At 61.1% G+C, this 57,020-nt stretch carries 55 protein-coding genes and 1 pseudogene; 40 read left to right on the plus strand and 16 right to left on the minus strand.

Annotated features, from left to right (window positions below; all coding sequences use genetic code 11):
• Positions 1 to 165 (minus strand): transposase (locus IVB50_RS41215; RefSeq protein ID WP_247296928.1); only part of this gene is annotated, 165 nt, incomplete at its 3' end.
• A 48-nt stretch (positions 166 to 213) separates the two neighbouring features.
• On the minus strand, positions 214 to 912 hold the full coding sequence (locus IVB50_RS41220) for a LuxR family transcriptional regulator (RefSeq protein ID WP_247300343.1): 699 nt from the start codon (positions 910 to 912) through the stop codon (positions 214 to 216).
• A 424-nt stretch (positions 913 to 1,336) separates the two neighbouring features.
• Between IVB50_RS41220 and IVB50_RS41225 the strand changes: the two genes are divergently transcribed.
• The 22 genes from IVB50_RS41225 (at position 1,337) to IVB50_RS41330 (ending at position 21,842) form a co-directional block, all read left to right on the plus strand.
• Complete coding sequence (locus IVB50_RS41225; RefSeq protein ID WP_247300345.1) at positions 1,337 to 1,972, plus strand: acyl-homoserine-lactone synthase; 636 nt, start codon at positions 1,337 to 1,339, stop codon at positions 1,970 to 1,972.
• A 40-nt stretch (positions 1,973 to 2,012) separates the two neighbouring features.
• Positions 2,013 to 2,579, plus strand: coding sequence for a type IV secretion protein (locus IVB50_RS41230; protein ID WP_247300348.1), 567 nt, complete (start codon positions 2,013 to 2,015; stop codon positions 2,577 to 2,579).
• Positions 2,580 to 2,653: 74 nt separating this feature from the next.
• A complete protein-coding gene (locus IVB50_RS41235; protein WP_148777327.1) occupies positions 2,654 to 2,950 on the plus strand; it encodes a TrbC/VirB2 family protein in 297 nt (98 codons plus the stop codon).
• Positions 2,950 to 3,288: a type IV secretion system protein VirB3 gene (locus tag IVB50_RS41240; RefSeq protein ID WP_247300350.1), complete on the plus strand. Its 339-nt coding sequence runs from the start codon at positions 2,950 to 2,952 to the stop codon at positions 3,286 to 3,288. The genes IVB50_RS41235 and IVB50_RS41240 overlap by 1 nt, the downstream gene beginning before the upstream one ends.
• The gene (locus tag IVB50_RS41245) at positions 3,281 to 5,647 is read left to right on the plus strand and encodes a VirB4 family type IV secretion/conjugal transfer ATPase (protein ID WP_247300352.1); all 2,367 of its coding nucleotides are present in this window, start codon (positions 3,281 to 3,283) and stop codon (positions 5,645 to 5,647) included. The genes IVB50_RS41240 and IVB50_RS41245 overlap by 8 nt, the downstream gene beginning before the upstream one ends.
• A gap of 80 nt (positions 5,648 to 5,727) precedes the next feature.
• Positions 5,728 to 6,366 (plus strand): type IV secretion system protein, encoded by a 639-nt coding sequence (locus IVB50_RS41250; protein ID WP_247300354.1) that lies wholly within the window; start codon positions 5,728 to 5,730, stop codon positions 6,364 to 6,366.
• Entirely contained in the window at positions 6,363 to 6,608 is a 246-nt protein-coding gene (locus tag IVB50_RS41255) for an EexN family lipoprotein (RefSeq protein ID WP_247300356.1), read from the plus strand. Before IVB50_RS41250 ends, IVB50_RS41255 begins: the two co-directional genes overlap by 4 nt.
• A gap of 11 nt (positions 6,609 to 6,619) precedes the next feature.
• On the plus strand, positions 6,620 to 7,606 hold the full coding sequence (locus IVB50_RS41260) for a type IV secretion system protein (RefSeq protein WP_247300358.1): 987 nt from the start codon (positions 6,620 to 6,622) through the stop codon (positions 7,604 to 7,606).
• A gap of 350 nt (positions 7,607 to 7,956) precedes the next feature.
• A complete protein-coding gene (locus tag IVB50_RS41265; RefSeq protein WP_247300360.1) occupies positions 7,957 to 8,628 on the plus strand; it encodes a virB8 family protein in 672 nt (223 codons plus the stop codon).
• Positions 8,625 to 9,476, plus strand: coding sequence for a P-type conjugative transfer protein VirB9 (gene virB9, locus IVB50_RS41270; protein ID WP_247300362.1), 852 nt, complete (start codon positions 8,625 to 8,627; stop codon positions 9,474 to 9,476). Before IVB50_RS41265 ends, virB9 begins: the two co-directional genes overlap by 4 nt.
• Positions 9,477 to 9,487: 11 nt before the next feature.
• Positions 9,488 to 10,630: a type IV secretion system protein VirB10 gene (gene virB10 / locus IVB50_RS41275; RefSeq protein WP_247300363.1), complete on the plus strand. Its 1,143-nt coding sequence runs from the start codon at positions 9,488 to 9,490 to the stop codon at positions 10,628 to 10,630.
• Complete coding sequence (gene virB11, locus IVB50_RS41280; protein WP_247300366.1) at positions 10,627 to 11,658, plus strand: P-type DNA transfer ATPase VirB11; 1,032 nt, start codon at positions 10,627 to 10,629, stop codon at positions 11,656 to 11,658. Before virB10 ends, virB11 begins: the two co-directional genes overlap by 4 nt.
• Entirely contained in the window at positions 11,624 to 13,570 is a 1,947-nt protein-coding gene (locus IVB50_RS41285) for a type IV secretory system conjugative DNA transfer family protein (RefSeq protein ID WP_247300367.1), read from the plus strand. Before virB11 ends, IVB50_RS41285 begins: the two co-directional genes overlap by 35 nt.
• Entirely contained in the window at positions 13,554 to 14,732 is a 1,179-nt protein-coding gene (locus IVB50_RS41290; protein ID WP_247300370.1) for an LPD7 domain-containing protein, read from the plus strand. Before IVB50_RS41285 ends, IVB50_RS41290 begins: the two co-directional genes overlap by 17 nt.
• A gap of 194 nt (positions 14,733 to 14,926) precedes the next feature.
• Positions 14,927 to 15,442, plus strand: coding sequence for a hypothetical protein (locus IVB50_RS41295; RefSeq protein ID WP_247300372.1), 516 nt, complete (start codon positions 14,927 to 14,929; stop codon positions 15,440 to 15,442).
• A gap of 1,209 nt (positions 15,443 to 16,651) precedes the next feature.
• Positions 16,652 to 16,828 carry a hypothetical protein gene (locus IVB50_RS41300; RefSeq protein ID WP_247300374.1) on the plus strand — a complete coding sequence of 59 codons (177 nt, stop codon included), beginning with the start codon at positions 16,652 to 16,654 and terminating at the stop codon, positions 16,826 to 16,828.
• Positions 16,829 to 17,288: 460 nt separating this feature from the next.
• Positions 17,289 to 17,474, plus strand: a complete 186-nt coding sequence (locus IVB50_RS41305; protein WP_247300376.1) for a hypothetical protein — start codon at positions 17,289 to 17,291, stop codon at positions 17,472 to 17,474.
• 911 nt (positions 17,475 to 18,385) lie between these two features.
• The gene (locus IVB50_RS41310; protein ID WP_247300377.1) at positions 18,386 to 18,607 is read left to right on the plus strand and encodes a hypothetical protein; all 222 of its coding nucleotides are present in this window, start codon (positions 18,386 to 18,388) and stop codon (positions 18,605 to 18,607) included.
• Positions 18,608 to 18,618: 11 nt separating this feature from the next.
• Positions 18,619 to 19,041, plus strand: coding sequence for a hypothetical protein (locus tag IVB50_RS41315; protein WP_247300378.1), 423 nt, complete (start codon positions 18,619 to 18,621; stop codon positions 19,039 to 19,041).
• Between the two features lie 402 nt (positions 19,042 to 19,443).
• Positions 19,444 to 19,755, plus strand: a complete 312-nt coding sequence (locus IVB50_RS41320) for a hypothetical protein (protein WP_247300604.1) — start codon at positions 19,444 to 19,446, stop codon at positions 19,753 to 19,755.
• Between the two features lie 85 nt (positions 19,756 to 19,840).
• Positions 19,841 to 20,065 (plus strand): hypothetical protein, encoded by a 225-nt coding sequence (locus tag IVB50_RS41325; RefSeq protein ID WP_247300381.1) that lies wholly within the window; start codon positions 19,841 to 19,843, stop codon positions 20,063 to 20,065.
• A 1,354-nt stretch (positions 20,066 to 21,419) separates the two neighbouring features.
• Positions 21,420 to 21,842, plus strand: coding sequence for a hypothetical protein (locus IVB50_RS41330; protein ID WP_247300383.1), 423 nt, complete (start codon positions 21,420 to 21,422; stop codon positions 21,840 to 21,842).
• Positions 21,843 to 22,808: 966 nt separating this feature from the next.
• Here IVB50_RS41330 and IVB50_RS41335 read toward each other — a convergent pair.
• The 5 genes from IVB50_RS41335 to dctP form a co-directional block, all read right to left on the minus strand.
• A complete protein-coding gene (locus tag IVB50_RS41335) occupies positions 22,809 to 23,717 on the minus strand; it encodes a tripartite tricarboxylate transporter substrate binding protein (protein ID WP_247300385.1) in 909 nt (302 codons plus the stop codon).
• A gap of 132 nt (positions 23,718 to 23,849) precedes the next feature.
• Entirely contained in the window at positions 23,850 to 24,767 is a 918-nt protein-coding gene (locus IVB50_RS41340) for an SMP-30/gluconolactonase/LRE family protein (protein WP_247300386.1), read from the minus strand.
• Between the two features lie 13 nt (positions 24,768 to 24,780).
• Complete coding sequence (locus IVB50_RS41345) at positions 24,781 to 26,193, minus strand: TRAP transporter large permease (protein ID WP_247300389.1); 1,413 nt, start codon at positions 26,191 to 26,193, stop codon at positions 24,781 to 24,783.
• Positions 26,085 to 26,639: a TRAP transporter small permease gene (locus tag IVB50_RS41350; RefSeq protein ID WP_247300391.1), complete on the minus strand. Its 555-nt coding sequence runs from the start codon at positions 26,637 to 26,639 to the stop codon at positions 26,085 to 26,087. Before IVB50_RS41350 ends, IVB50_RS41345 begins: the two co-directional genes overlap by 109 nt.
• Positions 26,640 to 26,645: 6 nt before the next feature.
• Positions 26,646 to 27,644 (minus strand): TRAP transporter substrate-binding protein DctP, encoded by a 999-nt coding sequence (gene dctP / locus IVB50_RS41355; RefSeq protein ID WP_247300392.1) that lies wholly within the window; start codon positions 27,642 to 27,644, stop codon positions 26,646 to 26,648.
• Between the two features lie 210 nt (positions 27,645 to 27,854).
• On the opposite strand from dctP, the gene IVB50_RS41360 reads away from it, so the two are divergent.
• The 3 genes from IVB50_RS41360 to IVB50_RS41370 are packed head-to-tail and all read left to right on the plus strand — an operon-like array spanning position 27,855 to position 31,361.
• Entirely contained in the window at positions 27,855 to 29,051 is a 1,197-nt protein-coding gene (locus tag IVB50_RS41360; RefSeq protein ID WP_247300395.1) for a CoA transferase, read from the plus strand.
• A gap of 57 nt (positions 29,052 to 29,108) precedes the next feature.
• Positions 29,109 to 30,257, plus strand: a complete 1,149-nt coding sequence (locus tag IVB50_RS41365) for an acyl-CoA dehydrogenase family protein (protein WP_247300396.1) — start codon at positions 29,109 to 29,111, stop codon at positions 30,255 to 30,257.
• Between the two features lie 12 nt (positions 30,258 to 30,269).
• On the plus strand, positions 30,270 to 31,361 hold the full coding sequence (locus IVB50_RS41370) for an acyl-CoA dehydrogenase family protein (RefSeq protein ID WP_247300397.1): 1,092 nt from the start codon (positions 30,270 to 30,272) through the stop codon (positions 31,359 to 31,361).
• Here the strand turns inward: IVB50_RS41370 and IVB50_RS41375 are convergent.
• A complete protein-coding gene (locus IVB50_RS41375) occupies positions 31,358 to 32,188 on the minus strand; it encodes a helix-turn-helix domain-containing protein (RefSeq protein WP_247300398.1) in 831 nt (276 codons plus the stop codon). The genes IVB50_RS41370 and IVB50_RS41375 overlap by 4 nt on opposite strands.
• A gap of 217 nt (positions 32,189 to 32,405) precedes the next feature.
• Here IVB50_RS41375 and IVB50_RS41380 point away from each other — a divergent pair, with 217 nt between their 5' ends.
• Positions 32,406 to 32,783 (plus strand): hypothetical protein, encoded by a 378-nt coding sequence (locus IVB50_RS41380; RefSeq protein ID WP_247300399.1) that lies wholly within the window; start codon positions 32,406 to 32,408, stop codon positions 32,781 to 32,783.
• Here IVB50_RS41380 and IVB50_RS41385 read toward each other — a convergent pair.
• On the minus strand, positions 32,770 to 33,573 hold the full coding sequence (locus IVB50_RS41385) for an enoyl-CoA hydratase-related protein (RefSeq protein ID WP_247300400.1): 804 nt from the start codon (positions 33,571 to 33,573) through the stop codon (positions 32,770 to 32,772). The two genes, IVB50_RS41380 and IVB50_RS41385, sit on opposite strands and share 14 nt — an antisense overlap.
• Positions 33,574 to 33,678: 105 nt before the next feature.
• On the opposite strand from IVB50_RS41385, the gene IVB50_RS41390 reads away from it, so the two are divergent.
• The 12 genes from IVB50_RS41390 (at position 33,679) to IVB50_RS41445 (ending at position 45,189) form a co-directional block, all read left to right on the plus strand.
• Entirely contained in the window at positions 33,679 to 34,458 is a 780-nt protein-coding gene (locus tag IVB50_RS41390; protein WP_247300401.1) for an IclR family transcriptional regulator C-terminal domain-containing protein, read from the plus strand.
• A 138-nt stretch (positions 34,459 to 34,596) separates the two neighbouring features.
• Positions 34,597 to 35,343 (plus strand): dienelactone hydrolase family protein, encoded by a 747-nt coding sequence (locus IVB50_RS41395; protein ID WP_247300402.1) that lies wholly within the window; start codon positions 34,597 to 34,599, stop codon positions 35,341 to 35,343.
• 109 nt (positions 35,344 to 35,452) lie between these two features.
• Positions 35,453 to 36,586 carry an ABC transporter substrate-binding protein gene (locus tag IVB50_RS41400; RefSeq protein WP_247300404.1) on the plus strand — a complete coding sequence of 378 codons (1,134 nt, stop codon included), beginning with the start codon at positions 35,453 to 35,455 and terminating at the stop codon, positions 36,584 to 36,586.
• 70 nt (positions 36,587 to 36,656) lie between these two features.
• A complete protein-coding gene (locus IVB50_RS41405) occupies positions 36,657 to 37,499 on the plus strand; it encodes a branched-chain amino acid ABC transporter permease (protein ID WP_249808541.1) in 843 nt (280 codons plus the stop codon).
• 22 nt (positions 37,500 to 37,521) lie between these two features.
• Positions 37,522 to 38,535, plus strand: a complete 1,014-nt coding sequence (locus IVB50_RS41410; protein WP_247300406.1) for a branched-chain amino acid ABC transporter permease — start codon at positions 37,522 to 37,524, stop codon at positions 38,533 to 38,535.
• Positions 38,516 to 39,301 (plus strand): ABC transporter ATP-binding protein, encoded by a 786-nt coding sequence (locus tag IVB50_RS41415; RefSeq protein ID WP_247300408.1) that lies wholly within the window; start codon positions 38,516 to 38,518, stop codon positions 39,299 to 39,301. The genes IVB50_RS41410 and IVB50_RS41415 overlap by 20 nt, the downstream gene beginning before the upstream one ends.
• Complete coding sequence (locus IVB50_RS41420) at positions 39,291 to 40,004, plus strand: ABC transporter ATP-binding protein (protein WP_247300410.1); 714 nt, start codon at positions 39,291 to 39,293, stop codon at positions 40,002 to 40,004. The genes IVB50_RS41415 and IVB50_RS41420 overlap by 11 nt, the downstream gene beginning before the upstream one ends.
• Positions 40,005 to 40,041: 37 nt before the next feature.
• Positions 40,042 to 41,265, plus strand: coding sequence for a CoA transferase (locus IVB50_RS41425; protein ID WP_247300412.1), 1,224 nt, complete (start codon positions 40,042 to 40,044; stop codon positions 41,263 to 41,265).
• 13 nt (positions 41,266 to 41,278) lie between these two features.
• Complete coding sequence (locus IVB50_RS41430; RefSeq protein WP_247300414.1) at positions 41,279 to 42,349, plus strand: acyl-CoA dehydrogenase family protein; 1,071 nt, start codon at positions 41,279 to 41,281, stop codon at positions 42,347 to 42,349.
• Positions 42,350 to 42,360: 11 nt separating this feature from the next.
• Complete coding sequence (locus tag IVB50_RS41435) at positions 42,361 to 43,518, plus strand: acyl-CoA dehydrogenase family protein (RefSeq protein ID WP_247300416.1); 1,158 nt, start codon at positions 42,361 to 42,363, stop codon at positions 43,516 to 43,518.
• A 26-nt stretch (positions 43,519 to 43,544) separates the two neighbouring features.
• Positions 43,545 to 44,321, plus strand: a complete 777-nt coding sequence (locus tag IVB50_RS41440) for an enoyl-CoA hydratase/isomerase family protein (protein WP_247300419.1) — start codon at positions 43,545 to 43,547, stop codon at positions 44,319 to 44,321.
• A 7-nt stretch (positions 44,322 to 44,328) separates the two neighbouring features.
• Positions 44,329 to 45,189, plus strand: coding sequence for an amidohydrolase family protein (locus IVB50_RS41445; RefSeq protein ID WP_247300421.1), 861 nt, complete (start codon positions 44,329 to 44,331; stop codon positions 45,187 to 45,189).
• Between the two features lie 21 nt (positions 45,190 to 45,210).
• Here IVB50_RS41445 and IVB50_RS41450 read toward each other — a convergent pair whose 3' ends face one another.
• The 7 genes from IVB50_RS41450 to IVB50_RS41480 form a co-directional block, all read right to left on the minus strand.
• Positions 45,211 to 45,666: a PaaI family thioesterase gene (locus IVB50_RS41450; RefSeq protein ID WP_247300423.1), complete on the minus strand. Its 456-nt coding sequence runs from the start codon at positions 45,664 to 45,666 to the stop codon at positions 45,211 to 45,213.
• Positions 45,667 to 45,772: 106 nt separating this feature from the next.
• Complete coding sequence (locus IVB50_RS41455; RefSeq protein WP_247300425.1) at positions 45,773 to 46,942, minus strand: NADH:flavin oxidoreductase/NADH oxidase; 1,170 nt, start codon at positions 46,940 to 46,942, stop codon at positions 45,773 to 45,775.
• A 150-nt stretch (positions 46,943 to 47,092) separates the two neighbouring features.
• The gene (locus IVB50_RS41460; protein WP_247300428.1) at positions 47,093 to 47,416 is read right to left on the minus strand and encodes a hypothetical protein; all 324 of its coding nucleotides are present in this window, start codon (positions 47,414 to 47,416) and stop codon (positions 47,093 to 47,095) included.
• 180 nt (positions 47,417 to 47,596) lie between these two features.
• On the minus strand, positions 47,597 to 48,808 hold the full coding sequence (locus IVB50_RS41465; RefSeq protein WP_247300430.1) for an ABC transporter substrate-binding protein: 1,212 nt from the start codon (positions 48,806 to 48,808) through the stop codon (positions 47,597 to 47,599).
• Positions 48,809 to 48,884: 76 nt separating this feature from the next.
• Positions 48,885 to 50,057, minus strand: a complete 1,173-nt coding sequence (locus IVB50_RS41470) for an NADH:flavin oxidoreductase/NADH oxidase (RefSeq protein ID WP_247300432.1) — start codon at positions 50,055 to 50,057, stop codon at positions 48,885 to 48,887.
• Between the two features lie 51 nt (positions 50,058 to 50,108).
• A complete protein-coding gene (locus IVB50_RS41475) occupies positions 50,109 to 51,320 on the minus strand; it encodes a CoA transferase (protein WP_247300434.1) in 1,212 nt (403 codons plus the stop codon).
• A 16-nt stretch (positions 51,321 to 51,336) separates the two neighbouring features.
• Positions 51,337 to 52,182: an amidohydrolase family protein gene (locus IVB50_RS41480; protein WP_247300437.1), complete on the minus strand. Its 846-nt coding sequence runs from the start codon at positions 52,180 to 52,182 to the stop codon at positions 51,337 to 51,339.
• A 460-nt stretch (positions 52,183 to 52,642) separates the two neighbouring features.
• Here IVB50_RS41480 and IVB50_RS41485 point away from each other — a divergent pair, with 460 nt between their 5' ends.
• Both IVB50_RS41485 and wrbA read left to right on the plus strand, forming a co-directional pair.
• Positions 52,643 to 53,383, plus strand: a complete 741-nt coding sequence (locus IVB50_RS41485; protein WP_247300438.1) for a helix-turn-helix domain-containing protein — start codon at positions 52,643 to 52,645, stop codon at positions 53,381 to 53,383.
• Between the two features lie 2,219 nt (positions 53,384 to 55,602).
• Positions 55,603 to 56,202: pseudogene (gene wrbA / locus IVB50_RS41490) on the plus strand (NAD(P)H:quinone oxidoreductase).
• The last annotated feature ends 818 nt before the right edge of the window (positions 56,203 to 57,020 follow it).

The raw sequence follows: 57,020 nt of genomic DNA on the forward strand, positions 1-57,020 counted from the left end.
GTCGGACGGGCAATCGCGCCAGCGTGCGCCGCACTGGAGCATGTGAATGATACCGCTGATAATGCGTCGATCGTCTTCGCGCGCCGGGCCGGTCTGGTTCGTTGGCAGATGCGGCTCTATCTGAGCCCACTGCTTGTCGTTGAGCCAGAACAGTCCTTTGCGCATCGAAGTCCCCCGTGCCGAATCAACTTGGCACGAGGGAATCAGAACTCGCTAATTAGGTACAGACCCTAATGCAGCAAGATTCCGCCGGGCATTATCCAAATGAAATTTTACACCGCTCGAGCTAACACCGAGGAGCTGAGCAATATCCTGCATCGTCTTGCCCTCGGAGATCCAACCCAAACATTGCCTTTCGCGCTGGGTCAAGGTGCAGACCTGCTGGGCGTACCGAGGCGTCCGTCCAATTCCGGCAGCGCTCACATGGGCATGGTAGGTGAGCCCCACCGCTTGCAACATATCTTGCGAGCTCTCGACGAAGCGATCGAGTCCAAGGCTGCGCTCATCCACCGCCAGCGTGAACGCCGCAAACCGGTTTTGGCTTGAGGGAATGCGAATGGTCAGGCCGGTCCTGATCTTGAAGCTGAGCGCATCATCGAACAGGCGGCGCTCTTTCGCCGACTTTGCGCTTCGCGCCTCACGTCCATCCCACAGGAACACACGGCTCGTGTTTCGCGGCTCCTGAAGAACGGGATCGATGTTGTGATAGCCTTCGCGAAAATAGTGGCTGGTCCAACTCTTCGGATAGGATGAAATCAAAATGGGGCCATTGGCGCGCTGACCAAAATAGGCAAACCACCGAAATCCCAGGGCATGCGCAGCTCGTTCCGCAACACGCCGAAAATCATCTTCCGTATGGGCAGCGTGCAGACAATCGACGAATTCATCGCATGCTCTTTTGACATCTTTCATTGCGCCACTTCAGTCTTTTCTTGTTCCCACAACGCGAATATTCTGATGATTCGCGCTCTAGGTGCAGGCATTTATTGCAACGTTGCGGCAGCTTTGCGGCACGAACAATTCGATATTGCCCTGTCAAACCTACCAGCAGCAACGCGGAGATACGACGGAGGAGAACAACCTCTGACTGCAGCCACTCAAAACAAAATATTTTCTCCACTTCGTGGAGGCTAAGGAATTTCCTTCTCTGCGCTATTAGATCCGCGCATCACGGAACTTATACAGTTTCCAAAGTGCGTGCGCGGATAGCCGTGCCTGCGAACACGGTTCGTGACCCAGCAGATCCATAGCGCCCTGTCAGAACTGACAGCGCAACGCCGTGGCCGTGGCTGCTTTCCTGATCTCGAAGCTGTGATTCGTAAGGTTGAGGTTAAGAATGAAGGTCATTGTGCGTAGCCGTGCGGCACTCCTGCGCGACTCCGAACTAACGCTAGGAATGCACCGCCTGCGAGGGCGTGTGTTCAAGGAACGGCTCGACTGGGACGTCTCTGTCTGCAACGGATTGGAGATCGATCAGTACGACACCTTTAAGCCAACTTATCTCCTGGTGCTCGAGCAGAACGACGTTGTTGGTTGTGTTCGGCTGCTGCCCACCACCGGGCGCAACATGCTCGCCGATACGTTCCCGATGTTGCTAGATGGCAACCCGGCGCCGGTGGCGACCACGATCTGGGAGAGCTCGCGCTTCTGCGTTGACACCAAAAGTGCGGCGGCAACAGCAGAGAATGGTCTGCGCAAAGCGACGTTCCTGCTGTTTGCAGCCATGATCGAATGGGGACAGCAGCACAATCTTCATGCCATCGCAACCGTCACTGACCTGCGCATGGAACGCATCCTGCGCCGGGCCGGATGGCATCTCGAGCGCCTCGGGACGCCTCGTCAAATCGGGGCGACCAAAGCCGTCGCTGGATTGTTGCCGATCACCGAGGAGGCTCTCGGCGCGATCCGCGCGACCGGGCAGATTTCAAGGGGTGCGATTGACGCGCCATCAAGCCTGGCGATCGCTGCCTAGCATCCAACGTCTTTAGCTCCTGACAAGAAGGCTCTCAACCATGGATCCGGCTGCATTCGCGGCCCTGGTCGAACGATGCGCCCCCACGGCAATGGTCCGGCCGTTGACGGCAATCGTGCGGCAGGCGAGCTCGTTCGAGCCGCTGCTCATCACGATTCAGGAGCGCAAACCAATTCCGATTCAGGCCACTGATCGGGACGAAGCCATCCAGCTCGCAACTGAGGCCATCGCGACCGGCCAGCAGGTCCGAACGGGTCTCGGTCAACTTGATGCGGAGGAAACACGAAACGCCGGGCTGACGGCTAGTACCACCTTCGATCCGTGCCAGCACATTGCCGGGCTTGGCAGATTGTTCGACGCACGACTGCAAGCGGCGAGCCTAAAACGCGCAGACCGCGACCAGGCGATTGCCGAGGTCGTCGCGAGCTTCGCACCGAAGGCTTCCGGTCACGTCTCGGAGCCTCGTATCGAGCCGATGGCTTCTACCGGTCGCGATCGCCCCACCGGCGATACGACAATCAATCCACCCGCCGCCTCTACCGAGCGCCGGCCCTGGGACGTCTATCGCTCGGGAATAGGCACGTCAGCCTTTGTTTACGAACGATGAGGATCGCCGTTTTTCATCAACTCAATACCGCGGTCCGGGCTGGGTCCGGCTGCAGTGCCAATCGGAGCCGTGCCATGACTTCTCCTCTTAAACACTCCGCTGCCCTCCTTTGCATGGGGGCCGTCCTCAGCGTCGCGTTGGTTGAGCCGGCGTTTGCGCAGACCGCGAATATCGAAGGCGTGCTGCAGAACATCGTCAACATGCTGACCGGCAACGTCGCCCGCTTGCTGGCGACGCTGGCCGTCATCATCGTCGGCATCGCCTGGATGTTCGGTTACCTCGATCTGCGCAAGGCCGCCTATGTCGTGCTCGGTGTTGCCATCACGTTCGGCGCCTCCGAGGTGGTTTCGACCTTGACTGGGGGTCATTGATGACCGAGGCCGCGCGTCTCACGGAGGACACCTTGTTTTTGGCCTGCACGCGTCCGGCCATGGTCGCCGGCGTCACGATGGAGGCCATGGCGCTCAACGTGATGTTTTCCTGCATCCTGTTTCTGGTAGCCGGCAGCATTCTCTACGGCCTGGTCGCGGTTCCGATCCATGGTCTTTGCCGCATCATCTGCCGCCACGACCCGAACATGTTCCGGATTCTGCTTGCCTGGATCGAAACGCGAGGGCGCACGCGCAACGCGTCATTTTGGGGCGGATCGTCCTGCACGCCGCTCAATCTCGTTCGGCGATATCGAACAAGAGAACTTGGCTATGCGTAACGCAGCGCTTAAGACCCGAGAGATCGGGCCTGACGTCTACCTGCCGTTCGCCCGGCATGTCACAGATACGGTGATCAGTCTCACGACACGAGCGCTGCTCACGACGATCAGGCTTGACGGCACTTCGTTCGAAACCGCCGAAACGGCGGATCTGAACGACCTTCACGCCAAGCTGAACCTCACCTTACGCAACGTTGCGGATCCACGGCTGGCGCTATGGACCCATCTGGTGCGCCGCCAGACGTCAGACTATCCGGCCGGTGCGTTCCGCTCGACATATGCAGCCGCACTTGACGCGCAATATCGCGACCGGCTTCGTCACGAGGCGCTCTTTCGCAGCGATCTCTATCTGACGCTGGTTTGGCATCCCGGCCGCGCCACCACGGACGTCGCCGCGGCGTTCTTCAAGCAGCTTGGCCGACGCGCTGCGCAATCCGTCGAAGTCGACAACGACGCCTTGAAGCGGCTCGAGGATGCCAGGCGCGACATGGTCGCGGCCCTGGAGCGTTACGGTGCCCAGACCATGGGATTAGTCGAGCGCAACGGGATCGTGTTTTCAGAACCGATGGAACTGCTCCACGCCATCACAAGCGGGGAGTGGCTGCCGGTCCCTTTGCCGCAAGGGCCGATCGGCCCCGCGCTCTATTCGAATCGTGTCATTTTCGGCCGCGAAGCCATCGAGATCCGCGGTCCCGGTGGATCGCGGTTCGCTGGCATGTTCGGTCTCAAGGAGTATCCAGCGTCAACCCGGCCTGGCCTGTTGAACGCGCTACTTTCGGCGCCGTTTGAGCTCATCGTCACGCAATCATTCGCGTTTTTGGGGAAGGCGGACGCCAAGACAGTCCTGACCCGCAAGCAGAACCAGTTGGTCTCGGCCCAGGATCCGGCCGCGTCACAGATCGACGAGCTCTCTGACGCGCTCGACGATCTCGAATCCAATAGGTTCGCGCTCGGCGATCATCACCTCTCGCTGCTGATTTATGCGGAGACGCCTTCCCAGCTACAGGAACATATGAGCGTGGCACGGCGAGCACTGGCCGATGCCGGTAGCGTGGTCGCGCGCGAAGATCTTGGACTTGAAGCGGCTTATTGGGCCCAGCTCCCCGGGCTGTTCAAATATCGGGCACGAACTGGGGCGATCAGCTCCCGCAATTTCGCGGCGTTCTCCCCGTTTCACACCTATCCGACCGGGAGGGCCGCCGGCAACCATTGGGGTCCGGCGGTTGCGATGCTGAAGACAGCCTCCGGCTCGCCGTACTACTTCTCGTTCCATCACGGCGACCTCGGCAACACCTTCATCTGCGGCCCGTCCGGGTCGGGCAAGACCGTCGTGCAGAACTTCCTGCTGTCGCAGGCCGAGCGGCTTGGCGCCACCTATGTCTTCTTCGATAAGGACCGGGGCGCCGAGATTTTCGTCCGTGCTGCCGGCGGGACCTATCTGACACTTCATAATGGCCTTGCGACCGGCTGCGCGCCGCTCAAGGCGCTGGAGCTGACGCCAGCGAACCTGTCCTTTCTCGGCGCACTTATCCGGAAACTCGTCACGCCGGAAAGCCGGCCGCTGACGGTGACCGAGGAGGAGCGGATCGATTCCGGGTTACGGGCCCTTGGTCAACTGCGGCAAGCGGAACGCTCGTTCGGGGCGCTGCGAGCCTTTCTCGGCCAGCAGGACCGCGAGGGCATTGGTGCCCGGTTGGAGCGATGGTGCCGGGGCGCGCCTTTCGGCTGGGTGCTCGATGGCGAGCAAGATGCCATCGCCTTGGAGGCCCGATTCATCGGCTTCGATATGACCGACCTCCTGGATCATCCGACCGTTCGCACGCCGCTGATGATGTATCTGTTCCATCGGGTCGAGCGGCTGATCGACGGCCGGCGCCTGATCATCGACATCGACGAGTTCTGGAAGGCGCTTGGAGATGAGGCATTTCGGGATCTCGCCAACAACAAACTAAAAACCATCCGCAAGCAGAATGGCGTCATGGTATTCGGCACGCAGTCGCCACGCGATGCGCTGGCCTCGCCGATCGCGCACACCATTGTGGAGCAATGCCCGACGCAAATCTTCCTGCCGAACGCGCGGGGAACGCGGTCGGACTATGTCGACGGCTTCCATCTGACGGACACTGAATTCCGCCTGATCAAGGAGGAGCTCGCACCCGAAAGCCGGCGGTTCCTGGTCAAGCAGGGCCACAACTCGGTGGTGGCCGAACTTGATCTCGTCGGCTTCGACGACGCACTCGCCGTGTTGTCGGGGCGGACGGAAACGGTCGAGCTGCTCGATCGCATTCGTACCGAATACGGCGACGATCCGGCCCAGTGGCTGCCGGTATTTCAAGCGGAACGGAGGAAACTCCGATGATGGTTCAGCGCATGTCAGCGATGTTTGCCTCCGCCTCAGTCGCGGCCCTTCTGATGGCCTCTCCGGCAGCAGCCGAGATTGTGTTCGATCCCAACGTCTTCGCGCGGCAATTTGAGCAACTGACCGAACTGAAGAAGCAGGTCGATACCCTGACGTCGCAGCTCAAGGTGGCGCAGGATCAATTGAACCAGGCCAAGCAGCTCTATGACAGCTTCAACAAGCGGACCAACGCCAACGAGATCGGGTCGCTCTTGAACACACCGCAGTTCCGGAAGACGCTGCCCCAGCAGTTCTCAGACATCGAACGTCTCGTCGCGGGGCAGGGCGGCGGCAACTTCGCCGACGCGATCGACCACTATCTCTCGCAGAACCGCGCATATGCCGGCAACAGCGGCAATTCGTATTACCAGAGCGAGCTCGACCGGATCGCGCGGCAGACCGGCGCCAAGCACTCCATGGGGCAGGCGGTGTACGACACTGCCTCGCAGCGCATCGATGCCCTGGAGGAACTCAGAACTCGCATCAGCAGTGCGACAGACGTCAAGGAGACCCTTGATTTGTCAGCTCGGCTGCAGGCCGAACAGGCGCTGCTCCAGAACGATGTGCTCCGGATGCAAGGCCTCGCGATGATCCAGCAGGCCCGCACGGACATGGACGGGCAGCGGGAACGCGAAAAACAGCGGCAACTGGTCGATGAAATGAAAGCGGCGCTGCAATGAGACTGAGAGCATCCATTCTGCTGATCGCTGTTGCCGCCGCTCTTACTGGTTGTAATGAATCCGATACGACCCAGCAGACGAAGACCGTCAGCTGGTTTTTCGAGCATCGGGACGAGCTTCAAGCAACGCTCAAGGCGTGCCGCAATAACCCAGGCGAACGTGGGAACACGCCCGACTGCATCAACGCGAATGAAGCGCGCAACAAAATCACCATCCAAGAGATGAAAGACGCCCTGAAGTAAGGACCGCCGCGATGGCCATAAACGTCTTTGACAGTTTCCTGAAAGAGTTCGAGGAACCGATTACGACATTCGTGTCGACGTCGGTGTCGAATCTCACGTCCTACATCGATGGCCCGCTGCGCGCCGCCGTGATGCTCTATGTCGTCCTCTACGGTTTTGCTGTGATGCGCGGCGCGATTTCTGAGCCGATCATGGAATTCGCCTGGCGGGCGATGCGGATCGTGGTCGTGGTTCTGCTCGCGACCAACTCAAGCGCGTTCCAGCAATACGTCACAGGCCTTTTCTTCGACTCCTTGCCCAAGGAAATCGGCAATGCGTTAGCGGGGTCGGGACTAAACACCAGTTCCGGGGCGCCTTTCGATCAACTTCTCTCCAAAGGGATCGACGTCGCCAACAGGATTTACGAACAAGCCGGTTTGACCAACATCGCACCGGCGCTGATCGCCGCGATTCTCCTGGTCTTCGTGGCGGTTGGCTCCTTCCTGCAATTTGCCATCCTGCTCTACGCCAAGGTTGGTCTTGGTGTCGTGATCGCGCTCGGCCCAATCTTCATTGCCCTGGGGTTATTCGAGGCCACGCGGCCGTTTACGGAAGCCTGGCTTCGGCAGGTCGCCAACTTCGTGATCCTGTTGGTGCTGGTGGTCGCTCTGGTCGGGCTGATGCTAACGACCGTCAGCGGCTTTATCGACAGGTTCGCAGGCAATGCGGGGACAGCCGGCGAGATGATCGTGGCCGCGGTCGCGATCAGCGCAGTGCTCGGCCTGTCCGGATACATCTCCCTGCAACTGCCGATCATCGCAGGCGGTCTCGCCGGGGGTGGGGCATCGCTCGCAAGCCGGCTGGTCACAAGTCCCCTGATTGCCAATGCCACGGCGGCTGCAGGTGGCGCCTATGCCGGCGCCCGCTGGTCAGCCACCCGCGGGCTTGCCGCAGTCAGAGGCAGCCGGCAGGGCGGCAGTATGCGACGGGTCCGATCCCAGGGCACTACGACAGCGTAAGCAAAAATCGCCGGCATCAGGCGACAAGAAAGACAGGGGCATCAGAACGATGTGGCGTCGACTATTCATCATTTGCGTTATCCCATGGCAGCTTGGGGGCTGCGCGAACTGGTCAAAGGGGCCGCCGTCCTGTGATGGTCTGACGCGCCGACCGCTCAATCGTTCACTTTGGGATTGGGAGAACGGCACGCCATTGGCGGCACCCGAGCCGCCAATTCCGCCATCGGCACCACCACCCATCATCCGCAAAGGCGACGCCAGCCCGTCCGCGCCGTCCAGCCATACCGCCAATTCGAGCTCTCGGTGGGACATTGCAGCCTCTTACCGCGCCTGCGGCAAGGAGGCGTGAGATGGTCCGGCAGGATGATCTGAAGACCTATTTCGACAACGCGCGCCGGTGGGAACAGGATCTGTTGCTATCGGCCCATCGTTCGCGCCGAACTGCATGGGTGATCGCCGCGGGTGCCTGCGTATTGGCGGCCGCCTCGGTCGGTGCGGTCGCGGCCCTTGCGCCGCTCAAGACAGTCGAGCCGTTCGTCATCCGGGTCGATAATGCCACCGGCATCGTTGACACGGTCTCCGCGCTCAAATCGACGCCGGCGCGCTACGATGAGGCCGTGACCAAGTATTTTCTCGGCCGCTACGTGCGTGCACGCGAGGGTTACAGCTATGCGGAGGCTGAAGCTAACTTCCGAACCATTTCCTTGCTGTCCGGATCGGGCGAGCAAGCGCGCTTCGCCGCCTGGTACCGGGGCTCCAATCCCGAAAGCCCGCAAGTTGTTCAAGGCCGCTTCGGGGTCGCCACCGTGCGCATCAAGGCGATCTCGCTCCTGGCCGACAACGTCGCATCCGTACGGTTCATGAAGGAGAGCCGCAAGGGCGAGGAAACCCGCATCACCCATTGGGTCTCGACCCTGACGTTTGCGTATGCGAACGCGCCAATGTCCTCGGCCGACCGTCTCGTCAATCCCCTCGGCTTCCTGGTCTCGGAATATCGCGCCGATCCGGAGGTCGTGCCATGAGACGTTTCGTTCTTCTGATGACGTTTGCGCTGGGATTCGCGGGGCCGGTGCTGGCGCTGCAGCAGCCAGCACCTGGTCAACACGACGCTCGCGTGCGCACGGTCGCTTACGATCCGGCCAACGTGGTGCGGGTCAACGGCGTCATCCGGGCTTCAACCCAGATTTTGTTTGCTGATGACGAGGAGGTCGCGCATGTCGCGATCGGCGACTCCGTCGCATGGGAGGTTGCCCCGGCAGGCTCGATCCTGTTCCTCAAGCCGCGCGAAAAGCATCCGCCGACCAATCTGCAGGTTGTGACCACCCGCCCTGACGGCCGCAAGCGCTCTTACCAGTTCGAATTGTCGATCGCCGAGACCACGCTGGCGGACAGTTATTTCGTTGTCCGCTTCGCCTATCCCGGCGACGAGCTTGAGCGCCGGCGCATGGAAGCGGCCGCGCGGGGCGCCGAGCGGGAAGGCGCACTGATCGAGCAGACCTTCGACCTGCATCATGCCTATGGGGTGCGCAACTGGCGATTTTCGGCGCAGGGCTCGATCGATCTTGAGCCGGAAGCCGTGTTCGACGACGGCAAGGAGACCACCTTCCGCTTCGCCGGCAATCGCGAAATCCCGGCGATCTATCTGATCAACTCCGACGGCTCGGAAAGCCTGGTGCCTAAGGATGTCCGCGGCGAGCTCGTGGTCGTTCATGCCACGGCACGAGAGTTTCGGCTGCGCAAGGGCGACAACATGCTCTGCATTTTCAACGAGGCATTCGACGCGGTGGGAATCAACCCCGGCACCAATACCACCAGCCCCTCGATCGAGCGGCGGGCGAACAAATCACCTCCATCCCTGAAGTCACGATAGGCGGGCGCGACATGACCGAGCATGACGATGAGACGATTGCCGGCGACCGCGGCATTACCCCCGTGGGAGGAGGGGAGAATGGTCGAACGGCGATGCTCAAGCGCGGCTTCGGCGCGCTGGCGCTGACCGCTTTTGCCTTTCTGATCATCTGGAGCACCTGGAAGAGTGATAAGCCGGTGAGCGACTCCGCTCGCAAGCTCATGATCCGGCCGGCAGCGGCCTTCGAACCCGCCCCGGAACCGCCGTCGGCACCGATCACCACAGCTTCGATAGCGATACCGGTCGCAGCCGCCCCGGCGGCACCGGCACCGGCGTCCGACCAACTCCTGGAGAGCGCGCGGCGCGCGCCGGTACTCGCTTATAATCGGCCGATTTCTTCCGGGCGCCCCGCCCGCGATAGCGCCACCGGAAGCGTCCTGACCGAGCCCTATGAGTTTGGACGGGGCGAGCCGCGCAACGATCTTGCCGACAAGCTGAAGCCCACTCCGATCGAGGGCATGCGCGCCTCGCGGCTTCCCAACCGCAATCTGCTCGTCACCCAGGGTACTTCAATTCCGTGCGTACTGGAAACCGCGATGTCGTCTGATGTGGCTGGCTTCGTCTCCTGCGTCGTCATACGCGACGTGATGTCGGACTCCGGCAACGTGGTCTTGATGGAAAAAGGCACGCAAGTGGTTGGCGAGTATCGCGGCAATGTGCGGCGCGGTTCAAAGCGCCTGTTCGTGCTGTGGACCCGCGCCAAGACGCCGACCGGCGTGATTGCAGCCCTGTCCTCGCCTGCCACCGATGCGCTGGGCCGCGCCGGCTTCGACGGTGACATTGACACCCACTTCTTTGAGCGGTTTGGCTCGGCGCTCCTGCTCTCGATCGTCAGCGATGCCTCATCGATCGGCCGTCAGCAGATGCGGGACGGCTCCATCCAAATCAACAACACCGCGGGGGCCACCAATACGGCCGCCGCTATCGCTGTCGATCAGTCGATCAACATCCCGCCGACGCTGAACAAGAACCAGGGCGAACTCGTCAATATCTTTGTCGCACGCGACGTCGATTTCTCCTCGGTCTATCAACTTCGGCGAATTGAGACCCGGACCCAGATTCTCGACCGCACCATCCCTGGTGGCATCGTGGCCCCGGCTATGGTGACGAAATGAGCCAGGTGGCATCGATTGAACGCGATGGTGGGCGCCTTGTCCTGGAGCGCTATCTCGAGCCGCTGGCGCCATACTTGGCGGACAAGAGCCTGACCGAAATCGTCGTCAACCGCCCTGGCGAGATCCTCGTGGAAGGGCCCGGAGGTTGGACCCGGCATGACGCGCCGGCGTTGACGCACGCTTATCTGTCGCATCTGGCGACTGCCGCCGCCGGTCACACCCGCCAGGACATCGGTCCGGAGCATCCAGTGGTGTCGACGACCCTGATCGGCGAGGAGCGCTGTCAGATCGTGGTCCCGCCGGCTGTGCCGACCGGGACGATAAGTCTGACGATCCGCAAGCCCTCGACCCTGACCATGACGCTTGACGCCTTCGAGCAGGCAAAGCTGTTCGACGAGATCCGTGTGACCGGTAATGAGCTCAGCCCTGACGAGCATCGCTTACTTGCCCTAAAGGAAGCCGGCGCATGGCGCGAGTTCCTCGAGCTGGCCGTGAGAGCTCGCCGCAACATTCTCATTTCTGGCGCAACCGGTTCCGGCAAGACCACCCTGTCCAAGGCGCTGATCGCGGCGATCCCGCCGCAGGAGCGGCTCATCACGATTGAGGATACCGCCGAGCTTGTCATCCCGCATCAGAATTGCGTGCGGCTGCTCTATGCCAAGGACGGGCAGGGCGTCGCCAAGATTGGACCGCGCGAACTGCTCGAGTCGTGCTTGCGGATGCGGCCGGATCGGATCCTGCTGCAGGAGCTTCGGGATGGGACCGCGTTCTTCTATCTGAGGAATGTGAACTCCGGACATCCGGGGTCCATCACGACGGTCCACGCCGATAGCGCCCGGCTCGCCTTCGAGCAATTGACCTTGTTGGTGAAGGAAAGTGCGGAAGGCCGTGACCTTCATCGCGACGATATCCGCTCGCTCCTGCTGCTTCTGGTCGACGTCGTCGTCCAGCTGCAGAAGCGAGACGGCCGGTACCGCATCTCGGAAATCTATTATGACCCCATTCGCAAACGCGACCACGCCCACTAGGTTCGCGCTCGGTACTGCGCTTGCGGTCGGCGCCATCGGGCTGTTTCTGTTGGTCGCCTCAAATGTTCTGCTGCTCGGGCTCAGGCATCACGATGGAGGCATCCACTGGTCCGAGATCGCCACGGGCTGGCCCCGATACGGCACTGACCCACGCTTTGACCGCTGGCTGACACTCTCAACCCTGGCCGGGGTGATCGTCGTCTTTGGCCTGCTCGGCGCTATCCTCCGGCAGCGACCTCTGCCGCTTCATGGCAGCGCCCGTTTCGCCTCGGAGCGCGAGATCAAGGCCGCCGGCCTGCGGTCCAAGGAAGGCGTGCTGCTCGGCCGCAAGGACGGCAAACTGCTCTGCTTTGGCGGATCGGAGCATGTCCTGGTCTACGCCCCAACTCGCGCCGGCAAAGGCGTCGGCTACGTCATTCCGAATCTGCTCAATTGGCCGGATTCAGTTGTCGTGCTGGATGTGAAGAGAGAGAACTGGGATCGTTCGGCGGGATTTCGCGCCGCCCATGGGCAGGAGGTCCATCTGTTCGACCCGCTCGAGGAAAACGGTCGCACGGCGCGTTATAATCCGCTGGGCTATGTCCGCAGCGATCCCGCCGATCTCTATGACGATCTCCAGCGCATCGCGGTGATGCTGTTTCCGGCCGAAAGCCGAGGCGATCCGTTCTGGTTCGAGGCGGCACGTTCGGCCTTTGTAGCGATCGGAGGCTATGTCGCGGAAACGCCTGGCTTGCCCCTGACGATCGGCGAGATTCTGCACCAGCTGTCTGCGGCCAGCGACCTCAAGTCTCATTTCGAGAACATCATCTCCGCTCGCAAGTCAGGCCCTTCGCCACTGTCGCGGCATTGCATAACCGCGTTAAACGACTTCCTCGCCGCTTCCGAAAACACCATGAACTCGGTGCGCAAGACGGTTACCGCAAGGCTCGGTCTCTGGCTCAACCCGCGCATCGATGCAGCGACATCGACCAACGATTTCGATCTGCGGCAGTTGCGGCAACGGCCAATGTCGATCTATCTCGGGGTCACACCCGACAATCTCGACCGCATGGCGCCGCTTCTTAATCTGTTTTTCCAGCAGGTGGTCGATCTCAATACCCGCGAACTGCCGGAACAGAATCCCAAGCTTAATCGCAAGGTGCTGCTCTTGCTCGACGAATTTCCGGCGCTGGGGAATGTCAACGTGCTCGCGAAATCGGTGGCCTTCATTGCCGGATACGGCATCCGCCTCCTCACAATTATCCAAAGCCCGGCGCAACTGCGCGCGATTTACGGGACCGACGCCGCGCGCAACTTCATGACCAACCATGCCGTCGAGGCCGTCTTTGCTCCGAAGGAGCAGGACGTGGCCAATGAGCTCTCGGAGCGGATCGGCTACGACACGGTGAAGGCGCGCAGCCGCAGCGGACCAAAAGGGCTTGCGATGCGCTCGATGAGCGAGACGGTCTCCGAGCATCGTCGCGCCCTGATGTTGCCGCAGGAATTGAAGCTCTTGCCGAAATCCAAGGCTTTCATCCTTGCGTCCGGGATTCCACCCGTTATTGCCGACAAGATCGTGTACTACGAGGACAAGGCATTCCTGCGGCGTCTGCTGCCGCCGCCGGCTCCTGAGATGCCCAAGGGTCGCTCGAATGCGCTGCTGGATGCAGAACTCAAGGAGCTTCGCTCCGAGGTCGCTGAACTGCGCGCCGTTTTTCGCTCGCGGCCGATGACCGACGAGGAGGTCGCCGATCCATCCGCGATTCCTGAGGGCGCCAGTTTCGACTTTGGCGACGTGGACGTGGACCTCGAAGGGCTCTCCGAGGAAGAGTTAAAGGCCTGGACCCTGAACTACATCGACGCCCAGGCCATTACGCCGGCGCGACGGTCCGGCCGCAAGCAGAACGGGCAGCAGCATGAACGACAAGCGTGACAACAGCGAGGACTTCAGCCTTGAACGGCAAGATCGCACAGGGCGCGGTCCGGAGAGAAACGAACCGGGCGACCAGGCGGAAACGAAGTCAAAGACGGCTGCCAGGTCGTCCGCCGCGATAGTTGATGACAATGCGCTCCCCGAGCGTATCAGTCGCAAATATTACGTCATTTCAAATGAGGCTGGAAGAGACCGGCATAGCGGGGAAACGCGCTTCTATGCCGACGAACGTGGCGAGTATCTGGCCTTCAAAATCACGGAAGATCGACTGGTCACCCGGCTGGCCGCAGCGGAAGTAATCCGGGACATGGTCAGCGTGGCACAACATCGCCAATGGGAGGCACTTCACGTCCGCGGCTCCGCGGAATTCCGACGCGAGGCCTGGCTTGAGGCTGGTACCCGCGGAATCGAAGTGCAGGGGCATCAGCCGACTGATCTCGATCGGCAGGCGCTGGCTGATCGGCAAGCCGTCTGGAACCGAACACGTCCTCGCGCGCATCAGGAGGAGGTTCGTTCAGCTTTTGACAGGGACGAGCCCTCGGCAAGAGTCGACTACGACAAAGGCGTTTCGGGACGTTTGATCGAGCTCGGCCGGGCACCTTACGGCAATCGGAACAACGCCGAGATGTCGACCTACTTGGCTCTCGAGCTCGACAATGGCCAGCAGCATAAACTGTGGGGCGTGGGTCTGGAAAAGGCGGTCGCGGACAGCAAGACAGGGCCGGGCGACCGAGTCCAAGTGCGCCGCGAGGGCGTCGAACGCGTCCTTAAAGATATCAAGATCATCGACGCAGCAACCGGAAATGCACGGTCCGCGCGCCGGCAGGTGCCCCGCAACCGCTGGCGTGTGACGGCGGAGAAATTCCGCTCGGCCGATCGGCAGACGGCGGCGCGCGATGCCGATTTGATCGCGGCACAATCGAAGATGGTCATCATTGAGAAGCTGGTAGAACGCGCGTTTCCGGAGGACGAGCGGGCGCGGCGAAACATCATGGAAGCGGTCAAGGACCGCATTGCCGGACATCTCGAGCGGGGACATTCGTTCACGCGCGCGACGGTGGCAGAACCGATTCAAGATCGACATCGATCCAAGAGCGATAAAGTCGATGTCAGGCGAAACCAGACTGGCGGGCGCGAGAGATTTCAGGAAAGGGAACGCTGAGGGCATGCCAGAGAAAGTCGTCGGGTCAAAAATCGTGAGTTTGACTCCCACTCTCTCCGCCATGCATCATTGTATCTGTTGTACTGTTTTCCATTTACCCGGACTGACCCCCGGCTGCACCCCCGGGGTGGGCCCTAGGCAGTACGTTTTCCGAGGCTTCTAATGTCTGTTCGGGCAGCATCCCAGGTTTGCTCATGCCCACACTCGACTATCTCCGCTCGGAAATCGAGCGCATGCGCGCGCAGATTGGCCGCCAGCGCAAGGAAATCCTCCAGCTTCAACGGGCCGGGGTACCGACCGCTTCGGCTGAGACGCTGCTTCAGCGGATGATGGGCAAGGTTGACGACCTTTGCGCTGAGCATGACCGGCAAGTGCGAACGGCGAAGGAAGGCCCCACCTACGACTCCGGCAAACGGATACGAGGCACTCCGGCCAAGCCAGGGCCTAATGGACAACCTTCGGCGGTTCCGGCGCCGTGGGTAATGGTGGAGGAGGAGCAATGTTTCCGCGTAAAGGACGCCAACGGCTTCTCCGTCTGCTCTGTCCCCCACGCGAAGACCTTCACCAACGCCCGTATCAATACGCCGAGCAATTCCTTACGAGGCGAGAAGGATTGCAGAGGCAATCTCCCGGCTGCCGGAGCTTTTGAAGAGGCCCCAGTACTGAGAGCGTTCCTCCTGAAGAACGCTGTATCACACCGCGTTCGCTAACCGTTCGGCTGCCGTTCTCGTTGACGTTGAAAATACAACCTGGAATCGCGATTATGGTTGTAAAGAGAACGCCTGGGAACGGCGCATGTGAATAAGCACCGAAGTGGGACCCCCCGCTGAGATGACCGCAATGCATTGATGTAGCACAAGGAAATTCGTTCGGGTGGGGTCCGGATCGGCGCCGATCGGGACCCGGTTGTCTGTCAGTTCACGAACTAGATCAACGGGATGGCTTTAACGTAGCAGGGGTCCCACTTCGGCGCTTTTTCACAGGTACACGACATGCGTGAATATCCCGGTCCAGCGGTTGACGCCATTGTACGGCTGCATGAGCGTCTAGAACAGCTTACGTCTCAATTGTCCGAACTGGAGTGTCTTCGGGCGCGCGTGCTCGAAGCGGAGCGGAGCGTACTGGTCACCGTCGAAACCGCTCCGCCCGGTTCGCGAGCGCCATCGCGGCATACGCGTTTTCCAGTTTCCCCAGTCCGTTCATCTCTTTGAAGTTGTGGCACGCGAACTTTAGCCTTCCCTTACTTCGTCCGAGGCTCTGGCAGAGGCCGCTAGTCTTTGCGACGGTGCGGCGTTGGAACGCTTCGCTGATTACCGAGTGTTCCCGGCACACGGCCCCAAAGTGGGTAATGCAGTCGTGCTCCAGCTCCCCCAATCCCTCGGAGCCGGGGCAACCCGGTCCACCACCATGTTTAGAGGTTTTGCTATCGCGCTATTTGGGGTGACCGGTCGAAATACTGACGCTGCGCGCAGGCTTGTGCGGCAGATTAGTCGCAGTTTTGGGTTGTAGGTGAGCCGTGCTGCCATCATTCGCGCGAGGCATGCGGAGCTTCCTCAACGGCTACTTCTTCAACAGTATCCCTATCCTTCGCGCCATTCGCCTCACCGATCCTGCGTGACGGCCCAGCTCGGCTGCGATCTTCGATACGCCAGCGCCTGCTCGGGCCAGCTTGGATAATTGCTGGAGCTCGCGGTCGGCCCATTGCTTTGGCTTTTGTGTTTTCATGATGCGGCGCTCAAACCTGCCGCAACCTAACCATTGCGCCGGGTTGCCGGCACTTGGGAAATTTACGGGTGGTGCCGGCCACCACGAGGCTAAGCGGTGCGGCGGCTTTCCAAAAGGAGAGTCAACGATAACTTATCGACCGCTGAAACTGCGTTGTGTAGCCGCACGGATATCGTGCAGCACGCGCGAGCGTCATGTCGCTCACATCGCCCCTTTTCCATCTGTGGAAGGAAGACCGGGGGGATGGTGTTTTCCCTGACGATCCGACATCGGGTCGCACGCTGCGGGATGCCTGCCGTGACTACATCGAAGCTATGGTCGTCGATTCGGACGAAGGCGATCAGGACGATGGCGATGATGATCAAACCTGACTCGCAGCTCCATTTGAGGAAGTCAAAAGTCCGGCCATAATGATCTTTAAGGCAACTGAGAATTGCGATGGCGGACGCTCTGGGGGCGTTTCCCCTGGGGCGACCGCAGATGGTGGAGCAAGCGCGCGTTCCAAGGCGTAATTGCTTGATCAGGCCAGGGCTGAAGAGGTCCTTCTCTCCGCGCCGAAATTCTTCCCTGTATCGTTCGCGAGCACCGCATGTGCAGCAAAAGGGGTAGCGGAGCCGTGTGGTCCGTCAGAGCACAACGGTTTCAACCAGGACGAATGTCCAGTCGGAACATTGCGCTAAATGAACAGCGTTGGCGCTCGAAACGAAAGCCAACCGCAGCAAGCGCGTATCGAGTCGCGGTCGGAGAAAACAAAAATTAATTCTGACGCATAATCATAATGACTCCAACGTAAAAGCAAAAAATAAGGTGGGGAAAACATGAGAGGCTGGAATGGAAACCGCACAGCGCTTGCGCGCGATGGCGGCGCTCTGTCGGCAGAGTGTCGCGCTTCATCCTGACAGAAGCTGGAAACTGCTCGCCGAGGCAGAATACTGGGAGCATTTGGCGGCGACTCCTCTCCCAACCGACATTGAAGGCTGCTTCACCCCTGGTCAGCATGACTTAGCTGCTGCCTAGCGCTCACCATTTGTCGTTTCGAAAATCGGATTGGGGTAAATGAGTATTCTTTGGGGCCAGTGGATGACTGCCTGTATCAACGAACGGCCGATGTGTCCGGTATGCAAACACCGGATGGCATTGGTGCGCATCTCTCCCGGCAAGTCCAGATTCGAGAAGCGCACGTTCGAATGCTCGACCTGCGAACGTACCCAGACGGTGTCGTTCGCTGTGGATCCAATGAAGACAGATGCAGTCGGTTGGCTTGCAGGCGAATTGAACCCGCCTCGGTGAGCTTGGGTGCAGTTGCTGATGCAGCCGGATGAATGTCCAATCGGCAGCACGAACGTTTTGCTATCGTGAGTACAATGGTGTGCCGGGACCTGGGTGACGTTTCCGGATTGCCAGAGCATCTAGCGCAGTGCGATAGATTTCAGCGTTGCTGTGATCTCGAACCCGAATTGCAGAATTGTGGGACATCAGTTCTGGTCGCACCAGCGTGAGCTCCGCCGCGAGACGTTCTGCTTGGTCCGCCGCTCCTTGTCGATCTTCTAAGATCATTCCGCCCTGATGCTGGCATGTTGCATCGGTGACAAGCTCGAATTCGTAGTACGGCATGAAAGCCTCTCTACAAGGCCCCGCTCAGAGCGTACCTGCGCTCCCCATCAGGTGAATTATCGTATGTGAATGCGAAAGCTGGTTTGTGGAAGGATGCGGACCGACTTTCGACCAATGGCCATATCCGGTGATGCTGTGGCGGGCTGATGCTGTTCGCCGCAGTCCACAAAAACTGCGCCCTGACTTGCGGGCCATCTGCGTACCACCATACCGAAGCCTTGGTTGCGAGGCGCGAAAGGCAGTAGCTTTGGTGCGGATCGAGGAACTTCAGAGCTGCAACAATATTCAGTCATGATCAACAAGGAGAGATCCGCATGCCGATCCAGACTGTGATGGACAGTACCGGCGACAGCCGTCACTTCTTCGACGCGGACGATGCACGAGAACTAGCCAAGGCCGAGCAGCGATTTCGCGAGCTGACGAACGTCGGCTTCACCGCCGCGGTCCGGACCGGTTCAGGTCAGGTGTCGCGGATCCGATCGTTCGACCCCACTGCGGAAGAAACTCTCTTCTTCCCCCGGCTGGTCGGCGGCTGAATCGCTGAGCTATGTGGCTGTTCAGGCGGTCGCGGCCGGGTGAACGCTCACGGAGGAGGGCCGCAAAGGCGCTGTTCATTCGACACGGCGCCGAGAGGACTCCGGAAGGACGCGCGCTGCTACTGCTGCGGCAGCACCTCTCGCCCGTCCAGCGGCGGCAATTCGCGCAGACGGGCTATTTCGATGTGGTCGGCGGCGACACGGGCAACCGCTACAGAATCTATGCGGGAGCGGCTGCCAATGTCTGCGAGATCGGCGAAAACGGCCGTCCAAGGATCGGCTTGTGTTTCCTGCCCGTTGGCGACCTTCCGATTGCAGACGTCATGCTGGCCCAGAAGATCGCGCTCGAAACGTGCGAGGGCAGCGCGCTCGCAGTAGCCCGAAAGTTCACTCCCAGCCGTTTCTTGTTCAGCCGGTCCCGCCCGCTTCGCTAGCCGCGGCGTTGTGTCAGTCAAGTTTGGGCCTGACGTCGCCTATGGGGCCTTCGCTTCCGTGACGGGCTGCCGCTACATGTCCGTTCACCGGGCTAGACCGGAAGTCGCTAAGTGTCGGCCAACCGACGCGAATGACCCGTTGCGGAAGTCGTCGGCTTCGGCGAGCGACATAAACCTTCGTATTGTTCCGTGAATCCTTTGGATGCCAGACGACTACCCACATTCAATTGGTCGGCTGATCGCGATCGTCATAGGGTGCATGTGGCCCTTGGCCGATGATTACCAGAGGCGAGCCGAGAAAGCTTCGCATGTTGATGCGGCTGAATGAACTTCGCGACTGCAGAGTCCGGGTGTGAGATGAATAATCACTTTTGGCATGCAACGCTTGTTGTCTTCACTGTCATGCTGCCGATTTCTACAATTGGTCACGCTCGCGCCCACGATTATCAGCACCCTGAGTTAGACGGTTGGTATGAGAGCTTGCACAGTGGAAAAGGGCCCTGCTGCGATCGCAGTGATGCGAAGCGCGTTGATGACGCCGACTGGGAAACCAAGGATGGTCACTATCGCGTACGCATTGATAGCGAGTGGGTTGATGTTCCGAACGACGCTGTCGTAGATGGACCGAATCGCGCTGGCCGTACGGTCGTCTGGCTTTACTACCTAAATGGTCATCCGAAGGCGCGCTGCTTCATGCCGGGGAGCATGGGCTGATCGCGAGCGCAGAGCGATCAGCAGTTCCCGCCCACTACCTCCGACTCGTCCGATGCCGTGTATTGCTGCGCATAAGGAGCGCCAAATGACAACTGGAAGTTGGAATAGCCGCAACAGGATTACCAAAGAAATTCGCGAGCAGATTCTGGACGCTTATCTAGGCGATCCCATCAAAGGAACCGAACTTGCGATGAGCAACGGACTAACGGCAGCATATGCTTACAAGCTTGCTTATGAGCGCGGGTTATTGCCGACTCGCGATGAGAAGCTGCTTGGGCGAACTCATTTAGCGAGATTGTCATCAAGATGATTGTCCTCACTCCAAAACAAAGGCAACGCCTTGAGGCCGTCAAAGCCGAGTGCGGTGAAGGCGATTACCACAGTTCAGCGCAGCCTACAAAACGCTTGAGGCAGCGCGGAGCTATCCGCCGCGTGCCAGGAATGAGCAGCGGCATTGAACTGACCTCCACCGCGACGGATTTTCGCGTATACATGGCTTAGTGGGGTCGTTCACGGCTCGCACAATTCCGTTTCGCGACCTATGCCACTTCCGCATATGGCCCCGAGCGGGCATAAAAGGTACGACAGAGCATGTCCGCTCAGCCCCGCAGTTCAGACGTCGACCTGCTCTGCTATTGCGAGCGCATCGTCGACTTCAATTCCCAGGTACCGGACAGTGCTCTACCGCATATGATTTTTATCTCCGAGCCATGCAGCAATCTTGCCTGGCCACCGGCGAGGGGTGGCCGAGACGCTCCGATATGTGGCGGGGCCGGGTCTTCGAATTCTACACGAAGTATGTGGCGACTGCCGCTGCGACGGCAAGCCGATAACGCCATTGTCGGCAGAGCCTTGCCACGATCGCATTCCCTTTAGCCGCCCTGGCGAAACAGACCCAGCTGAGACCGAGTCCACTCATGGAGCATAGCGGGCCAATCGCGACATGGTGGGCAGGAGCGACTTTTGACTCGTGTTCGAGCGCGCACAATAATTTAAGTTAGCGACGCGCTATCGACGTCGACTGCATGATGGGGCGTCGATTGATTCGGGACTCGAAATGAAACAGCAGAAAACGGAAGACGCTGATACTGATCGTCGACGGCTTGTCGACGAGGCCCGTGCCGCGCGAGAGCAGGCGCAGGCGCTTTCAGCCGAAGCTGCGATAGCGGTCTACGAGCTGCGCCGGTCAATACTTGAAAGCGCGGGCGCGCGAGTCGAGACAAGGGCCCAGCGCGAGGACAGGTCCGTTGGAATGGCGGAGATTCGGCAGGTGGTGCGGGAATATATCGACCATCAACGTTCGCTGCTGCGCGGGTCTCCACGGCTGCGCCCGCTGAACGACTCACGCGGCGCTGACCGAGAACGTAGATGCGCCAGTATGCCGGGAGAAGAATCCACCATTAATGACCTGAAGTGCGCGGATTCGAGGTCGAGTACCTTCTCCCATGCGTACAACAGGGGCGCAAACTCGTCACCCTCCAGGATGCAGCACACATGCATGCAAGGCTACCGGGGACTTTCTCTCATCCAGCATCGCTCATGCCGCGCCTAACGGAGTTCCGCTAGAATCTGTGAGCCGTATTGCAGGACCGCGTGCATTCAAATTCATTGCATGGGCCACAAACCACTGACAAAATGGTCGGCGTGACCGGGGGGTGGCAGTCGTGAATTTCCAGGTATCCATTTTGAAGGTACTTGCTAGCTACCCCAACGGGCTGGCGACGCTAACGGATATCAAACGCGACCTCGCATTTTTGGCGACGAGCGGCGCTGATTGGGCAAGCTACAGCAAGCGGCTGGGTGCTACGCTCCCGACATTGGACGTTTTCTCGTTAGGCTTTGTGCAAAGATATTCGTTCGGTTGGCGGTTGACGGCCAACGGCGCAGCCGCACTCGAACTTATGGAACAGAAGGTGAGAGCTCCCGTCGCTAATGTCGAAGCAGAAGCGGCAACGTCGGATATCTTGCTGGCAAAGTGTACGCCACCTGTAGGGTCCGCTGAAAAGCCTGATCAGCCCAGTAGCTCACCAATTGATCGGCGCGCGCTGTTCACGGTCATCGACGGCGGTCGAAGCCAAGCTGCTTAATAGTAACAAACGGGATGCGCGTGCGGCGCGACTGCGACTGGTCTCACGGGCGCTGCCCGCATCTGCGCCTGAGGACGTTGCTAGCTGACGTGCGCGAATAATAAGGCGCAGGATGTGACGATCAAGAAGCTGACTCGGGGCAATCCGACGATGGCGGCGAAATTTGCGGAGCTTAAGAATCAACCCGCAGAGGCCGCCGAGTGAATAGGAGCTGCGCCGAGCGGCGCGCGCCTAGTTAGTTCAAGCGCTACAAGCTGGAGCGGCGGCGATAGTTCCGCAGTTCCCAGCGGGCAATGCTTTCCGGCTCGGCTTTGCGCCGAACCGCTTCGATAACGCGCGAATCCTCGTCAACGATCTCGGTCCAGTTGACGCGTCCGCGTAGGTGGGTCTTTTCGATGCTGATCCTGTCGATCGGGCAATGCGCCGGCTCGGAGACCTGGCCGAGATGGCGCTGCGTAAATCCAAAGGGAGCCCTTACATCTGCTACCAAGCGTCAAAGAAGGCTGTAGCAGAAGCCGACCTCGCATTCTTGGAATTCAGACGTTGTAAGAGCTTACGAGACATTCGGTCGAATATAAGATCTAATCGCAAATGGAGCCAGTTCCTGAACTGACAAGCTTTCGAGCAAAACGGAGTCAGCGGCGACTGATAATAAAATTACACAAATGGAGTCAGTTTTCCGACTGATAAGCTTTGAAGCGAAAGCTTATCAGTGGTGGCCGGGCCTAGATAAGGTGACGCCGCCGGCCCATCTAGCAGGCATGAGTTGTAGAAAGCCAGCTACGGCCATGAGCGGAAGTCAGATCGAACCGCATATGGTCGATCTCAGCGGATGCTTGGGTAAGCCTTTTTGGGAGCCCGAGGGAGCCCGAGGGAGCCCCGACGCCATTCGAATTCGATGACTTCCTACCGTCCATAGCTTGCAGCCAGTTACGGATTGGCATAAGCGGCTCCGATCGACTGAAGCTATTTCCGCTCGGCCAGTTCGCTCGCAAGCGGCTGCAACCCCTTCGTCATATCGTCGAGACGCTTCTGCCATTCGGCTCCGGCCATGAAAGCGAGGACGGGAGCATCACCGGGTGAGCTCCTGATGTATTCGGGATCGCTGAGGCTCTCGGCGATCGCGGCTTCCAGCTTCTTCGCAATGTCATCGGGCGCGCCCTTCGGCAGCGCAAAGCCGCGTTCGGCGGTCATGATGACGGGAACGCCGGCTTCCTCGGCCGTTGGGACGCCGGGCAATGATAAGGAACGAGCCTTAGAAAGGATTGCGATAGCCCGGAGCTCTCCTTTGTTGGTGCCGTGAAGCTCAGGCACTTCGCTCAGGCTGACCATTCCTATATCCAGATGGCCGCCGAGCACGTCGGTCCTCTGCGCTGCTGTTCCGCGATAGGAAATCTCATTCGGCTCGACGCTGGCGGCCTTTGCGAGCATGCGGATGGCCAGATGCCCGTTCGTGCCTGCGCCGTTATGGCCGAACGTGACTGAACCGGGCGTCTTGCGCAGCGCGTCGAGAACGCTAGTGATCGTCGTGAACGGGCTATCGTTGCGAACGACGATCACGCCGGGATCGTCGACCACGCGCGCAACCAGACGGATCTCGTCCATAGTGTACTGGGTCTTCCGCGTCATCGGCAGAAAGTTGTAGCCGGGCACGTTGACCACCCCCATCGAATAAGCGTCGGGAGCAGCGCGTGCGATCGCGGTGAACGCGATCTCGCCGCCGGCGCCGGGCTTGTTGAGGACAACAAAACGCGCGTTTCCGCCGAGCCGCTTCTCGACGAAAGGAAGCAGCTTGCGAGCCATGACGTCGGTCCCGCCGCCCGCGGCAAAGCCAACGACGACTTCGACCGGCTTGTTATCGGGCCACGCGGCCATCGCCGCCTCCGAGGCCGTCAGGCCAAGTATCAGTACGACTGTTCGAGCTTTCCCGAGCATGAAGGCTTTCGTTCCTCGTAGCAAACAATTGCCGGCTGTTGGGACTCGAACCCTTGCCTATCTCGTCCGGCACTACCGATGCGATTCCATGAGCCGTCCAGCAACAGGAACGCGCGCGACCAACACGCAACCGCTCTCGGATTCCGTAATGTAGAGGCTCTTGTTGTCGGAGCCGCCATAGGCCACGTTGGTCGTGGCGAGGCCCTGGCAAGAGCGAACCCGATAGAGCGGTTCGCCGAGGCGGCTGAAGATCCAGACGGTGCCAAGACCGGCGTGGGCGATCGCAAGGTTGTCCTGCTCGTCCATTGCAAGGCCGTCGGGGCCGCCTAGGCTGCCTGACAGCTGGATGAATATCCCGACCTTCGATGCGGTGCCGTCAGGCATCAGCGGTATGCGCCAGATGGCATTGCCCCGGGTGGCGGCCACGTAAAGAATGTGTTCGCTGCCGTTCAGCACGAGGCCATTTGGGCTGGGGACGTTGCTGACGATCTGGTCGAGCACTCCGTCCACCCGCAATCGATAGACGCGGCCGGTCGGGTCGTGAATCCCGGTTTGGCCCTGGTCGGTGAAATAGATGTCGCCGTTGCCGGCAAAGACCAGGTCATTGACGCCCTTGAAGCGCTCGGACCAGCGCCGCTCCAGCAAGGAGCTGACCTTGCCGCTGGCCGGGTCGAGCGTCATGAGGCCGTGGCGATAGTCCGTGATGACGATCCGCCCGTCGCTCGCGAGCTTCAACCCGTTCGGCTCGCCGTCATATTCGGCGACCAGCGTGAATTCTCCGGCGGGCGAGATGCGGAAGATGCGTCCGTAGGGAATGTCCACGATATACAGATTACCGTCGCGGTCGAATGACGGCCCTTCAAGGAAGGAATCCGCCACCAGTCCGCGGCGGTTGACTAACGACCATGCATTGTCGGGGTCTTTGCGTCGAAACTTGTCCGGCAGGCGGGCAAAGACCTCAGTCTTGATTTCTTCGGGCGGTGTATACATCAGGGTATCTCGCTCAAGGCACGGCAGTGACTTGCGAAGGCAGCCACATTGCGATTTCGGGGAAGATCACCAGCAGGCCGAGCAGCGCGAACATGATCAGGTGAAACGGGATCGTGCCCGCGACGACGTCGCTCAGCTTGCCCGACCATATGCTTTGGATCACGAACAGGTTGATGCCGATTGGCGGCGAGATCTGGCCCATCTCGATGAACAGCACCAGGACTACGCCGAACCAGATTGGATCAATGCCGTACTGGACCAGGACCGGATAGAGCAGGGGCACCGTGACCACGATCATGCCGAGGCTTTCGACCAGGCAGCCCAACACCGTGTAAAGAACTAACAGGGCGAAGAAGAACTCCAGCCTGGAAAGCTTCAGGTTGACGAGGAACTGCGTAATCTGCTCGCCGACACCGGCATAACTGATCGCGTAGGAGAACAGGAAAGCGGCATAGACGATGAACAGGATGTTGCCGCAGACGCGCACCGTGGTTTGCAAGGCGTGCCACAGAATCGCGACGCTGAACTCGCCCCAGAAAACTGCAATGATCATCGCCAGCACGCAGCCGACGGCCGCTGCCTCGGTTGGTGTGACCAGACCCGAATAGATGCTGCCGATGGTTCCGCCGATCAGCACCATGAACGGGATGACGTCGAGCAGGGCCGCGAGCAGTTCTCGACCCGAACGAGCGCCAAGCTCGCGCGGAGCGATCTCGGGTCTGAACCAAGCATGCATGGCGATATAGCCCATGAACATTGCGGTCAGCAGCAGGCCCGGCATCACGCCGGCCATAAACAGTTTGGCGACGGAGGTCTCGGTGAAGGTGCCGTAGACGATCATCGCGATGCTGGGCGGGATGAGGATGCCGAGCGTGCCTCCCGCCGCCAACGAGCCCGCGGACAGGCGCGGACTGTATTTGCGTTTCTGCAATTCAGGAAGCGCGACGCGCCCAATCGACGCGGCGGTGACCACGCTCGAGCCGCTGATGGCGGCGAAGATGGCGCAGCCGGCAATGTTGGTTTGCAGCAGGCCGCCGGGAATCCAGGAAACCAGTTTGGACAGGCCGTGATACACCCGCAAGCTCAGCCGGCTCTCCTGCAGGATCTCGGCCATCAGGATGAACAGCGGGATCGCGCTGAGCGTGAAGCTGTTCATGCTGCCCCAACTGACGAGGCCGATACCCTTCAGTCCAGGCAGACCTGCATGCAGCACCAGATAAAGGACAGATGGGACTGTGATCGAAAACGGGATCGTCATTCCCACGCAGAGCAGCCCGACGAAGATCGCCAGGACAAAGATCAGTTCGACGCCCGGAGTCATGACTGCGCACTCCTGCGAAGGCGGCGAGCCTTGGTGAGTATGGTTCGGAGAAGGGCGAGGCAGAGCAGGAACATGCCGATGGCCATGGTGGTCTGCGGCATCCACAGCGGCGTCTGCAGCGGCGTGGGCGCCACGTCCTCCGCGCGCCACGAGTTCATGACCAGGCGCGTCAGCTGCCAGGTAATCGACGCGGAGGCGACCAGCGACATCAGGTCGAAGACGATCTGCGACGCCAGCCGGGCGGATTGTCCGAGGCGGGCCTGAACCAGTTCGACCCGGTGAAATGCGCCATGGGCTTCGGCGACCGACATGCTCAGGAAGGTCATGGCCACCAGCAGATAGCCGCCAATCTCATCGGTGATCTGGAGCGATGTCGCAAACAGATTGCGTGCGATCGCCTCTGCTCCGATCAGGATGATCATGGCCATCAGGAAGAGCGCGCAAATCGCTTCTGAGGCGTTCTCGACCGGGCCAGGGCCCGAGGAGACGTTGTCGATGAAGTGGACGGCGCCGTCAGGCGCCACCTCCTTGATCTCCATGCTGCCAGCCATGATCGATTACCGGCCAAGCGCCGCACGAACCTGCTTGAGCGCGGCCGCAGCATCCGGCCCCTTCGATTTTGCCCATTCATCCCAATAGGCCGAAATCGCCTTGGTGCCGACGTCGAGATCGCCGGGTTGCGGCTCGGTCACCGTCATGCCGCCTTCGGCGAACTTCTTGCTGAGGCTGTCTTCCTCGTCCGCCATCGCCTTGGTGATCAGCGGCATGTTGTCGGTGACGGCCTTGCGGACTTTGGCCTGGATCTCCGGCGACAGCTTGTTGAAGCGCTCCTTGTTCACGATGACGACGGAGTTGAAGTAATTGATGCCCAGCCGGTAATTGAACTTGAGCAAGTCCTTCCAGGTGTTACCGCCGCCGGTGTTGGCAGTGAGGACGCCATCGACGATGCTGCGGTCGAGCGCGGACGGAACTTCCGGGGCGCCGAGCGTGACAGGCACGCCGCCGAGCCGCTTGATGAACTCGCCTTGCTCGGGCGATGTCACGCGGATCTTCTGGCCCTTGACTTCGGCCAGCGACGTCAGCTTCTTGCTCGAGAATGCCACCTGGTAGGGATAGAGGTACTGCCCGAGCACCAGAAGGCCCTTCTTTTCGAACGCCTTTTCCAGGTACGGCGCCATGATGTCCGCCGCCTTTTTGTATTCGCCCAGAGACCGGATCAGCATCGGCAGCCGCAGGACGCCGCCAATCGGCACGTTGCCGAGGAAATATCCGTCGTCGCCCATCTGCACGACGTCGTCGCTGACGGCCTGTGTAATCGTGGTGGTATTGATGGGGAGCGAGCCCCCGAGGTGCAGCCGGACCGACAGCTCGCCGCCGGTGTCCTTTTCGATTTGCTCCGCGACGGCACTCATGCCCTTGGCCGCAGCGACTGTCGCCACGGGATTATAGATATAGAGATCCCATTTCTCGGCGGCTGCGGCTGGCGCTGTAAGGCCCGCGAATGCAAATGCCCCAGCGATCACGCCCGCAAAATGGCGACGGCTCGTCGATATCATTGTTTTCTCCCAAGTCTTTTTGTGGTTGGGCGAAACTATGTTTGATCGCGTTCCCGCCAGCAAGAGAGCGGAGGGGCGTAATCAATCGCATATGTGATAATTGGCGTGATCGTGCCGAACCGTATTGATTGGATTGCGATCACGTAGAAGTTGGACGTCCCGCGCGGAACGCGCCGGCCGTCGCGGCCAATTGAATGAGAGAGCTTCGGGATGGACACGACCCCTGCAGACGGCCCGTTGGGCGGAATTCGCGTCATCGACCTGACCAACGTGATCATGGGACCGTTTGCGACCCACATCATGGCCGATCTCGGGGCTGACGTGGTCAAGATCGAGAGCGAGGAGGGTGACTCCTTTCGCACCTATCGCCCCAATCGCAACGAAGGCATGGCCGGCGGCTTTCTCCATCTCAACCGCAACAAGCGCAGCGTCTTGCTCGACCTGAAGCAGCCCGCGGGAATGGATGCGCTACGCAGGCTGATTGCGACAGCCGACGTGTTCGTCCACTCGTTGCGACCCAAGGCCATCGACAAGCTCGGGCTTAGCTATCAGGCCGTCCGCGCCATCAAGCCTGATATCATCTATTGCGGCGCTTACGGGTTCAGCGAGAAGGGGCCCTACCGCGACAAGGCTGCCTATGACGATATCATCCAGGCCGGCTCCGGGCTCGCTGCATTGCATATGGTCGCGCGCGGCGAGCCGGCCTTCATGCCGACGGTGCTATGCGACAAGCTGTCCGGGCAAGCGATCGCCTATTCGGTGATGGCAGCTCTGTTCCAGCGTGAGCGTGGTGGCGGAGGGCAGGCCATCGAAGTGCCGATGTTCGAGACCACGGCGGAGTTCGCCTATATCGAGCATTTGCTCGGCTTTGCCTTCGAGCCGTCGCTCGGCGACCCCGGCTATGCCCGCGTCGTCAGCCCGCGCCGCAAGCCGTTTCGCACCGGCGACGGTTATATGTGCATCCTTCCCTATTCGGATCGCAACTGGCGCGACTTCTTCGACTTCGTGGGGCGCCCGGAAATGAAGTATGACGCCCGCTTCTTTCCGCTGGTCGAGCGAGTAGCCCATCTTGAGACACTCTACGAGATCATCGAGCAAGAAGCCCCTCGGCATTCTACGGCCTCATGGGTGTCGTTCTGCGACGACGTCAGCATTCCCTGTATGCCCGTCCTGGGTCTCGCCGATCTGCCAAACGACGAACACATGAAGGCGGTCGAGATGTTCAGCCGCGCCGAGCATCCATCGGAGGGAGCATACAAGTCGATACGGGCGCCGGTGTCCTTTAGCTCCTCGCCGTTCCGAATTCGCCGCCATGCGCCGCGGTTGGGCGAACATACGGCCGAGTTGCTCGCGGAGATCGGAGTGCATGTGCCGGAGACAATCTCCCCGAGCGGCAAGAGCAAGTGAGGCGGGTTGATGATGGATATTGTGCCAAAAGACGATTTTGGACGAATGGAGGCTTGAATGCGCGCGTTCCGGTTCGAATCTCTGACCTTACCGCCCGAAGCAGACGCGATGCGGCGCAAGGTCCGCGCCTTCCTGAAGGAGGAGCGTGACGGCGGTCGCTACGCCGCACACCGGACATCCTGGTCGACATTCGATCCGGAGTTCAGCAAGCGCGCCGCCAAGGCGGGCTATATCGGCATGACCTGGCCGAAACGCTATGGCGGTGGCGAATACTCCAACTTGCAGCGCTTCGTCGTGACCGAAGAGATGCTGGCGGCCGGCGCGCCGGGCGGCGCGCACTGGATCGCGGATCGGCAGTCCGGTCCGCAGATTCTCAAGCATGGCAGCGAGCGGGCGCGCGAGCTGATTTTGCCTCGGATTGCCGCGGGCGAGTGCTATTTCGGCATTGGCATGAGCGAACCCGATTCCGGCTCCGACCTTGCGGCCGCCCGCACCAAGGCGGACAAGGTCGAAGGTGGCTGGGTGATCAACGGTACCAAGATCTGGACCTCGAACGCGCACCGCGTCCACTACCTGATCGTGCTGGCTCGCACCGAGCCGCCCAGCGAGAACCGTCACGCCGGCTTGTCCCAGTTCATCGTGGATACGGGCTCGGAAGGCATCGAGATCAGGCCGATCATGAACCTGTCGGGAGGGCACGAGTTCAACGAGGTATTCTTCAAGAACTGCTTCGTTCCCGACGACATGATGATCGGAAAACCCGGCGAAGGCTGGACGCGCGTGACGGGCGAGTTGGCGTTCGAGCGCGCCGGCCCGGATCGCTTTATGTCGGATATCAGGCTTCTCGTCGAACTCGTCGACAAGATCGGGCGCGAGCCGAATGAGCGGCAGGCGGTCGAGATCGGCCGGCTCGCGGCTCACTTCGCCACGTTGCGCCGGATGTCGTCGTCGATCGCCGGGCTATTGGAGCGTGGCGAAAGTCCGGTCACCGAAGCTGCACTGGTCAAGGATGTCGGCACGGCATTCGAGCGGGAAGTTCCGGAAGCGGTGCGGAAGCTGTTGCCGGTCGAGGCAAGTCTCGATGATGATGACGAGTATTCGCAGGCGATGGCACATGTGTTGCTGCACGCGCCATCGTTCACCATTCGCGGCGGCACGCCGGAAATCCTGCGCGGGATGATTGCCCGCGGTCTTGGTCTGCGCTGACGGGGAAATGCCATGGAAGACATGTCCGCCATTGTGCTTGAACAGGCCGATCGCCTCTTTGCGCAACACATCGACAAGAAAGTTCTCTCCGCAGCCGACGCCGGGCAATGGCCTGATGAGCTCTGGGGCGCGGTGGAAGATGCCGGCCTGCCGTTGGCGCTGGTGGCCGAATTGAAGGGCGGCGCAGGGCTCGCGCCCGACGTTGGGGCAAACCTGATCCGCAGGTCCGCATTTCATTCCGCGCCGCTGCCGCTGGCGGAGACCATGATCGCCAACGCACTCTGGACCGACGCGGGTGGCGAAGTCATCGCAGGCGCGGTGACGCTTGCGCCGGTTAATTCGAAGGATCGTATCACGCTCGTCTCGGGTGCAGCAGGCATGGCTTTGCAAGGTATCGCCCGGCATGTCGCCTGGGGCCAGCAGGCTCCGACCGTGCTTGTCCTTGCACGCGACGCGAACGGCAAGGCCTTCCTCTGCCGCGTGCCGACTGCCAAAGCGCGTTCGAACAAGACGCGGCGCAACGTCGCCTACGAGCCGCGCGAAGGTGTCGACTTCAGCGGCGTGCAGTTGGCCGTGAGCGATGTCCTGCCGGCGCCCGCCTGTATCGGAGCTGACGGCCTGATGCCATTCGGCGCGGCTATCCGCGTGCAGCAGATGATCGGCGGGATGGAACGGTGCATGGATTATGCGCTGTCCTACGCCAATGAGCGCGTGCAGTTCGGCCGCCCGATCGCGAAATTCCAGGCCATCCAGCACATGCTGGCGATTGCGGCAGGCCACTTTGCCGCGGCGTCTGCGGCAGGCGACGCCCTGACGGAGTCGCCGCGGCTGGGCGACAACGCGCTGGCCGTGGCGATTGCAAAATCACGATGCGGTGAATCTGCCGGTCAGGTCGCGGCCCTGTGCCATCAGGTCCATGGCGCAATGGGGTTTACCCAGGAACACCCGCTGCACTACGCCACCCGGCGGCTCTGGTCGTGGCGCGACGAATGGGGCGCGGAGCCCTGGTGGCAGGAAAAGATCGGCCGGATGATCTGCGCGCAAGGCGGCGAGGGCCTATGGCCGCTGCTCGTCGACCGACCGGCAGCCGCCGGCGCGGCCTAAATTGAGGCTGTGGGGCGAAGATAGCGCTGCACGACATCGTTGAGCAGCGTGACGATCTCCGTCTGCCGCCGCGTGATGTCCTGGAGAGGGCCGGATACCGCGACCGCAAGCGCGCGGTTCCAGCCGTCGATGCCCTCGGGCAGCGGCACGGCAATCGATCCCGCGCCCGGCGTGACGAGGCCGGCCGAGAAGAAGAACCCCTCACGCCGCGTGCGCTCGACGTTTTCCAGCACCTGATTGATGTCGATCCGGGATATGTCGAGCGCGGCTTCCGCGTTGGTGCGCGTGCACAAGCTGCGGATCTCCTTGTCGCTGCTCGAAGTCAGTAGCGAAAACCCGGTGGCCGACCAGACCACGAGGCGTCTGGAGCCGGGCGGGACATGAAAGCGCATCGTCGCGCGGGCCTGCAAAACGTGAATATACTGCGCATAGATTCCGCTCCGCGCGGCGATGATGACGGTGTCCCCCGTTTTATGGGACAGCTCTTCGAGCATTCGCATCAGGCTGCCGTTTCTGACGGGGCCCTTGTCGAGCCAGGTCCCGAGCAGGGTGACGCGCGGTGAGGGCAGGAAGCTGCGGCTTTCCTGCAGATAATCCATGTAGCCGAGCTCGACGAGGCAGTTGAGCAAGATCGAGGTCGACGATTGCGGAAATCCCAGCCGCTCGGCCACTTCGGCCACGCGCGCGTCCCGCTGGATCTCGTCGAAGAACTCCAGAACTCGCAGCACACGTCCCGCAGACTTGACCGATCCCGCGGCCGGCGGGCCGTAGCTCGTGGCTTCCGTGATCTGATCGTCCGCTGTCGCTCTCTTGCTTTTTCTGGCCATCGTCTGATTGTGCCGGCTATACTGCGGAGATCCGGTGATGCCGAGTCGACATTCTGATTTCATGTCTATCTGACGGCAGGTTAGTCGGGTCGCGCAGGCAGGTCCAGCCGAGTGCATCGACAGGGCCGGTATCCCGTTTCAGCGTAACCGTGATGACTTCCACATCGTGCTCGGCTCTAATATACGGCGACGGTGAATGGTAGCGTCTGAGTCGCTTGTGAGTTTCCAGCTTTCGATCCTGAAGATTCTCGACGGCCAGACCGACGGACGCGCCAGCCTCGAGGTCATCAAGCAGCACCTTGCCATCCTCTATACGAGTGGCCAGGAATGGACCGGACGGATGAATCGGCTCGCCGAACGTGCGCCGGATCTTGATATCTTCGGCCAGAAGCTGGTCGTGCGCGAACCGGGCGTGTGGAGCATCACCGAGGAAGGCCGCAGCTTTCTCGTCATCCTCGAGCGGCCCGCCGCGGTCCATCGCGAAATTGCGTCCGCCGAGCCGAGCCCGGCCGTCCCGATTACGGGGGGCAAGCACTCGGCCGGTACCGCATTTTCGTTGAACGACGCATGCGCCCTCGCGCTCACCTGCCGGTGAAGCGCGGCGCCCGCTTCTCGATGAAATGGGCAACGCCCTCTTTGAAGTCTTCCGTCCCGCGGCAGATCGCGACTTCGCTGTTCGCGAGCTGCGTGGCTTCGGCCAGGGTTTGCCGGGGAGCCGCGGTCAGTTGCTGCTTGATGATCCGCATCGAGCGGGGGGAGCAGAGTTTGGCGAAGTCTGAGGCCGTCTGTTGCACGGTCTCGCGAAAAGTATCCGCGGGCAGCATTCTGACCAGGCCGAGCCGCTCGGCTTCCGCCGCCTCGACCACGCGCCCCGAAAGAAGAAGGTCCGCCGCGTTCATCGGCCCGATGAGCTGACGCAACATCCAGGCGCTGCCGTGCTCCGCGATCAGGCCGCGCCGGGCAAAGGACGTGGTCAGTTTTGCGCCAGCTGCCATGAAGCGGAGATCGCAATACAGCGCGATGCAAAGACCAACGCCCGCGACCGCGCCATTGATGCCCGCAATGATCGGTTTGGGAACGGCGAGCAGGTAGCTGTAGCGCTGCTCCAGATCGTCGTCGCTTATGGGGGGAACGACGGGTGCGGCGGTTGCGGTTCCCGACAACGCGTCGGAGAGGCGGCCCATGTCGGCGCCGGCGCAGAAGCCCCGGCCCGCGCCGGTGATCACGATCGCGCGCACGCCGTCGTCCTCGGACGCGATCGCCATCAGGCGGCGCAGCTCGATCTCCATGACCGGCGTCCAGGCGTTCATCTTGTCCGGCCGGTCGAACGTGATCGTCGCGACGCCATCGGACACTTCGAACTTCATCTGCTCGGCAGAAACCATGGTGACCTCCGTTGGCAAGCCTTCTAGCAAACGCTGGAAATCCGCGAAATGGCTTTCGTCTACGAGAAAACTTTTCTATCTATGTGAAAAAGCAAGCGAGGAAGCATGTCCAAAGAGGTCATCAAGACGGCCAAGCGGCTGTTCGAGATCCTGGAATATTTCGATGAAGTGCAGCGGCCCTTGAGTCTCAAGGAGGTCGCGCTGCGCTTCGGCTACCCCGTCTCAAGCGCGTCCGCGGTCCTCAAGAGCATGGTGGTGCTCGGTTACGTCGACTTTGACCGCTATTCGCGGACCTACATGCCGACGATGCGTATCGTGCAGCTAGGGCACTGGGTGCAGGGCGCGCTTTTTGGCGAGCGCGGAATTTCGGCGCTGGTGAACCACCTCAACAAGGAAACCGAAGAGACCGTCAGCATCGCGACCCAGAGCGACCTTTACATGCAATATATCCATGTCCAACCTTCGCCGCGCACGATCCAGTTTTCGATCAAGCCCGGGACGATCCGGCCGCTCGCGCGTTCGGGCCTCGGATGGATGCTGCTGAGCGCGCGTTCGGACGAGACCATCGAGAAGCTCGTGCGCCGCATCAATTTCGAGGAGGAAGACCGAAAGAAGAAGGTCGACCTGAAGGAGCTGATGCAGAAGCTCCGCAAGATCCGCAAGGATGGTTACGTCATCTCCCTTCACACTGTAACGGCCGGAGCGGGCGTCATCGGGATGTTGTTGCCGGAGCGGCGCCACGGCCGCATCCTGGCGATCGGCGTCGGCGGTCCGGTCGAACGACTGGTATCCAAGCGAACTCAGATCCTGAGATCGCTGCGCGAAGGCATCGACAAATTCGTTACGCGTGAGGATCGCGCATCCGCGACAAATGCCCGCAACTGAACGGATCGATTTTCACATATCTGTAAATACGCGCGCATATCTGTAATGCTCTGGCTTTCAGCTACGTCCCGGCACATTCTTCCGCCCACTCCACGCCTCGAACGCGCGGGGATACAAAATGGTTAGAAGGGTGGAGTCGTGCAGGAGAAGGTCGTCGATCTGAAAACCAAGGACGGGGTGATGAACACGTACGTGTTTCACCCGGACCGTCCAGGACCGTTCCCTGTCGTCATCTTCTATATGGACTCGGTCGGCGTCCGCGAGGAGCTGTCCGACATGTGCCGACGTCTGGCGACAGTCGGCTATTACGTCGTCATGCCGAACATGTACTACCGCATGGTCCGCTGCGTCGATCTCGACGCGAACCGGCTGTGGGACCCCGCCTCCGCGGATAAGCTGGAGTTCATGTGGAAGCTCAACCGCCACCTGACCAACACCATGGTGATGGAAGACAGCCAGGCCATATTCGACTTCCTGGCCACTGAGCCGACTGCGCGGCAGGGCAAGACGGGATGTGTCGGCTATTGCATGAGCGGCCGCTACGTCTATCGCGCGATGGGCGTGTTTCCCGATCGCATGGCCGCCGGCGCCTCCGTCTACGGCGCGCGCCTCGTCACTGACCAGCCGGACTCCGCCCATCTCGTCACCGACAAGATCGAGGGCGAGATCTACTTTGCGCTGGCCGAGCATGATCACTACGCGCCTCCCGAGATGCTCGAGCAGGTATCGCGGGCGATCAAGACGACCGGCATCAACGGGCGGATGGAATACTATCCGGAAGCCGAACACGGCTTCGCTTTTCCAACCCGGCGCCTCTACCACAAGGCCAGCACAGAGCGGCATTGGGAGCGCCTGTTCGATCTCTTTCAGCGCAATCTGAATTGAGCTCGGGCGCTGAGTCCATCAGAAATCAAAGGAGCCGCCGCGTTGCCGCGGGCTGGCGAGACAAATCATAGGGGGAAGAACGATGAAGCGTGCGGATCGCCGAAATGTAATGTTGTCTTTGGGGGCCATCGTGGCGGCGACTGTGCAGCTCGCTGGCGCGCCCGGCGCGATGGCGGCTGACCCGGTCAAGATCGGCCTTGCGCTGCCTCTGAGCGGCGCAGCGGCGACTTATGGGCAGGAATTGCAGCGCGGCGCTGAATATGCAGCCGACCTCGTCAACCAGCGCGGCGGCATTCTCGGCGGCCGGAAGATCGAACTGGTCTTCGAGGATGAGAAGGGCACGCCGCAAGGCGGCGTCGCCGCGGTCCAGAAGCTGATGTCGGTGGGGCGCGTAAAAGCGATAACCGGGGGGACGAACAGCTCGGTCGTGCTTGCCGAATCTTCGGTCACTAAGAAGCGTATCCTGCAAGTAAACGCTGGCGCGCAGGCTGATGCGATCACCGATCAGGGCAGTCCCTGGTTGTTTCAAATCAACAACACGGTGTCGCTCAACTCCGAATCGTTCAATGCCTACATCGTCAAGACGCTAAAGCCGAAGACGGTCGCCTACATGGGCGAGAATTCCGAGTTCAACAAGACGGTCCTTGAGAAACTCAAGGCGAGCCTCCAGTCCGCAGGCATTGAGCTGGTGAGCATCTCTACTTATGACGCCGAGACTAACGATTTCACGTCCATTCTCACCAAGATCAAGGCGAGCAATCCGGACATGATCTACGTCGCCGACGCCTATCCGGCGCGCGCCGCACAACTGTGGAAGCAGGTGCGCCAGCTCGGCGGCTTCAAGATCGAGGTGATGTCGCCGGGCGTGGTGACGCCGGGCATGATCAAGCCATCGGAGGGCGCCATGAACGGCGTCATTACGGGAGAGATATTCATGGCATCAGATCCCGGCGCCGAAGGCAAGGAGTTCGTCGAGAACTATCAGAAGAAGTTCAACTCCTCTCCGGGAAAAGGTGAGCTTGTGATCTTCGAGGCGATTAATCTCATCGCCGCCGCGATGGACAAAGCCGGCACCGACAGCGACTACGACAAGATCTCGAAAGTCATCCGCGAAAACTCCTGGCCGAGCCCGAGGGGACTGCTCAAGTTCGACGAGAAGGGCAGGGCGCGGGCGCCGTACTTCTACATCCAACGAGTCGAAAACGGGGCTGTCGTCCAGGTCGAGCGCGTCGCCTCGAACTGACGATCGCGCGGATCAAATTTAGAAGGCACGTACGGCTTTGGAACTTCTGGTTCAAACCCTCGTCAACGGATTGGTGCTTGGCGCCGGCTATGCCGTCATCGCCGTAGGCCTGACGCTGATCTTCGGAATCGTGGGCATTGCAAACTTCGCCCATGGTGCGTTCTTTGCCATGGGCGGCTATGCCTGCTACCTGCTGACGTCGCGAGGCATGAACTATTTCATCGCTGTTCCGTTGTCGGTGCTGATCGTTGTGGCCATTGGCACCGTCACTGAATGGGTCGTCATCCGTCGCAGCCTGTATGGCGATTCACATCACGGCTCACTGATCGTCACGTTCGCGCTCGGTCAGGCGGCGGTGGCCGGATTGATCCTGATCTTCGGGCCGGACCCGCTCCCGGTGACATCGCCGCTCGGACAAAGCACGATGCGATTTCTCGGTATCTTCGTGACGTCGCAACGCGCGTTCATCTTTGTCTGTTCAGTTCTCGTGCTCGGCGCGCTCGGTCTGTGGCTCCGTCTGAGCATAAAGGGCCAGCAGGTCGTGGCCGTCGCCCAGAACGCGCGTGGCGCGCTCTATTCCGGCATCGATGTTCCCTGGATCCGCGCGCTGGCCTTCGTGCTAGGCGTCGCCGCCGCTGGTCTTGCAGGCGCGCTGTTGGCGCCGATCTCGACGATCTATCCGACCATGGGATACAGCGCCTTGATCGTCGGCTTCACGGTCGTCATCCTGGGCGGGATGGGCAGTATTCCGGGCGCGATGCTGGGTGCGCTTCTCATCGGTGTCGCCAACGCGCTGTTCGAAACTTACGTCTCTGTCTCGTGGACGCCCGCGCTGGGCTGGGGCCTCGTCATCGCCACGCTGCTGTTCCGACCGCAAGGACTGCTTGGCCAAGTCCAGCAGCATCGGCACTGAGATGGCAATCCAGGATTTCGGCATGACGATGGACAGGAAGCGGGCCGGCGCCATGAACGGCGAAAGGGCCGGGCGCGCCGCGCGAGAGGCCATTTACGTCGCATGCGCAGTCGCGGCCATCGCGGCGTTCGCCTTCGCGTTCACCGACCCGTTCGTGGTGACCCTCGCCGGGTACACCTGTGCGTTCGCCCTGTTTGCTCTGAGCATCAACATCATCCTCGGCGGCGTCGGCGAGGTGCCGCTCGGCCAATGCCTGTTTTTCGGCGTCGGCGCTTACGGCGCGGCGATCGGAATGGGCAAGCTCGGGCTGCCGTTCGAGGTCGCGGTACTGATCGCGCTCGTGCTTTCCGTGGTGCTGGCCGCCATCATTGGCGTCATCACGCTGCGTCTGACCGGCGCCTATTTCTCGATCGTGTCCTGGGGCCTGACCGGCGTCGCCATGGTCGCAGCAACGAATCTCGAGGAGATCACCGGGGGACCGCTCGGCCTGTTCGGCTTTCCGCCGATCGAGATCGGTTCGCTCCAGCTGTCGGATCCGCAGACCTACTTCGCGGTCACCGCCACCATTCTTCTGCTTGCGATCGTCTTCCTGGTGGTCCTGCGCCGGTCTCCTTTCGGCGCCGCCATGGACAGTGTCCGCCAGAATCCTCATCTCGCGCGCTCGGTCGGCGTCGATGTGGCGCGCGTCCGGCTTAAGGCTTTCATGCTGAGCGCGCCGTTTGCCGCGCTGGCTGGTGCGCTCGCCGTTCCCTACACGCAGATTGTCACGCCCGAGGTCTTCAGCGTCGCGAACACGGTGGACGGGCTCCTGATGGTTCTGCTGGGCGGCGCGCAGCTGGTGGTCGGACCGGTGATCGGCGCTGCGATGTTCACGCTGATACCGCAGGCTATGAACCTCGATCCGAACGTGAGGATCCTGGTGTTCTCGTCGATCATCATCCTGATCATGATGTTTGCCCCCGGCGGACTGCATCAACTGGGCGTTGCTCTGCGTGACCGGCTCGGAAGGAGGACAGATGACGATCGCAGCCGCTGAGCGTCCCATCGTCTCGGCCCGGGACATCGTCAAGCGATATGGCGGCGTGACGGCCCTGAACGGCGTCAGCCTCGATGTCGAGGAAGGCGAAATCTTTGGCATTATCGGCCCGAATGGTGCGGGCAAGTCGACGCTGTTCGACATCCTCTGCGGCATCACCGTGCCGACCAGCGGATCGATCCGCATCATGGGAAGCGAGATCTCGGGGATGCCGCCGCATCTCATCGCGCGCTCAGGCGTCGCCCGAACCTTTCAGAGAACTGCGGTGTTCGCTGAAAGCACGGTGCTGGAAAATCTCCTGTTCGGGCGCCATGCGAGCTTTCACCACGGCGTCCTTGGCCGCATCGTCGGCAGCAAGTCCTATGTCCGGGATCAGCAGGCCTTCCACGGCCGCGTCGAGGAGGTTCTTGCGTTGATCGGCCTCTACGGAGAGCGGAACCGCAAGGCCGGCGTGCTGGCCTATGGCGTGCAGCGCCGGCTCGCCGTCGGAATCGCATTGATGTCCGATCCGAAGATCATGTTCCTCGACGAGCCCGCCGCCGGCATGAACGGGCGCGAGACCGCCGACTTCATCGCCCTGATCCGTGCGATTGCACCGGGGCGGACCATCCTGATCGTCGAGCACGACATGGCGGTCATCCGGCAGCTCTGCGGCCGCGCGCTCGTCGTCGTCGACGGCAAGCCTGTCGTGGTCGACGCGCCGCATCACGTTCTCAGTCATCCGGAAGTCGTGACCGCCTATTTGGGGGCTGACGATGACGAGTGATGGCACGCTGCTGACCGTCACGGACGTCTCGGCGGCTTACGGCAAGGTCGTCGCGCTCCGCGGCGTCTCGCTCTCCGTCAACCGCGGCGAGATCGTCGCCATCCTCGGCGCCAACGGCGCGGGTAAAACCACGTTGTTGAACGCGATCTCCGGCGTCCTGCCGATCACTGCGGGCCGCATCGAGTTCGCGGATCAGCGCATCGACGGGCGCAAGCCCTGGACGCTCAGCCGGGCCGGCATCAGCCACGTCCCCGAAGGGCGCGAGATCTTTCCGTCGATGACGGTCGAGGCGAATTTGAAGATCGTCGACGCATTCGGCAGCGGTCCCGTGTTTACGGTCGATGACGTGCTCAACATGTTTCCGCGCCTGCGCGAGCGTTTCCGGCAGGCCGCCGGAAATCTCAGCGGCGGCGAGCAGCAGATGCTGGCGATCGGCCGCGGCTTGATGGCGCGTCCGCGGCTCATCCTGTTCGATGAGCCGTCACTCGGTCTGTCGCCGTTCTTCTCCAAATTCGTGCTCGGCGCGATCGGAGCGCTGCGGGCCAGGGGCCTCTCGGCGCTTCTGGTCGAGCAGAATATGCGCGCGGCGCTCAAGATTGCCGACCGGGCCTATGTGCTCAGAGTGGGCTCGATCGTGCGCGAAGGAATGGCCGGCGAAATCGCTGATGCCCCCGACATCCAGGAAGCCTATCTCGGCGCTTAGCGGAAATAGCTCTTTGCAAGGGATTTGAGACAGACACATGCAGGGTCGACGCAATCTTCCGCTCGATGGCCTTACGGTCATCGATCTTGGTCAGGTCTATCAGGGCCCTTACGCAACTTATCTGATGGCCAAGGCCGGGGCCCAGGTAATCAAGATCGAGCCGCTTGCCGGAGAACCGGTTCGTCAGCGCGACAGCGTCAGTCGCGGGTCGGGCGCACCGTTCGCGATGCTGAACGGTCACAAGAAGTGCATCACGCTGGATCTGAAATCCGCGAAGGGCAAGGAGATCCTCAAGCGCCTGGTCAAGGACGCCGATGTCCTGCTGGAAAACTACGCGCCGGGCGTGATGGATCGGCTCGGGATCGGCTGGTCCGTGCTGCACGAGCTCAATCCCCGGCTAGTCTATGCGTCGGGATCCGGTTATGGACTGTCGGGCCCGGATAAGGACAATCTGGCCATGGACGTGACTGTGCAGGCCGTGTCGGGACTCATGAGCGTTACCGGCTTTCCGGATAGCCCGCCCGTCAAGGCCGGTCCGGCGCTGGTCGATTTCATGAGCGGAATTCACCTCTATGCCGGGGTGATGACGGCGTTGTACGAGCGGCAGATCACGGGCGTCGGCCGGCTGGTGGAGGTGGCGATGCAGGAGGCCGTGTTTCCCGCGCTCGCCTCGAACCTGGCCTACATGTACGACATAGGCAGGGCGCCGCCGCGCACCGGCAATAGACACGGCGGGCTCTCCGCGGCGCCATACAATGTCTATCCGGCGAGTGACGGCTACATCGCGATCATTGCGACCAACGACAAGCATTGGGGCAATCTGCTGCAAGCGATCGGACGGACCGAACTCGCGGACGATCCGCGATTCCGCGACAAGGTCGCGCGCGTTCGCAACATGGACGAAACCGACCAGTTGATCGCGGACTGGAGTTCGAAGATCACCCGCGAGGAGGCCTGCGCTGCACTGGCGAAATTCAAAGTGCCGTCCGCACCGGTCCGCGACCTAGAAGAGGTGTGCAACGACCGACACATGCATTCACGCGGCATGCTGGAATGGATCGAGCATCCGCAGTTCGGGCGGATCGTCATTCCGGACAGCCCGATCCGCATTCACGGCGCGGACAGGCTGCCGGCCGCGGTCTCCTCCAGATTGGGCGCGAACACCGATGAGGTGCTGTCGTCGATGCTCGACATGTCGGAGCCCGAGATCGCAGCGCTGCGGAGGGAGGGCGTGATCGGCCCGCGCCCCCCATCCACATAGTGAGAGCATGACGATGTCAGCTTCCGAAACCCTCGTCGTCGAAACAGCCGCGCGTGTCCTTGCGGATCTGGCCGATCCGCAGACCATTGTCCAGAAGCGCGACGATGCTTGGAAGGCGCCGCTTTGGTTGTTTCTTCAGGAGATAGGACTGGACCTCGCCTGGGCTTCCGAGACCGCCGGCGGGGCAGGGGCGTCGCTCGGCGATGGCTTCGGCATCATTCGCGAGGCCGGCCGCGCGGCATTGGGAGTGCCACTCGCGGAAACGCTTCTGGCCGGGTGGCTGCTAGACCGCGCGGGTCTGACCGCGCCGGGCGGGCCGATGACGGTGGCGCCGGTTCGCCCGAAAGATCACCTCACACTCGACAAGACCGGACGCGTCAACGGCCAAGCCCGCATGGTGCCCTTCGCGAGCGATGTCGAGCATCTCGTCGTGCTGGCCAATGGCGACGAGGGGCCGTCGATCGCTCTGGTCCGAACGGCCGATTGCAAGCTGAAGCCCGGCAAAAGCCTCGCGAGCGACGCGCGCGACACCGTGGGTTTCGCGAACGTGCTGCCGGTTCATCGTGCGCGCCTGAAGGAATCGGGAGCGCGCGAGAAGGACGTCCTCCTGCTGATGGGCGCAGCTGTGCGAGCGCAGCAGATTGCGGGCGCTCTGGACAGGATCCTCGAACTTTCGGTTCTTTATTCGCAGCAGCGTGTCGCGTTCGAGAAGCCGATCTCGAAATTCCAGGCGATCCAGCACAGCCTTGCGCGGCTCGGCGGTGAGGTTGCTGCGGCTGCGTCCGCGGCGGCGTCGGCGGCCGATACCATCGCCAACACCGGCTTTGATGACGATGCCGCGCTGCTTGAGATCGCAGCGGCTAAGATTCGCTGCAGCGAGGCCGCCGAGGTCGGAACCGGCATCGCCCATCAGGTGCACGGCGCGATCGGGTTCACCGATGAACATATCTTGCATCGGTTCACGCTGCGCCTTCTTTCATGGCGCGATGAGTTCGGTGACGAAACGTTCTGGAGCCTCAAGCTCGGCGAGTTAATCACCGCCAGAGGTGCCAGGGAACTCTGGCCCCTGCTTGCCTCTCGCTGAAAGGAGCCGCGATGTCTCTCATTCATTTCGACGCCATGCGCCTGCCGGATCATTGCCAGGAGTTGCGCAAGGAGGTCCGGGCGTTCCTTGAGAGCGAGATCGCAGCGGGCACGTTCGATCCCGATCGGCCCGAAGTCGGCGCGAAGAATGCCGATGAATTCTCCCGTCGCGTCGGCGCGAAAGGCTGGATCGGCATGACTTGGCCGAAGAAGTATGGCGGGCAGGAGCGCAGCTTCCTCGAGCGCTATGTCGTCACCGAGGAGATGCGGATTGCCAATGCACCCGTGCGCCGCTTTTTTGTGGCGGATCGGCAGAGCGGCCCAACCCTCATTCGCTACGCGGACGAGAAGATCAAGCAGGACGTGCTTCCCCGTATCATCCGCGGCGAGCTGTTCTTCTGCATCGGCATGAGCGAGCCGAATTCCGGCTCGGATCTGTTCGCGGCGAGCGCGAAGGCGACCAGAACGGACGGAGGCTGGCTGATCAACGGAACGAAAGTCTGGACCAGCAGCGCGCACATCGCGGACTACATGATCGGCCTGTTCCGGACCTCCGGCTCGACCAAGGAAAACCGGCGGCACGGCCTCACGTCGTTCCTGGTCGACATGAAGACGCCTGGCATCACCTGCCGGCCGATCGGGCAGATGAGCGGCCAGCGCGACTTCAACGAGGTCGTGTTCCAGGACGCGTTCATTCCGGACGATCATGTCATCGGGGAGGTCGATGGCGCCTGGAAGCAGGCCACGAGCGAGCTTGCTTACGAGCGCTCGGGGCCTGAGCGGTTTCTCGAAACCTACGATGCGTTGCTTGCGCTTACCAACGCCGCGGGCGCCAAGCCGGACGTGAGGGTGACCGTCGGCATCGGGCGGCTGGTCGCGCAATTGCACACGCTGCGCCGCATGTCCGTTTCGGTGGCGGGGATGCTCGAGGCGGGCCGCGAACCCGTCGTCGAGGCCGCGATCGTCAAGGATCTCGGCACGGTCTGGGAGCAGGGCCTGCCGCATCGGGTCCGCGAGCTCGCTTCGCTGCTCGACCTCGAGGACGACGAAGAGGACGCCTTCCGCAACAAGCTGGATTTCGAGCTCAAGATCGCGCCGAAGCTCACAATCCAGGGCGGCACCACGGAAGTCCTGCGCGGCATCATCGCGCGCGGGCTTGGACTTCGCTGATCAAGACAAAAGGAATCTGACTCCACATGAGCACTGATATCGCGGTTACCACGCAAGGCCATGTCGCAACGATCGAGATCCAGCGGCCACCGCTGAATTATTTCGATCTCCAGCTCATTCGGGACATCGCCGACGCACTCGACAAGATCGATGCGAACGGCGAGATCCGCGCCGTCGTCCTTGCCGCGCAGGGCAAGGCGTTTTGCGCCGGCGCGGATTTCAATACGCCGGCCCAGGACGCGCCGGCCAGTGGCGACCAGCGAGACGGCGGTCACCTCTATATAGAGGCCGTGCGCATCTTCCGGAACAAGAAGCCGATCGTCGCAGCGGTGCAGGGCGCGGCAATCGGCGGCGGCTTTGGTCTGGCGATGTCGGCGGATTTCCGCGTGACGTGTCCCGAGGCCCGTTTTGCCGCGAACTTCACGCGCCTGGGTTTCCATCCCGGCTTCGGACTGACCGTCACGCTGCCCGAGGCCATCGGCAAGCCGAACGCCGAGTTGATGTTCTACACCAGCCGGCGCGTCACTGGTGAGCAGGCACTGGCGATGGGATTGGCGAGCGTTTTGGTCCCTCAGGACCAGGTTCGCGCGGCCGCGATGTCGCTCGCGCAGGAAATTTCCGAATGCTCGCCGCTCGGCCTTCTGTCGACCCGCGCCACCATGCGCGTGGGACTCGCGGACCGCGTCAAGCATGCGACGGATCACGAACTCACCGAGCAGAATCGCCTGCGCGTGACCGACGATTTCCGCGAAGGGGTCAAATCCACGGCGGAGCGCCGGTCCGCCAATTTCACCGGCAAGTGAGGTCACCATGACGGAAAAGCTCGAAAAATTTCCCGAGGGAAGTTGCGATTGCCACGTCCACATCTATGGGCCGTTCGATCGCTTCCCCGTCGACTATTCCGGAAAATTCGCTCCGAAGCAGGAGTTCCCAGTCGATATGCTGTTCGACGCCTGGAAGACGATCGGCATTTCGCGCGGCGTGATCGTCCATGCCGGCAATGCCGGCTCGGACAACGAGGTGACGCTCGAGGCCTTGAAGCGCTTTCCGGACAAACTGCGCGCCGTCGCGATCCTCAATCAGGATGTCACAGACAAGCGGCTGGACGAGTTGACCGATGCCGGCTTCAAGGGCGTGCGCATCAATCTCCTGTATCAGGACGGCAAGCCCGTGTTGTCGGGCGGCGGCATGAATCTGGACGACCTGAAGGCCTTGGCGCCGCGCATCGCCGAGCGCGGTTGGCACGCGCAGCTCTGGATCGAGACCGGCGATCTGCAGCAACTGGCGCCCGAAATCGAGAAGCTCCCGCTCGACTTCGTCATCGACCATCAGGGTCGCACCATGGCAGACAAGACCGTCAATTACAGTGGCTACCAGTGGTTCTGCGACCGCGGCCTCAAGAGCGGCCGCTATTGGTGCAAGCTGTCCGGTGCGGATCGCAACACGCGAGTCGGCAGCCCGTACAAGGACACCGAGGACTTCATGAAGGCGCTGGTCGCGGCCAACCCCGACCGGCTGGTCTGGGGCAGCGACTGGCCGCACGTCGGCCACGCCGACGACGCCGTCCCGAAGGAGTCCGTGCTGATGGATCTGTTCAGGCGCTGCGTGCCCGACCAGGCCGTCCGCAGGAAGATCCTGATCGACAATCCGGCCAGACTCTACGGCTTCTGAGAGCCGAGAGCTGCGAAAGGATTACGCGGGGCTGGTCCCGGCAGGGTTCTTGGGCCGTAGAGCCGCTGTCGAACTCGCCGTTGCGATGAGCACGTCGTTTGAATCCCGCAGCTCGGCTTCCAGGAAGCCGACGCTGCGTCCCTGCCGGACGACCTTGCCGTAAGCCCGATACAGGCCCGGGTGTGCGGGCAGCAGGAATGCGACCTTGATCTCGAGGCTCGCGACTGTAATCAGGTATTCGCCGCGCAGCAGGCTCGCGGTCGCCATGGCCGCATCGAGCCAGCCCGTCACGATTCCACCCTGTACGATGCCGCCCCTGGGATGTCCTTCGGTGGAATGGCAATGCCGAGGCTCGGCATGCCATTCGATCACGACACGATCGCGTGTCTGATCATAGGAAACGGCGCCGACGCCGAGCAACTCCCACGCCGCCGGCCGTCGCGCCTCGGTCTGCTTGATCAAGTATTCGTACGACATGTCTGGTGATAGCCCGTAACTGCTGGATGTTCACGAGGCGAGCCGCAGCACGCCTCGCAAACAATCAGCACAGGCAATGTCGCTACACAACAGCGCCCGGCGGAGATCAGCTATCCGACGCGATGCCCTTTTGCCACGTGGAGGGATTTCCGCCAAAGCCGCGGCGGGCCCGTTTTTCGAGCCAGTAGCCCATTTGCGGTGGGACCGCGCTGAAGGTCGGATCGACGCCGAGCTTCTGCGCCGCGTCCATCGCCCAGTTCGGGTTGTGGATGAACTCTCGGCCGACAGCGACGAGGTCGGCTTTCTTGTCCTGAAGGATCGCTTCGGCCTGATCGCCGTGAATGATGAGGCCGACCGCCATGGTCATGATGTCTGCCTCGCGGCGGATATAGTCCGCAAACTGGACCTGATAGCCGTACTCGTTGAGGCGGAAGAAGTTGGGGACCTTACTGTTGAGGCCGCCGGTGCTGCAGTCGATGACGTCGACGCCCTTCGTCTTGAAGATGCGGACCAGCCTGGCGTTCTCAGCCGGACCCCAGCCCGCCTCGTCTTCGATCGAAAGACGGACGAACAGCGGCTTTGGCGCCGGCCAGTTGGCGCGCACGGACTCGGCGACCTCGATGGCAAATCTCATCCGGTTGGCTTCGCTGCCGCCATAGTCGTCCGTTCGCTGGTTCGCCTCAGGCGACAGGAACGAATGGATCAGATAGCCATGGGCGGCATGCAGCTCGACGACGTCGAAGCCGGCCTGGTCGGCGCGCGCCGCCGCCTTGCCCCAGGCGTCGATCGCATCAGGAATCTCGTGACGCTCCAGTGCGCGCGGCGTGAAATAGCCATTGCCGAACGCAAGCGCGCTCGGACCGATCAGGCCCCAGCCGTCGACGTCGTCGACGGCTGCAAGCTCTTGGGCGGAGAGGGTTCCATCTCCCTCCCAGGGACGCCGGGCCTTTCCCTTCCGGCCGGTGTGTCCAAGCTGGATGCCGGCTGCAGCGCCGTTCGACTTGATGAAGCTCGCGATGTCGCGAAGCGGCGCGATGAACTTGTCGTCCCAGATGCCGAGGTCCCCGACCGTCCCGCAGCCGCGGCGCTCGACCTTGGTCGACTCGACGATGACAAGGCCCGCGCCGCCTGCGGCGAACTTGCCCGCATTGGTGATGTGCCAGGGGGTCGGAAAGCCGCGGTCTGCAACGTATTGCAGCATCGGCGGGACCACGATCCGGTTCTTGATCTCGACATCACGGATACGTAGTGGTGAGAACAGCAGCGTCTCGTCCATCCGGCCTCCCTTGTTGATTTCAGATTAGGGAGCTGGCCCACATATGCCAATGCACGTCAGGGACGGCATCGCATTTCTATGGATGTGAAAAGAGGGGCTGACGATACCTTGTTGGCTGAACGGCGTCGTTCACGCGACCGTTGACCTCCGCTATTCTGTGTCCGGATGGTCTGCAAGAATTGTCGCCAACGCTTTTCCCGATTTCGCGAGAATCTTCTGCCTTGCTTCCGCGATCTGCTCCAGGGGGGGTGCGATCTCCCGCAATCCCATCTCGACCCCAAGATCGTTGAGGGCTCTCTGGTCGAACGCGATCGAGTCGTCGGCCCAGCGGTTCATCTGCTCCGCCCAGAGCTTGCAAAGATCGTTGGCGGAGAGTTGTTCGTACCGGCGGCCGCGTACGAGATAGGATTGCCGATTGTCCAATTGACGATTCTTGAGCAGCAGCTCGACAGCTTCTCGCGCCTGATCGGTCATGGACCACCATTTCCCGAAACGTGTCGTCGAGATCCTCAATTCGGGTTCGTTGCGAGATAAGCATAAACTCTGCGGGACCGGAAGCCAAGCCGGCCACTTCATCCCGATCGAGCGGTGGAAGCCGCGCCCTGAGCGGCAGCCCAGTGCTGCCGCTCAAAGATCCTTCACGAAGCCTGGAGATCAGGACTTCTTCATCAGCGAACACTTGCTCTGTTCGCGGGGAATGTTGGCGTCTTCGGCCGGGACCGTTGCGACGACGTCGTAGAAGTCCCACGGCCCCTTGGACTGCTCCACCGTCTTTGCCCGCAGCAGGTAGTAGTCGTGGATGTGCATGCCGTCCTCGCGAACGTAACCCTTCTCCGAGAAGAAGTCGCTCACGGGCATCGAACGGAATTTTGCGAGCACGGCTGCGGTGTCGAGGGTTCCAGCAGCTTCGACGGCCTTCAGATAGTGCAAGGTGGCCGAGTAGATGCCGGCCTGGACCATGGTCGGCATGCGGCCGACCTTGTCGAAGAAGCGCTTCCCGAACGCGCGCGAACCGTCATTCCGATTCCAATAGAAGGCTTCCGAGGTGTACAGACCCTGCAGATTGGGAAGACCCACCGACTTGGCATCTGTGATCTGGAACAGCAGAGCCGCGACCCTCATCTTGCTCTTCTGTCCGAGCAGGCCGAACTCGTGCGCCTGCATCAGCGAATTGGTTGTGTCGCCGCCGGCATTGGCGAGAGCCAGCACGTTGGCGCTCGAGTTCTGCGCCTGCAGCAGGAACGACGAGAAGTCGCTGGTGTTGAAGGGGTGCCGCACCGAGCCGACCACCTTGCCGCCGGACTCCTTGAGCACGGCGGACGCATCGTTCTCGAAAGCTTGTCCGAAAGCATAGTCGGCCGTCAGGAAGTACCATTCGTTGCCACCCTGTCCCAAAAGCGCCTTCGCGGTGCTGCGCGCCAGGGTGTAGGTGTTGTAGGTCCACTGGAAGGTGTTAGGAGAGCATTTCTCGTTCGTGATGGCGGATGCGCCAGCCGACGACACGATCATTATCTTGTTCTTGTCCCGGACCAGATCAGCCAGAGCCAGCGCGACCGCGGAGTTTCCGATATCGAGAATGACATCGACGTTCTCCGTGTCGATCCATCGCCTGGCGATGCCCGAGGCGATGTCCGTCTTGTTCTGGTGATCGGCGAACACGAGCTCGATCGGCCGTCCCAGCAATTTTCCGCCGAAATCGGCGATCGCCATCTTGGCGACTTCAACGGCTGCAGGCCCCGCGGCATCCGCATATTGGCCCGACTGATCGTTGAGAACGCCGAGCTTGACCGGCTTCGACGCAGGCGTCTGCGCGTGAGCCGAAGCAAGACTGAGGAAAACCATCGACGCAGCCAGTACATTTCTCATTTTCACTCCCCTTTGAATTTTTTTGACTTTCGAGATCAGGATTGATCTTGCGGCACCAGCCGCGCTGGCGGCGGATCTATTCGGCCGCCTGGCGGTATCGCTCGACCCCGTCCAGACTTTCTCCGGCGGCACGAAGGGCTCCGCCCCATTTGGCAAGCCACCAGCTATATTGCTCAGGCCATTGCTCGAAATGACCGGTCAGCCCGAAATGCTCCGCGGCGTGAAGCGCCCAGAACGGATCGTAGAGCATCTGGCGGGCCATGAAGATGAGGTCGGCCCTGCCGTCCTGCAGAACCTTCTCTGCAAAGTCCGGGGTCCGGATCATGCCAACCGCGCCCGTCGCAATGTCGGCCTCGCGGCGAATGCGTTCGGCAAACGGCACCTGATAGCCTGGACCGCGACCGAGATTGGCGTTGGTCGATCCCGCGCGAAGATTGCCGCCCGTCGAACAATCGACCAGATCGACACCGAGCTCCTTCAATTTGCGGGAGAAAATGATGCTGTCTTCGATTTCCCAGCCGCCGTCGATCCAATCGGTCGCGGAGATGCGCACGAAGAGGGGCGTGGACGAGGGAAGTGCAGCCCTCACGGCACGCGTCACTTCGAGCGGAAACCGCATCCGGTTTTCGAGGTTGCCGCCGTATTCGTCGGTGCGGAAATTGGCGAGCGGCGACAGGAACGATTGCAGGAGATAGCCGTGAGCCATGTGAAGCTCGATGATGTCGAAGCCCGCAAGCACAGCCCGACACGCCGTGGCGACGAAGGCATCGCGTACGCCGACGAGTCCGTCCTTGCTGAGAGGGATGGGAGTCTGGAAGCCATCAGAGAATGCCACATCCGACGGCCCCGTGGGCACCCAGGTTTCCTCTCCCATTTCGATATCGCGGTCCGTCAAATGGCTATTGCCCCGGAACGCGCGCTGCTGGCTCGATTTGCGTCCGCCGTGATTGATCTGGATCGCTGCCTTTGAGCCGTGCGACTTGATGACATGAACGATCTGACGCATGCCGTCGATCTGGCCGTCCTCCCATAGCCCGGGATCGCCGTTGGTAATGCGCCCCTTCCGGGAGACCGACGTCTGCTCGACGAAGACGAGCCCGGCCCCGCCCTGGGCAAATTTGCCATAGTGAACCAAGTGGAACGGCGTGACGTAGCCGTTCACGGCCGAATACATCCCCATCGGCGAAACGACGATGCGGTTGCTCAGCTCGACGCCGCGGAATGCAATGCTTTCAAACAGCTTGACCATTGTGATCTTCCCCTGAATTGGCGGACCGGGGCATTCGCGCCTCGACGTTCGTCATTGTTGTGCAATGGCGCCGGAGCGGCGTAGCTCATCAATCTCGCTGCTGGACAGGCCGAGATATTCCGACAAGACCTCGCCATTGTGCTGACCGAGACGCGCGGACGGAACGTACTCGGGCGTCGCCGTATCGTGCAGCACCAGCGGGCTGCGATGAACGAGGATGTCGCCGTATTCCGGATGCGAGATCTCGCGCAACATGCCGCGGGCGTGGAGGTGTTTGTCCTCGGTTACTTCGCGCAGGTCGCGAACGGCGGCGCAGGGCACCCTGTTGACGCGGCAAAGCTCGGTGATCTCGTCGCGCGCGAGCTGCGAGGACCAGTCGGACACGATCTGGTCCGTCAGATCGATGTGCTTCAAGCGGTCTAGCACGGTCTTGAACCTGATATCGTCGGCCAGCTCCGGCCGTCCCATCGCGCGCGTTAGTCCGGTCCAGTGGGATTCGTTGACGCTGATGATGGCGACATAGCCGTCGGATGCCGGATAGACATTGTAGGGCGCTTCGGCGAGCCCGCCGTGACGATTGCCGGTGCGGGGGGCCGCCGCCTTACGGTTGAAGACATCGGCCAGGTTCGAGGCCATCGCCGGATAGACGGTCTCGACCATCGCGATCTCGACCAGCCGGCCGCGGCCACTTTTCTCCCGATCGTAAAGGGCCGTGAGGATGCCGGCGTAGAGATGCACGCCGCTGATGAAGTCGGTGATGGCTGGACCAGCCTTGACCGGAGGACCTTCGGCAAATCCCGTTACGCTCATGATGCCTGACACGGCCTGGATGGTGAGGTCCATCGCCAGATTGTCCCGGCTGGGCCCGGACAGGCCGTAACCGGTGGCCGAGCCGTAGATCAGCCGCGGATTAACGGCGCTGAGTGCAGCATAGCCGACGCCCAGTCGATCGAGCACGCCGGGGGCGTAGTTCTCGATCAGCACGTCGGCCTTCGACGCGAGCTCCTTCAGGACCCTGACGCCGTCGGGCGACTTCAGGTTCAGGCTGATGTTGCGCTTGTTGGCGTTCAGCATTGCGAACGGGACGGCGTTGCCCTTGCTGATGCGGGCGCGATGACGCACCGGCTCGCCGTTCGGCGGCTCCACCTTGATGACGGTCGCGCCGGCCTGCGCCATCAGGAAACCGGCATACGGGCCCTGATAGACCTGGCCGAGGTCGATGACGATCACCCCGTCGAGCGGCAGCTTCTTGTTGTTGTCCAAGGTGTCCTCGGTCCTGTCAGAAATTGTAGAGCCGCGCCGGGTTGGCGATCAGGATCTTGCGGCGGGTGGCTTCGTCGGGAACGCAGTCGTGCAGCAGACGAAGCAGGTCCTGGAGATCGGGCATCGTCTCGGCGCTGTGGCCGACATGGGGCCAATCGCTGCCCCACACGACCTGGTCGGGCGCTGTTTGGACGATGGCGCGCATGAAGGGCGCCGTGTCCGCATAGGGGCGGCCGACGCGCGTGTTGCGGTCGGCACCGGAGATCTTGGTCCAGTAGCGCCCGGTCTTCAGCCGGTCGGTGAAGGCGCGGAAATCCGGATGATCGTGCCCCTTGTCGGCCATGGTCCGTGACATGTGGTCGATCACGTAGTTCAGTGGCAGTTTCTCGAGCTCGGCCGCGGCGGCGGCAAGATCCGAGCTCTCGATCCAGAGCTGCGCATGCCAACCCCGCTCCGCGATGCGGGGGGCGAGCTTGACCAGATCGTCGTAGCTGGTGCCGAGCGTTGAGACCGGCTTGCCGTCCTGCCGGATCATGGTGACGCGCACCGCCTTGAAGCCGATGTCGGTGAGTTCATCGAGCCGCCGATCCGAGACATCGGGCCGCAGGATTGCGACGGCACGAAGCCTGTCGGGGTAGCGGCGCAGCGCATCGTAAGTGACGGCGTTGTCGTCTCCCGATCCGACCGCATGGACGATGACACCGCGCGTGATGCCGAGCTTGTCCCAGATGGCAAAGGCGTCTTCGATTGTGAATGGCTTTGCGGCGGTGAAGCGGCCCTCATTTCCAGGCGGAAAGCGATCGAAGGGGCCGTAGATGTGAAAATGACAATCGCAGCTGCCTTCAGGCAATCGGTAGTTCATGGAAGCAAATCCCTGTTCGGTCTAGGTGTTGCCGCCGCTGCACACGATGGCTTGCGAGCCGTCGCCGAGCGCGATGGTTGATCTCTGGAAGCATGGTCGCGAAGGGGTTGGGTTCAGCGGCGGGAGCCCAAGCGAAGACAGGTCGAACCGGACGACATCAGTCGATAGCGATGGACAAATTCATTCCCGGCTTCATCACGCCCTCCCTGCAAGCGTGCGCCACCTTGGCGGGGCGCTTTTCATTTCTTGAACGGCTGCTACGCCGCGGCCTTTCCGGCCGCTGCAAGACTAGAGGCAGGGCGTTTCTGAGTCCATCATGTTACATATACATAGTTCTATTTCTATATATGTGTAAAATGCTTGTTGTCATAGGAGGGAGGGGGTAGACTGCGGCCGATTTCTGCAATCGGCTCGACTCATCAAGGTACCTGTCAGCCAATTACATTCCAGATATGTGTAAATGATGAGCTCCAGTATCAAATCGGCCAAGCGGATCTTTGAAGTCCTCGAGTACTTCGAGGAAGTGAAGCGTCCGATTTCGCTGAAGGAAGTGGCGACGAAGTGCGACTATCCGACGTCGAGCGCCGCGGCCTTGCTCAAGAGCATGGCGATGCTGGGGTACCTGTTTTACGACAGCTACAATCGCACCTACATGCCGACCATGCGCATCGCCCAGATGGGCCGCTGGCTGGACAGCGGGTTGTTCGGCGACAGCGCAATCCTTGCGCTGGTCGATTTCGTCCATGGGAAACTGGACGAGCTCGTCAGCATCAGCACGCAGTCCGATCTGCATGCGCAGTACATTCACGCGTTACAAACCAGCAAACGCCTGCGGTTCGAAGTTAAATCCGGCGACGTCCGGCCGCTTGCGATCAGCGGCATCGGACGCACGCTGCTCAGCGGCCATACCGACGTCGAGATTGAGCGGCTCCTGCGCCGCATCAACGCTGTCTGCCCCCGGGAAGAGCACTTCGAGCTGAATGCGCTGATGAAGATCGTCAACGGCATCCGGCGCGACGGCTACATGTTCTCAAGACACATCATCGTCCAGGACGCTGGCGTGATCGCCGTCCTGCTGCCGAAGCGCGATTTCGGCCGCGACCTGGTCCTCGGTGTCGGCGGCCCGGTGTCCCGTCTCGAGGAGCGGCAGGACGAAATTTTGGCTTGTATCCGTGAAGGCATCGCGCGTTTCCTGTCGTGACGTCTGCCCTTCGGCCGAGCCCAACTTGCTCACGACACAAACGGACCTCAAGCCGAGCCCGCCGGTCAAGTCACCACCGGGGCGCATCGGCGGCAGCAGGACCAAATCAGATTAGACTGCCTTCGGCGTTGGAAGGATACCTACACTTCGAAGTATGCTGAGTGCTGTGTGGGACTGGCGTCACCAGACGAATCGAGCATCCCCGTGGGGCAGCCGCTTGGCCCGTGTGACTCGGGCAGGCACGCGAACAGGTTGGTCCTAAGTCTCCCAAGCTTGTTCTGTTTTGATGATGCTTCGAGATTTCGCCCGCGTCCTGGCCCCGATGGAGTCAGTTCGCGACTGATAAGGTTTGGCAGAGGGAGTCGGTCTGCGAACTGGTAAGCTTTGGTCGCAAATGGAGTCAGTTGGCCAACTGATAAGGTAATTGTACAAACCTTATAAGTTGCGAATGTGGGTCAAAGCTCCCGCATTGGAGCTTCGGGACGCTGAGAGGACAAAGCTGCGATTAGGTCGAGCAGCAGCACACTTCCCCGTAGGAAAGCATCTAATCGCATGATGTCGGCCGTATCGGCGGTGTTTAATCCGGACACGTGACTCAAAGTGAGCTGTCGCCGGCTGCACGAACTGCAGCGGATGGATGCAGATGTGCCATTTGTGCGTCAGCAAATTCAGCCTAAAAGTTTGGCAATGCTGCAAGTAAGACGCAAGTCATCAGAATATACATCACTTTGACGCCGGCTGGCAAAATGAAGGCGGGATCTAACGCGCTGAGCTCACGCTTGGCGCCTCGCTTTTCGATGACGGGTCCGCGTTCTTACGAAAGAGTAGCCCGCAAGGTCCCTGGCTACAGCCGCTCCCTACACTGAACGAGGCGGGGAGTGCGGCTGCATGCCCAACCGAGCTAAACAAGGTTCATTTTCATGACTCCATGTAGTGACGTCCGTTGCTTGTCCCAAGTCGACGATCCGAGAAACTCAGCGAGACATCCATCAGTTTGCCACAAGGTCACTGCCGTGAGATGCGCGATCACTATTTGGCTTCTATTGGGTTTGTGCTGCTCCGCTGCAGCTGTCCCAAAGAAGGTCCAAAGGCACTCGGGTCCAAATTTCGGCGCTGCCAAGCCGACTGTTCTGATTAGTCCGACAGGTACAAGAATTTACCGCGACCCCTCGGTTCAAGGAGGTTTCCGTACCGATTATGACGATCCGCCCTCTTATGATGATCCATCAAGGTTTGGCGGCGGTTAGTAGCAAACGGGTGCTGGCGGACGACCATGGCATTCTGTGCCCAGATAGTTCGCTTCGCGAGCGCCGTACGTACGTGGTGCATAGAGCATGGCTGCTACAACGGTCGCGCCGCTCTTCGGAACAAGTTTCCCGTTTAAGCCGGTCCAAGAACAAGATTAAGAATAAGCGTGCTGAAGGGTTATCGCGATCTGCCGTGGCAGTGCCAATCGATGACGTGGATGAAGGTCGAGCCCCGCATCACAATGGATCATCGCGGAGCTAGTCACCAGCAGTGGCCCTCCTCGCGCGGCATGTGTGGGCTCACCCCAAACCCCAAGCATTGAAGCGCCACAGGCCTATGAGGTGGTTCGCCGGCCATCTCGCCTTGAGACGCACGAACTTAGCCGAAATGCCACCAATCTCTTGGACGAGGCCGGCGGCAAGCGGATATTAGGGCTTTCGGCATCTAAACGGCGTCGTCTGCTCAACAAGACGCGATGATCCCCGATAAGCGCACCGCCTCTGAGATCGGCCCTCTCTGAACAGACGGTTTAGTCCGCAATAAGTATTTGACATACGTTGAATCGTCGGCTGCGGTTACTCCGATCGATGCGAACCTCCTTCGGCTCCGCAGCTGGCACTGAAGTCGTCGACCCTCCCATCGGCGGTTGATGCGCTGCGGGCGGGAGCGCCACAGATCTCTCCTAGCGCTGGTTTGGACAAGAGGCCGCCTCTCGCCTGGGTTATGAGCGTTTCGCTGTGTGCACGGGCCGCATCTGGCTATTGAAGTCATTTCAATTCCGCCCGCAATCAGGAAGCATAAAAGGAGTTGGTGGACGCACGGACCGAAGCCTGCACCCCGCCGCGAGGAGTAGCCGAAGCTAGTGGCGTCGGATGAGTGTGTCGTATGGGGGCGCTGCAATTCTATGTACGAATTCGACTCAAAAATCGCTAGCGTCCCCACTTATTTGTTCTGCAAACATTAGGAGCGTCATGACAAAGATTCTTGTTCTCTACTACTCTGCCTATGGACACATCGAAACGATCGCTAACGCTGTCGCCGATCGGTGCGCGCGAGGCGGGAGCGATCGTAGACATCAAGCGTGTCCCAGAACTAGTTTCTTCCGACGTTGCAGAGGCATCGAGTTACAAGCTCGATCAGCCTGCGCCCATAGCGAAGATCGAGGAGTTGACTAGCTATGACGCTATCATCGTTGGCACCGGCACGCGCTTTGGCCGCATGACGTCGCAGATGGCAAATTTCCTCGACCAAGCGGGCGGCCTCTGGGCTCGAGGTGCGCTTCAGGGCAAGGTTGGCGGCGCCTTTACCTCGACCGCAACCCAGCACGGGGTCAGGAAACCACTTTGTTCTCGATCATCACCAACCTGTTGCACTTTGGAATGACGGTTGTGGGCTTGAACTACGGGTTTGTCGGCCAGATGAAGCTTGATGAAGTCACCGGTGGTTCACCTTACGGCGCCAGTACTATCGCTGGTGGCGACGGCAGCCGAAGGCCATCGCAAAACGAGCTCTCCGGCGCACGTTATCAAGGACGCACGATAGCGGAGATTACGATGAAGCTGCATGCCTAGTCTGAGAAGGCCACGTGCGAGTTTGTGCACTGGCGCTCGCCGTTTGCGGCAGCGGCACTGGCCGATCTGCTGATTGTGCTTCTGAAGTGCTGGCCTCCTCGAGCGCACCGGGCGCGCCGACAAGTTGTCAAATGAAGTACTTTATCAACGAACCCAGAGATTGACATGCCAGTCTTGCTACTGACGCTCTGTATCGCTATTGCTGCCAACATTGCTGTGGCTCAAGTTAGAAGTGAAGACAAGAGCCCGAGCGACTCCAGGCACAGTACTGGACGAACTGTGCTACCCGACAACAAGGGCCAGCTGCAGCCGCAAGGATGGACGGGCCCAAACTCTACAGGCTCAGGCGGCGCGCCAGCTTCAAGTCCGCAGGGAGGGACACCACCGGATATGCAGCCCGCGCCTGGCGGCTCGTCCAAGACCATTGTCGATCCCTCGGCTCCGAATAAGTCGCCGTGATCCTATGTCCGCACTCAGGTCGTAGCGGACATGAATTGCGCTTTCGAGCCAAGGGAGAGTGTCCGCGGCGGAGCGACCCTCAGCAGAAACGGGGACGCTCCTTCAGTGCCAATTCCACGAATGACGATAAGCTTAAGAGGTCGCGATGTCCCCAAGCATCGACCGCCGCTTCTTCATCAAAACTGCGATCGCCTCGACGGCTACCGCCGGGTGTCTGCTGTCAGCTGCAAGCCCCTGTTGACGTCTCGGGCTCATTCGGAAGCCGCTGCCCCGGCGCCCGAGCCACTGCTGAAGCCGCCGCAGCTACGTAGTTCTGGCGGCGTGCTGCAGGCGACATTGACGGCAGCGCCGGGGAGTGT

The organism is Bradyrhizobium sp. 87 (genome assembly GCF_023073015.1).
Classification (GTDB): domain Bacteria; phylum Pseudomonadota; class Alphaproteobacteria; order Rhizobiales; family Xanthobacteraceae; genus Bradyrhizobium; species Bradyrhizobium canariense_D.

Bases quoted from the DNA above. Each gene is read 5' to 3' on its own strand.
- IVB50_RS41220 (WP_247300343.1), bottom strand. From the start codon at position 912: ATGAAAGATGTCAAAAGAGCATGCGATGAATTCGTCGATTGTCTGCAC.
- IVB50_RS41225 (WP_247300345.1), top strand. From the start codon at position 1,337: ATGAAGGTCATTGTGCGTAGCCGTGCGGCACTCCTGCGCGACTCCGAA.
- IVB50_RS41230 (WP_247300348.1), top strand. From the start codon at position 2,013: ATGGATCCGGCTGCATTCGCGGCCCTGGTCGAACGATGCGCCCCCACG.
- IVB50_RS41235 (WP_148777327.1), top strand. From the start codon at position 2,654: ATGACTTCTCCTCTTAAACACTCCGCTGCCCTCCTTTGCATGGGGGCC.
- IVB50_RS41240 (WP_247300350.1), top strand. From the start codon at position 2,950: ATGACCGAGGCCGCGCGTCTCACGGAGGACACCTTGTTTTTGGCCTGC.
- IVB50_RS41245 (WP_247300352.1), top strand. From the start codon at position 3,281: ATGCGTAACGCAGCGCTTAAGACCCGAGAGATCGGGCCTGACGTCTAC.
- IVB50_RS41255 (WP_247300356.1), top strand. From the start codon at position 6,363: ATGAGACTGAGAGCATCCATTCTGCTGATCGCTGTTGCCGCCGCTCTT.
- IVB50_RS41260 (WP_247300358.1), top strand. From the start codon at position 6,620: ATGGCCATAAACGTCTTTGACAGTTTCCTGAAAGAGTTCGAGGAACCG.
- IVB50_RS41265 (WP_247300360.1), top strand. From the start codon at position 7,957: ATGGTCCGGCAGGATGATCTGAAGACCTATTTCGACAACGCGCGCCGG.
- virB9 (WP_247300362.1), top strand. From the start codon at position 8,625: ATGAGACGTTTCGTTCTTCTGATGACGTTTGCGCTGGGATTCGCGGGG.
- virB10 (WP_247300363.1), top strand. From the start codon at position 9,488: ATGACCGAGCATGACGATGAGACGATTGCCGGCGACCGCGGCATTACC.
- virB11 (WP_247300366.1), top strand. From the start codon at position 10,627: ATGAGCCAGGTGGCATCGATTGAACGCGATGGTGGGCGCCTTGTCCTG.
- IVB50_RS41285 (WP_247300367.1), top strand. From the start codon at position 11,624: ATGACCCCATTCGCAAACGCGACCACGCCCACTAGGTTCGCGCTCGGT.
- IVB50_RS41290 (WP_247300370.1), top strand. From the start codon at position 13,554: ATGAACGACAAGCGTGACAACAGCGAGGACTTCAGCCTTGAACGGCAA.
- IVB50_RS41295 (WP_247300372.1), top strand. From the start codon at position 14,927: ATGCCCACACTCGACTATCTCCGCTCGGAAATCGAGCGCATGCGCGCG.
- IVB50_RS41300 (WP_247300374.1), top strand. From the start codon at position 16,652: ATGTCGCTCACATCGCCCCTTTTCCATCTGTGGAAGGAAGACCGGGGG.
- IVB50_RS41305 (WP_247300376.1), top strand. From the start codon at position 17,289: ATGGAAACCGCACAGCGCTTGCGCGCGATGGCGGCGCTCTGTCGGCAG.
- IVB50_RS41310 (WP_247300377.1), top strand. From the start codon at position 18,386: ATGCCGATCCAGACTGTGATGGACAGTACCGGCGACAGCCGTCACTTC.
- IVB50_RS41315 (WP_247300378.1), top strand. From the start codon at position 18,619: ATGTGGCTGTTCAGGCGGTCGCGGCCGGGTGAACGCTCACGGAGGAGG.
- IVB50_RS41320 (WP_247300604.1), top strand. From the start codon at position 19,444: ATGCTGCCGATTTCTACAATTGGTCACGCTCGCGCCCACGATTATCAG.
- IVB50_RS41325 (WP_247300381.1), top strand. From the start codon at position 19,841: ATGACAACTGGAAGTTGGAATAGCCGCAACAGGATTACCAAAGAAATT.
- IVB50_RS41335 (WP_247300385.1), bottom strand. From the start codon at position 23,717: ATGGCCGCGTGGCCCGATAACAAGCCGGTCGAAGTCGTCGTTGGCTTT.
- IVB50_RS41340 (WP_247300386.1), bottom strand. From the start codon at position 24,767: ATGTATACACCGCCCGAAGAAATCAAGACTGAGGTCTTTGCCCGCCTG.
- IVB50_RS41350 (WP_247300391.1), bottom strand. From the start codon at position 26,639: ATGGCTGGCAGCATGGAGATCAAGGAGGTGGCGCCTGACGGCGCCGTC.
- dctP (WP_247300392.1), bottom strand. From the start codon at position 27,644: ATGATATCGACGAGCCGTCGCCATTTTGCGGGCGTGATCGCTGGGGCA.
- IVB50_RS41360 (WP_247300395.1), top strand. From the start codon at position 27,855: ATGGACACGACCCCTGCAGACGGCCCGTTGGGCGGAATTCGCGTCATC.
- IVB50_RS41365 (WP_247300396.1), top strand. From the start codon at position 29,109: ATGCGCGCGTTCCGGTTCGAATCTCTGACCTTACCGCCCGAAGCAGAC.
- IVB50_RS41370 (WP_247300397.1), top strand. From the start codon at position 30,270: ATGGAAGACATGTCCGCCATTGTGCTTGAACAGGCCGATCGCCTCTTT.
- IVB50_RS41375 (WP_247300398.1), bottom strand. From the start codon at position 32,188: ATGGCCAGAAAAAGCAAGAGAGCGACAGCGGACGATCAGATCACGGAA.
- IVB50_RS41385 (WP_247300400.1), bottom strand. From the start codon at position 33,573: ATGGTTTCTGCCGAGCAGATGAAGTTCGAAGTGTCCGATGGCGTCGCG.
- IVB50_RS41390 (WP_247300401.1), top strand. From the start codon at position 33,679: ATGTCCAAAGAGGTCATCAAGACGGCCAAGCGGCTGTTCGAGATCCTG.
- IVB50_RS41400 (WP_247300404.1), top strand. From the start codon at position 35,453: ATGTTGTCTTTGGGGGCCATCGTGGCGGCGACTGTGCAGCTCGCTGGC.
- IVB50_RS41410 (WP_247300406.1), top strand. From the start codon at position 37,522: ATGACGATGGACAGGAAGCGGGCCGGCGCCATGAACGGCGAAAGGGCC.
- IVB50_RS41415 (WP_247300408.1), top strand. From the start codon at position 38,516: ATGACGATCGCAGCCGCTGAGCGTCCCATCGTCTCGGCCCGGGACATC.
- IVB50_RS41420 (WP_247300410.1), top strand. From the start codon at position 39,291: ATGACGAGTGATGGCACGCTGCTGACCGTCACGGACGTCTCGGCGGCT.
- IVB50_RS41425 (WP_247300412.1), top strand. From the start codon at position 40,042: ATGCAGGGTCGACGCAATCTTCCGCTCGATGGCCTTACGGTCATCGAT.
- IVB50_RS41430 (WP_247300414.1), top strand. From the start codon at position 41,279: ATGTCAGCTTCCGAAACCCTCGTCGTCGAAACAGCCGCGCGTGTCCTT.
- IVB50_RS41435 (WP_247300416.1), top strand. From the start codon at position 42,361: ATGTCTCTCATTCATTTCGACGCCATGCGCCTGCCGGATCATTGCCAG.
- IVB50_RS41440 (WP_247300419.1), top strand. From the start codon at position 43,545: ATGAGCACTGATATCGCGGTTACCACGCAAGGCCATGTCGCAACGATC.
- IVB50_RS41445 (WP_247300421.1), top strand. From the start codon at position 44,329: ATGACGGAAAAGCTCGAAAAATTTCCCGAGGGAAGTTGCGATTGCCAC.
- IVB50_RS41450 (WP_247300423.1), bottom strand. From the start codon at position 45,666: ATGTCGTACGAATACTTGATCAAGCAGACCGAGGCGCGACGGCCGGCG.
- IVB50_RS41455 (WP_247300425.1), bottom strand. From the start codon at position 46,942: ATGGACGAGACGCTGCTGTTCTCACCACTACGTATCCGTGATGTCGAG.
- IVB50_RS41460 (WP_247300428.1), bottom strand. From the start codon at position 47,416: ATGACCGATCAGGCGCGAGAAGCTGTCGAGCTGCTGCTCAAGAATCGT.
- IVB50_RS41465 (WP_247300430.1), bottom strand. From the start codon at position 48,808: ATGAGAAATGTACTGGCTGCGTCGATGGTTTTCCTCAGTCTTGCTTCG.
- IVB50_RS41470 (WP_247300432.1), bottom strand. From the start codon at position 50,057: ATGGTCAAGCTGTTTGAAAGCATTGCATTCCGCGGCGTCGAGCTGAGC.
- IVB50_RS41480 (WP_247300437.1), bottom strand. From the start codon at position 52,182: ATGAACTACCGATTGCCTGAAGGCAGCTGCGATTGTCATTTTCACATC.
- IVB50_RS41485 (WP_247300438.1), top strand. From the start codon at position 52,643: ATGATGAGCTCCAGTATCAAATCGGCCAAGCGGATCTTTGAAGTCCTC.